54 protein-coding genes and 1 pseudogene (1 of these 55 cut by a window edge) are annotated in these 55,258 nt (G+C 72.7%); 23 read left to right on the top strand and 32 right to left on the bottom strand.

All coding sequences use genetic code 11. From position 1 onward, the window contains the following. Window positions 1-288, top strand: a pseudogene (gene eno / locus G472_RS33230) (phosphopyruvate hydratase); the annotation flags it as partial. Window positions 289-338: 50 nt separating this feature from the next. Here the strand turns inward: eno and G472_RS0114455 are convergent. The 7 genes from G472_RS0114455 to G472_RS0114485 all read right to left on the bottom strand — a co-directional run bounded on the left by G472_RS0114455 (window position 339) and on the right by G472_RS0114485 (window position 7,457). Further along, a complete protein-coding gene (locus G472_RS0114455) occupies window positions 339-1,307 on the bottom strand; it encodes a 2-hydroxyacid dehydrogenase (protein WP_029008974.1) in 969 nt (322 codons plus the stop codon). 31 nt (window positions 1,308-1,338) lie between these two features. Then, the gene (locus G472_RS0114460; protein ID WP_029008975.1) at window positions 1,339-2,373 is read right to left on the bottom strand and encodes an L-idonate 5-dehydrogenase; all 1,035 of its coding nucleotides are present in this window, start codon (window positions 2,371-2,373) and stop codon (window positions 1,339-1,341) included. Window positions 2,374-2,416: 43 nt separating this feature from the next. After that, complete coding sequence (locus G472_RS0114465; RefSeq protein WP_029008976.1) at window positions 2,417-3,184, bottom strand: SDR family oxidoreductase; 768 nt, start codon at window positions 3,182-3,184, stop codon at window positions 2,417-2,419. A 14-nt stretch (window positions 3,185-3,198) separates the two neighbouring features. Continuing rightward, the gene (locus tag G472_RS0114470; RefSeq protein WP_029008977.1) at window positions 3,199-4,398 is read right to left on the bottom strand and encodes a mandelate racemase/muconate lactonizing enzyme family protein; all 1,200 of its coding nucleotides are present in this window, start codon (window positions 4,396-4,398) and stop codon (window positions 3,199-3,201) included. Between the two features lie 36 nt (window positions 4,399-4,434). Continuing rightward, window positions 4,435-5,742 (bottom strand): TRAP transporter large permease, encoded by a 1,308-nt coding sequence (locus G472_RS0114475; RefSeq protein WP_029008978.1) that lies wholly within the window; start codon window positions 5,740-5,742, stop codon window positions 4,435-4,437. 14 nt (window positions 5,743-5,756) lie between these two features. Then, on the bottom strand, window positions 5,757-6,260 hold the full coding sequence (locus tag G472_RS33235) for a TRAP transporter small permease subunit (protein ID WP_051340825.1): 504 nt from the start codon (window positions 6,258-6,260) through the stop codon (window positions 5,757-5,759). Window positions 6,261-6,437: 177 nt separating this feature from the next. Continuing rightward, a complete protein-coding gene (locus tag G472_RS0114485; RefSeq protein ID WP_029008979.1) occupies window positions 6,438-7,457 on the bottom strand; it encodes a TRAP transporter substrate-binding protein in 1,020 nt (339 codons plus the stop codon). Window positions 7,458-7,663: 206 nt separating this feature from the next. Here G472_RS0114485 and G472_RS0114490 point away from each other — a divergent pair, with 206 nt between their 5' ends. After that, window positions 7,664-8,422, top strand: coding sequence for a GntR family transcriptional regulator (locus G472_RS0114490; RefSeq protein ID WP_029008980.1), 759 nt, complete (start codon window positions 7,664-7,666; stop codon window positions 8,420-8,422). A gap of 72 nt (window positions 8,423-8,494) precedes the next feature. On the opposite strand, the gene G472_RS0114495 is transcribed toward G472_RS0114490, so the two are convergent. Continuing rightward, window positions 8,495-9,379, bottom strand: a complete 885-nt coding sequence (locus G472_RS0114495; RefSeq protein ID WP_029008981.1) for a LysR substrate-binding domain-containing protein — start codon at window positions 9,377-9,379, stop codon at window positions 8,495-8,497. 89 nt (window positions 9,380-9,468) lie between these two features. Then, entirely contained in the window at window positions 9,469-10,482 is a 1,014-nt protein-coding gene (locus tag G472_RS0114500) for a zinc-binding alcohol dehydrogenase family protein (RefSeq protein ID WP_029008982.1), read from the bottom strand. Between the two features lie 302 nt (window positions 10,483-10,784). Here G472_RS0114500 and G472_RS33240 point away from each other — a divergent pair, with 302 nt between their 5' ends. Continuing rightward, window positions 10,785-12,227, top strand: a complete 1,443-nt coding sequence (locus G472_RS33240; protein ID WP_051340826.1) for a bifunctional enoyl-CoA hydratase/phosphate acetyltransferase — start codon at window positions 10,785-10,787, stop codon at window positions 12,225-12,227. Window positions 12,228-12,340: 113 nt separating this feature from the next. Next, the gene (locus G472_RS0114510; RefSeq protein WP_029008983.1) at window positions 12,341-12,910 is read left to right on the top strand and encodes a hemerythrin domain-containing protein; all 570 of its coding nucleotides are present in this window, start codon (window positions 12,341-12,343) and stop codon (window positions 12,908-12,910) included. A 76-nt stretch (window positions 12,911-12,986) separates the two neighbouring features. Here G472_RS0114510 and clpB read toward each other — a convergent pair whose 3' ends face one another. Continuing rightward, window positions 12,987-15,647, bottom strand: a complete 2,661-nt coding sequence (clpB, locus tag G472_RS0114515) for an ATP-dependent chaperone ClpB (RefSeq protein ID WP_029008984.1) — start codon at window positions 15,645-15,647, stop codon at window positions 12,987-12,989. Between the two features lie 360 nt (window positions 15,648-16,007). On the opposite strand from clpB, the gene G472_RS0114520 reads away from it, so the two are divergent. Genes G472_RS0114520 through G472_RS37205 form a run of 3 tightly spaced genes read left to right on the top strand, consistent with a single transcriptional unit; the run spans window position 16,008 to window position 20,684 of the window. Beyond that, complete coding sequence (locus tag G472_RS0114520) at window positions 16,008-18,263, top strand: ATP-binding protein (RefSeq protein ID WP_029008985.1); 2,256 nt, start codon at window positions 16,008-16,010, stop codon at window positions 18,261-18,263. A gap of 1 nt (window position 18,264) precedes the next feature. After that, entirely contained in the window at window positions 18,265-18,738 is a 474-nt protein-coding gene (locus G472_RS0114525) for a response regulator (RefSeq protein WP_029008986.1), read from the top strand. A gap of 5 nt (window positions 18,739-18,743) precedes the next feature. Next, complete coding sequence (locus G472_RS37205) at window positions 18,744-20,684, top strand: response regulator (protein WP_051340827.1); 1,941 nt, start codon at window positions 18,744-18,746, stop codon at window positions 20,682-20,684. Window positions 20,685-20,717: 33 nt separating this feature from the next. Here G472_RS37205 and G472_RS40595 read toward each other — a convergent pair whose 3' ends face one another. The 4 genes from G472_RS40595 to G472_RS0114550 form a co-directional block, all read right to left on the bottom strand. Next, window positions 20,718-20,852, bottom strand: a complete 135-nt coding sequence (locus G472_RS40595) for a hypothetical protein (protein ID WP_281173342.1) — start codon at window positions 20,850-20,852, stop codon at window positions 20,718-20,720. A 173-nt stretch (window positions 20,853-21,025) separates the two neighbouring features. Next, window positions 21,026-21,634 carry a helix-turn-helix domain-containing protein gene (locus tag G472_RS33250; RefSeq protein ID WP_035692479.1) on the bottom strand — a complete coding sequence of 203 codons (609 nt, stop codon included), beginning with the start codon at window positions 21,632-21,634 and terminating at the stop codon, window positions 21,026-21,028. Further along, a complete protein-coding gene (locus tag G472_RS0114545; protein WP_051340828.1) occupies window positions 21,631-22,638 on the bottom strand; it encodes an alpha/beta hydrolase fold domain-containing protein in 1,008 nt (335 codons plus the stop codon). The genes G472_RS33250 and G472_RS0114545 overlap by 4 nt, the downstream gene beginning before the upstream one ends. A gap of 223 nt (window positions 22,639-22,861) precedes the next feature. After that, a complete protein-coding gene (locus tag G472_RS0114550; RefSeq protein ID WP_029008989.1) occupies window positions 22,862-23,314 on the bottom strand; it encodes an RrF2 family transcriptional regulator in 453 nt (150 codons plus the stop codon). 304 nt (window positions 23,315-23,618) lie between these two features. Between G472_RS0114550 and G472_RS0114555 the strand changes: the two genes are divergently transcribed. Further along, complete coding sequence (locus G472_RS0114555) at window positions 23,619-24,287, top strand: FAD/NAD(P)-binding protein (protein ID WP_156927123.1); 669 nt, start codon at window positions 23,619-23,621, stop codon at window positions 24,285-24,287. Here the strand turns inward: G472_RS0114555 and G472_RS0114560 are convergent. The 4 genes from G472_RS0114560 to G472_RS33255 are packed head-to-tail and all read right to left on the bottom strand — an operon-like array spanning window position 24,181 to window position 28,844. Then, on the bottom strand, window positions 24,181-24,999 hold the full coding sequence (locus G472_RS0114560; protein ID WP_029008991.1) for a formylmethanofuran dehydrogenase subunit C: 819 nt from the start codon (window positions 24,997-24,999) through the stop codon (window positions 24,181-24,183). The two genes, G472_RS0114555 and G472_RS0114560, sit on opposite strands and share 107 nt — an antisense overlap. Next, window positions 24,996-25,892, bottom strand: coding sequence for a formylmethanofuran--tetrahydromethanopterin N-formyltransferase (gene fhcD / locus G472_RS0114565; protein WP_029008992.1), 897 nt, complete (start codon window positions 25,890-25,892; stop codon window positions 24,996-24,998). Before fhcD ends, G472_RS0114560 begins: the two co-directional genes overlap by 4 nt. Next, entirely contained in the window at window positions 25,889-27,556 is a 1,668-nt protein-coding gene (locus G472_RS0114570) for a formylmethanofuran dehydrogenase subunit A (RefSeq protein ID WP_029008993.1), read from the bottom strand. Before G472_RS0114570 ends, fhcD begins: the two co-directional genes overlap by 4 nt. Beyond that, a complete protein-coding gene (locus tag G472_RS33255) occupies window positions 27,546-28,844 on the bottom strand; it encodes a molybdopterin-binding domain-containing protein (protein WP_156927124.1) in 1,299 nt (432 codons plus the stop codon). The genes G472_RS0114570 and G472_RS33255 overlap by 11 nt, the downstream gene beginning before the upstream one ends. Window positions 28,845-29,128: 284 nt before the next feature. Here G472_RS33255 and G472_RS0114580 point away from each other — a divergent pair, with 284 nt between their 5' ends. The 7 genes from G472_RS0114580 (at window position 29,129) to fae (ending at window position 35,688) form a co-directional block, all read left to right on the top strand. Further along, the gene (locus tag G472_RS0114580) at window positions 29,129-30,133 is read left to right on the top strand and encodes a beta-ribofuranosylaminobenzene 5'-phosphate synthase family protein (RefSeq protein ID WP_035692481.1); all 1,005 of its coding nucleotides are present in this window, start codon (window positions 29,129-29,131) and stop codon (window positions 30,131-30,133) included. 25 nt (window positions 30,134-30,158) lie between these two features. Further along, complete coding sequence (locus tag G472_RS0114585) at window positions 30,159-31,055, top strand: NAD(P)-dependent methylenetetrahydromethanopterin dehydrogenase (protein WP_029008995.1); 897 nt, start codon at window positions 30,159-30,161, stop codon at window positions 31,053-31,055. Further along, window positions 31,033-32,211, top strand: a complete 1,179-nt coding sequence (locus G472_RS33260) for an ATP-grasp domain-containing protein (RefSeq protein ID WP_051340830.1) — start codon at window positions 31,033-31,035, stop codon at window positions 32,209-32,211. Before G472_RS0114585 ends, G472_RS33260 begins: the two co-directional genes overlap by 23 nt. Beyond that, window positions 32,186-33,193, top strand: a complete 1,008-nt coding sequence (gene mch / locus G472_RS0114595) for a methenyltetrahydromethanopterin cyclohydrolase (RefSeq protein WP_029008996.1) — start codon at window positions 32,186-32,188, stop codon at window positions 33,191-33,193. The genes G472_RS33260 and mch overlap by 26 nt, the downstream gene beginning before the upstream one ends. Then, complete coding sequence (locus G472_RS33265; protein ID WP_035692484.1) at window positions 33,186-34,100, top strand: ATP-grasp domain-containing protein; 915 nt, start codon at window positions 33,186-33,188, stop codon at window positions 34,098-34,100. Before mch ends, G472_RS33265 begins: the two co-directional genes overlap by 8 nt. After that, window positions 34,084-34,986 carry a triphosphoribosyl-dephospho-CoA synthase gene (locus tag G472_RS33270; RefSeq protein ID WP_051340831.1) on the top strand — a complete coding sequence of 301 codons (903 nt, stop codon included), beginning with the start codon at window positions 34,084-34,086 and terminating at the stop codon, window positions 34,984-34,986. Before G472_RS33265 ends, G472_RS33270 begins: the two co-directional genes overlap by 17 nt. A 177-nt stretch (window positions 34,987-35,163) precedes the next feature. Further along, window positions 35,164-35,688 (top strand): formaldehyde-activating enzyme, encoded by a 525-nt coding sequence (gene fae, locus G472_RS0114610; protein WP_029008997.1) that lies wholly within the window; start codon window positions 35,164-35,166, stop codon window positions 35,686-35,688. A 204-nt stretch (window positions 35,689-35,892) separates the two neighbouring features. On the opposite strand, the gene G472_RS0114615 is transcribed toward fae, so the two are convergent. Further along, window positions 35,893-36,585 carry a HisA/HisF-related TIM barrel protein gene (locus tag G472_RS0114615; protein WP_029008998.1) on the bottom strand — a complete coding sequence of 231 codons (693 nt, stop codon included), beginning with the start codon at window positions 36,583-36,585 and terminating at the stop codon, window positions 35,893-35,895. Here G472_RS0114615 and G472_RS33275 point away from each other — a divergent pair. Continuing rightward, complete coding sequence (locus G472_RS33275) at window positions 36,584-37,567, top strand: ATP-grasp domain-containing protein (protein ID WP_051340832.1); 984 nt, start codon at window positions 36,584-36,586, stop codon at window positions 37,565-37,567. The two genes, G472_RS0114615 and G472_RS33275, sit on opposite strands and share 2 nt — an antisense overlap. Before the next feature lie 84 nt (window positions 37,568-37,651). Next, a complete protein-coding gene (locus tag G472_RS0114625; protein WP_245593497.1) occupies window positions 37,652-38,689 on the top strand; it encodes a hydantoinase/oxoprolinase family protein in 1,038 nt (345 codons plus the stop codon). On the opposite strand, the gene G472_RS33280 is transcribed toward G472_RS0114625, so the two are convergent. From G472_RS33280 to folB, 6 genes are read right to left on the bottom strand one after another with little or no spacing between them, the layout of a single operon-like run. Further along, window positions 38,590-39,354 carry a (5-formylfuran-3-yl)methyl phosphate synthase gene (locus G472_RS33280; protein WP_084536666.1) on the bottom strand — a complete coding sequence of 255 codons (765 nt, stop codon included), beginning with the start codon at window positions 39,352-39,354 and terminating at the stop codon, window positions 38,590-38,592. The genes G472_RS0114625 and G472_RS33280 overlap by 100 nt on opposite strands. Next, complete coding sequence (locus tag G472_RS0114635; RefSeq protein WP_029009000.1) at window positions 39,351-39,929, bottom strand: DUF447 domain-containing protein; 579 nt, start codon at window positions 39,927-39,929, stop codon at window positions 39,351-39,353. Before G472_RS0114635 ends, G472_RS33280 begins: the two co-directional genes overlap by 4 nt. Further along, window positions 39,929-41,332 carry a DUF6513 domain-containing protein gene (locus G472_RS33285; protein ID WP_035692485.1) on the bottom strand — a complete coding sequence of 468 codons (1,404 nt, stop codon included), beginning with the start codon at window positions 41,330-41,332 and terminating at the stop codon, window positions 39,929-39,931. Before G472_RS33285 ends, G472_RS0114635 begins: the two co-directional genes overlap by 1 nt. Beyond that, a complete protein-coding gene (locus G472_RS0114645) occupies window positions 41,308-41,868 on the bottom strand; it encodes a flavoprotein (protein ID WP_029009001.1) in 561 nt (186 codons plus the stop codon). The genes G472_RS33285 and G472_RS0114645 overlap by 25 nt, the downstream gene beginning before the upstream one ends. Beyond that, window positions 41,862-42,518, bottom strand: coding sequence for an amino acid kinase family protein (locus G472_RS33290; protein WP_051340833.1), 657 nt, complete (start codon window positions 42,516-42,518; stop codon window positions 41,862-41,864). Before G472_RS33290 ends, G472_RS0114645 begins: the two co-directional genes overlap by 7 nt. 9 nt (window positions 42,519-42,527) lie before the next feature. Further along, window positions 42,528-42,893, bottom strand: a complete 366-nt coding sequence (folB, locus tag G472_RS33295; protein WP_245593498.1) for a dihydroneopterin aldolase — start codon at window positions 42,891-42,893, stop codon at window positions 42,528-42,530. A 215-nt stretch (window positions 42,894-43,108) separates the two neighbouring features. Between folB and G472_RS37210 the strand changes: the two genes are divergently transcribed. The 4 genes from G472_RS37210 (at window position 43,109) to G472_RS0114675 (ending at window position 46,250) form a co-directional block, all read left to right on the top strand. Beyond that, complete coding sequence (locus G472_RS37210) at window positions 43,109-43,837, top strand: hypothetical protein (protein WP_051340834.1); 729 nt, start codon at window positions 43,109-43,111, stop codon at window positions 43,835-43,837. Further along, window positions 43,834-44,166: a hypothetical protein gene (locus tag G472_RS0114665; protein WP_029009002.1), complete on the top strand. Its 333-nt coding sequence runs from the start codon at window positions 43,834-43,836 to the stop codon at window positions 44,164-44,166. The genes G472_RS37210 and G472_RS0114665 overlap by 4 nt, the downstream gene beginning before the upstream one ends. 204 nt (window positions 44,167-44,370) lie before the next feature. Further along, a complete protein-coding gene (locus tag G472_RS0114670) occupies window positions 44,371-45,507 on the top strand; it encodes an MFS transporter (protein ID WP_342667949.1) in 1,137 nt (378 codons plus the stop codon). Continuing rightward, complete coding sequence (locus G472_RS0114675; RefSeq protein WP_029009004.1) at window positions 45,504-46,250, top strand: helix-turn-helix transcriptional regulator; 747 nt, start codon at window positions 45,504-45,506, stop codon at window positions 46,248-46,250. The genes G472_RS0114670 and G472_RS0114675 overlap by 4 nt, the downstream gene beginning before the upstream one ends. Window positions 46,251-46,261: 11 nt before the next feature. On the opposite strand, the gene G472_RS0114680 is transcribed toward G472_RS0114675, so the two are convergent. Continuing rightward, the gene (locus G472_RS0114680) at window positions 46,262-47,032 is read right to left on the bottom strand and encodes a dienelactone hydrolase family protein (RefSeq protein ID WP_029009005.1); all 771 of its coding nucleotides are present in this window, start codon (window positions 47,030-47,032) and stop codon (window positions 46,262-46,264) included. Window positions 47,033-47,225: 193 nt separating this feature from the next. Here G472_RS0114680 and G472_RS40600 point away from each other — a divergent pair, with 193 nt between their 5' ends. Next, window positions 47,226-48,071 (top strand): calcium-binding protein, encoded by an 846-nt coding sequence (locus G472_RS40600; protein WP_051340835.1) that lies wholly within the window; start codon window positions 47,226-47,228, stop codon window positions 48,069-48,071. Between the two features lie 61 nt (window positions 48,072-48,132). Here the strand turns inward: G472_RS40600 and cybH are convergent, their stop codons facing one another. From cybH to G472_RS0114700, 3 genes are read right to left on the bottom strand one after another with little or no spacing between them, the layout of a single operon-like run. Beyond that, a complete protein-coding gene (cybH, locus tag G472_RS33310; RefSeq protein WP_084536655.1) occupies window positions 48,133-48,924 on the bottom strand; it encodes a Ni/Fe-hydrogenase, b-type cytochrome subunit in 792 nt (263 codons plus the stop codon). Window positions 48,925-48,945: 21 nt separating this feature from the next. After that, the gene (locus G472_RS0114695; RefSeq protein ID WP_029009006.1) at window positions 48,946-50,772 is read right to left on the bottom strand and encodes a nickel-dependent hydrogenase large subunit; all 1,827 of its coding nucleotides are present in this window, start codon (window positions 50,770-50,772) and stop codon (window positions 48,946-48,948) included. Then, window positions 50,772-51,845 carry a hydrogenase small subunit gene (locus G472_RS0114700; protein ID WP_029009007.1) on the bottom strand — a complete coding sequence of 358 codons (1,074 nt, stop codon included), beginning with the start codon at window positions 51,843-51,845 and terminating at the stop codon, window positions 50,772-50,774. The genes G472_RS0114695 and G472_RS0114700 overlap by 1 nt, the downstream gene beginning before the upstream one ends. A gap of 291 nt (window positions 51,846-52,136) precedes the next feature. Between G472_RS0114700 and G472_RS33315 the strand changes: the two genes are divergently transcribed. Beyond that, window positions 52,137-53,357: an ATP-binding protein gene (locus G472_RS33315; RefSeq protein ID WP_051340836.1), complete on the top strand. Its 1,221-nt coding sequence runs from the start codon at window positions 52,137-52,139 to the stop codon at window positions 53,355-53,357. Here the strand turns inward: G472_RS33315 and G472_RS0114710 are convergent. The 3 genes in view from G472_RS0114710 to G472_RS0114720 are tightly spaced (at most 26 nt apart) and all read right to left on the bottom strand, a layout consistent with a single transcriptional unit that may run on beyond the window. Beyond that, window positions 53,332-54,033 (bottom strand): ABC transporter ATP-binding protein, encoded by a 702-nt coding sequence (locus G472_RS0114710; RefSeq protein WP_029009008.1) that lies wholly within the window; start codon window positions 54,031-54,033, stop codon window positions 53,332-53,334. The genes G472_RS33315 and G472_RS0114710 overlap by 26 nt on opposite strands. 14 nt (window positions 54,034-54,047) lie before the next feature. Next, entirely contained in the window at window positions 54,048-54,863 is an 816-nt protein-coding gene (locus G472_RS0114715; RefSeq protein ID WP_051340859.1) for an ABC transporter ATP-binding protein, read from the bottom strand. A 26-nt stretch (window positions 54,864-54,889) separates the two neighbouring features. Continuing rightward, a protein-coding gene (locus G472_RS0114720; protein WP_211100197.1) for a branched-chain amino acid ABC transporter permease crosses the window boundary here: on the bottom strand, window positions 54,890-55,258 show its 3' end. It continues 567 nt past the right edge of the window; 369 of the gene's 936 nt are visible here — the last part of the coding sequence; the start codon falls outside the window, past its right edge; the stop codon is at window positions 54,890-54,892.

Here is a 55,258-nt window from a genome sequence, read left to right on the forward strand (position 1 = left end):
GCCAACTCCATCCTGGTCAAGGTCAACCAGATCGGCACCCTGAGCGAGACGCTGCACGCGGTCGACATGGCCCACAAGGCCGGCTACAGCGCCGTGATGTCGCACCGCTCCGGCGAGACCGAGGACGCCACCATCGCCGACCTGGCGGTGGCCACCAACTGCGGCCAGATCAAGACCGGCTCGCTCAGCCGTTCCGACCGGCTGGCCAAGTACAACCAGCTCATCCGCATCGAGGAGCGGCTCGGCGCCGCGGCCCGCTTCGCCGGCAAGGGCATCCTCAGGGCGTAGGCGCCGCCGAGGCCGGGTTCGCACGACGGGACGTCCTCGCGAACCCGGCTTCAGCGCAGGCGGTTGACCAGGGCCCCGCCGGTTTCCAGGCGGTTGACGTTGGCGGCCATGGTATCCCGGCGGCGGCGGATCGTGCCGGCGGTCCAGCCGGACATGTGCGGGGTCATCACCACGTTGTCGAGGTCGTGGAACGGCAGCCGGGACGGCAGGGGTGCCGGCTCGGCGCCGCCGGGATAGGTGTACCAGGTGTCGATGACGGCACCGGCGATGCGGCGTTCCCGGAGCGCGGCGTAGAGCGCCGCCTCGTCGATCACCGGGCCGCGCCCGACGTTGAGGATCACGGCGTCCGGCCGCATGGCGGCGAGCAGGCGGGCGTCCACGATGCCCGTCGTGTCCGGCACCAGGGGCAGCGACACCACGATGGCGTCGGCGGAGGCCATGAACGCCTCCAGGCGGTCGAAGGTGAAGGCCGCGTCGACCGGCTCGGACGGCGGCACGGGGCTGCGGTTGGCCGCCGTCACCCCCATGCCGAAGGCGCGGGCGCGCCGGGCGATGGTCCGCCCGATGTGGCCGAAGCCCAGCAGGCCGACGGTGGTCCCGGACAGCTCCGTCCGCGGCCCGTGCGGCGATCCCGACCAATAGCGCCAGTCGCCCCGGCGCAGCCGCGCATCCGCGTCGGCCAGGGGAACGTGGCGGGCCAGCAGGGCCGCCATGACGTATTCCGCGATGGCGTCCTCATGGCCGAAGCAGTTGCAGAGCGCCGCTCCCTCCGGCAGGGCCGCGGTGTCGATGGCGTCGGTGCCGGCCGCCGGCGCGTGGTAGAGCCGCAGCCGCTCCGGCCGCGGCAGGGCGTCGGTGAAGCGCACGCCGATGATCACGTCGGCGGCGGCGAACGCCTCGCGCTCGCCCGGCCCGTCCAGGGCGTCGCTCACCTCCCGGATGTCGTGGCTGCCCGCGAGCAGGTCGTCGAAGCCGGGGCGGAACATGCGGGCGTTCTGCCCGTGGAACACGATCTTCATGGTGTCGTCCTTCGCACATTGCCCGGCCGTATCAGGTGCCGAGGATGATCTGCACCTTCATCGAGCGCGAGCGGTCGGCCGCGAGGTCGAAGGCGTCGCGGGCGCGGTCGAGCGGCAGGGTCGCGGTCACCACCGGGCGCACGTCGATGCGCCGGCGCGCGATCAGCCCGGCCGCCCGGGCGAACTCCGTGTCGAAGCGGAAGGTGCCGTGGAGGTGGAGTTCCTTGGCGACCACCGCGTTCATGGGCAGCGGCACGTCCCCGCCCAGCCCCACCAGGACGACGGTGCCGCGGGGCCGGGTGACCTCCACCGCTTCGGCCAGGGCGCGCGGGTTGCCCGAGCATTCGAAGGTCACGTCGAACCGGCCCTTGTCGCGCCGCTCGCCGGCCAGCCCGGCGCCTTCGGCCACATTGACGCCGGCGTCGGCGCCGATCCGGGTGGCGAGCGCCAGCGGCGCCGGTATCACGTCGCAGGCGACGATCTCCTGCGCCCCCGCGAAGCGGGCGGCCATGACCATCAGGCAGCCGATGGGGCCGCAGCCGGAGACCAGCACCCGCTTGCCGACGAGGCTGCCGGCCCGGGTGACGGCGTGCAGGCAGACCGACAGCGGCTCGGCGCAGGCGGCCTCCTCCAGCGTCACCGCGTCGCCCACCGCGAACGCCTGCTCCGCGGCGATCACCATCTCCTCCCGGAAGGCGCCCTGGACGTGGGGGAAGCGCATGGCGCTGCCGTAGAAGCGCATGTCCAGGCACTGGTTGCGCAGCCCCTCCCGGCAATAGACGCAGTCCCCGCAGGGAACCCCGGGATTCACCGTGACGCGGTCGCCCGGCGCCACGCCGGCCACGCCGGCCCCCACCGCCGCGACGGTGCCGGCCACCTCGTGGCCGAGCACCATCGGCTCGCGCAGCCGGATGGCCCCGAAGCCGCCGTGCTGGTAGTAGTGCAGATCGGAACCGCAGATCCCGCCGACGCCGAGCCGGACGCGAACCTCGCCCGGCCCCGGATCGCCGCAGGCCATCTCCTCCACCCGCAGGTCGCGGGGGGCGTGGATAACGACGGCACGCATGGATGTCCTCCCTGATGTCCTGACGTACAGTGCAGCCGCCCGCTTACAGGACGGCCAGCATGCCACCGTCGACGTAGATGATCTGCCCGTTCACGTAGTCCGACGCGGCCGACGCCAGGAAGACGGCGGCACCGATCAGCTCCTCCGGCCGGCCCCAGCGGCGCGACGGCGTGCGTCCCTTGACCCAGGCGTCAAAGGCGGGGTTGTCCACCAGCGCCCGGTTCATGTCGGTCAGCATGTAGCCGGGGCCGATGGCGTTGGCCTGGATGCCGTGCTCCGCCCATTCCGCGGTCATGGCGCGGGTCAGCATCTTGATGCCGCCCTTCGCCACGGTGTAGGGCGCCACCGTGGCCCGCGCGGCGTCGCTGGTCAGCGAGCCGATGTTGATGATCTTGCCGCGCCCGCGCGGGATCATGCGGCGTGCCGCCTCCCGCCCGATGACGAAGGCGCTGGTCAGGTTGATCTCCAGCACCCGGCGCCAGTCCTCGGTCGCCAGCTCCACCATCGGCCGGCGGAGCTGGATGCCCGCGTTGTTGACCAGGATGTCCACCGCCACACCTGTGGTGTCCAGCCGGCGGAACGCGGCGGTGATGGCCGCTTCGTCGGTCACGTCGAAACAGGCTTCACAGGCATCGTGGCCGGCGGCGCGCAGGTCCGCGGCGGCGGCGGCCAGACGTTCGGGGTCGGACCCGTTCAGCACGACGGCGGCCCCCGCCTCGGCCAGGCCGCGGGCCATGGCGTTGCCGAGGCCGCGGGACGAGCCGGTGACCAGGGCGGTGCGGCCCCTGAGGTCGAACAGCGCGGTGGACATGGTGGCCTCCTCCGTCACAGGGTGGAGCGGCGGACGCTCAGGTCCGGGCGCTCGAACACGGCGGGCAGCAGGTCGGTGCCGAGCCCCGGCCCTTCCATCGGGTGGACGTAGCCGTTCTCGATGTGCGGAACCTCCGTCACCAGCTCCTTGTACCAGCCGGTGTAGAAGGCGCGGACCGATTCCTGGATCAGCGTGTTGGGCTGGCTGAAGGACGCGTGGACGGCCGCCGCGAAGCCCACCGGACCGATGCAGTCGTGCGGCGCGAAGGGTCGGTGCCAGGTTTCCGCCAGCGCCGCGATCTTGCGGCCTTCGGTCAGGCCGCCGCTCCAGCAGAGATCGACCATCACCACATGGGTGGCGTCGCGCTCCAGCATGTCCTTGTAGGGCCAGCGCGAGCCCAGCGTCTCGCTGGCGCACACCCAGACGTCGGTGGAGCGCGCGTATTCCGCCAGCGCCTGCGGCGAGTTCATGCGGATCGGGTCCTCGAACCAGGTCGGCCGGTAGGGTTCCAGCGCCTTTGCGATCATCTTGGCGGTGGGAAGGTTCCACAGGGAATGGAACTCCACCATGATCTCCATGCGGTCGCCCACCGCCTTGCGGATCTTCTCGAACGGCTCGATGGCGGTCTTCATCTGCGCGGCGGAGATGTGCAGGCCGCCGGTCTCCTGCGCCGCGGGGTCGAAGGGCCAGATCTTCATGGCGGTGATGCCGCGCTCCAGCAGGTCCTCCGCCAGCGCGTCGGCGCGGTTCATGAAGGCGTGCAGGTCCTCGTACGGCCCCTCGCCGGCGTCGAGGTTCCAGTTGGACACCGGCCGGATGTTGCGCGAGCGCACGTAGCCGTAGCCGGCGCAGGTGTTGTAGACCCGGATGCGGTCGCGGCACAGGCCGCCCAGCATCTGGTGAACCGGCTGGCCGCAGACCTTGCCGAACAGGTCCCACAGCGCGATGTCCACCGCCGAGGCCGCACGGTACTCCGCGCCCGTGCAGGACTGCGCCATGGGCAGGTTGACCATCTCCTTGTTCAGCGCCTCGATGTGCAGCGGGTTGCGGCCCAGCAGCCGCACGGCCAGCGTGTCGTGGATGTGGGCCTCCACCGCGCCGGCGCCGTAGAAGGTTTCCCCCAGACCGATCAGGCCGGTGTCGGTGTGGACGCGAACCCACAGGACGTTGCTGAATTCCTCGGTCCGCAGGGTTTCGATGGCGGTGATTTTCATCGTTGGATCATCTTTCGCAGGACGGGCGTCGGCGGGCTACAGGATCATGCCGGGCAGCCACAGGGCGATGCCGGGGAAGAGCAGGAGCAGAATCAGGGTGGCGAGCTGGATCAGCATGAAGGGCCAGAGCGATGCGAAGATCATCTGCAGCGTGATCTCCGGCGGGGCGACGCTCTTCAGGTAGAAAGCGGCCGGCCCGAAGGGCGGGGTGAGGAACGACATCTGCATGGTGACGGAGAACAGGATGCCGAACCACACGGGGTCGTACCCCAGGGTGATGATGATCGGCACGAAGATGGGGATGCACAGCAAGAGGACGCCGATCCAGTCCATGAAGCAGCCGAGGAAGGCGAAGATCGCCATCATCAGCAGCACGGTGACGATGGGCGAGATGTCGAGCCCCCGGATCAGCTCGGTCACGAAGCTCTGACCGCCCGACAGGTTGTAGACGCTGATGAGCACGGCGGCGCCGAAGGTCACCCACAGGATGATGCCGCAGGCCCGCAGCGTCTGAACCAGCGCCTGGTGGAGCAGGCCGACCGAGAACTCGCCGCGCAGGACGATGATCAGGATGGTCATGGCGACGGCGATGCCCGCCGCTTCCGTCACCGATGTGACGCCGCCGTAGATGCAGCCGAACACCGTCACGATCAGGGCGGCGGCGGGCAGGACGCCGCGCACCAGCTTGTCCCGGTCGAACCGGCCGGCGGCGTCGGGCGAGGGGTCGGGGGCCGCCTTCGGGTCGAGGTGGCAGCGCGCCACCACATAGATCAGGTAGAAGCCGGCCAGCATCAGCCCCGGCACGACGCTGGCCATGAACAGCCGCTGCACCGACACGTCGGCGGCCAGGCCGTAGACGATCAGCACGATCGACGGCGGGATCATGGTGCCCAGCGAGCCGCCGGCGCACACCGTGCCGATGGCGAGCTTGGGGTCGTACTTCAGCCGCAGCATCTGCGGCAGGGCGACGAGGCCGAGCAGGACGATCTCGCCGCCGATGATGCCGCTGATGGCGGCCAGGATCACCGAGATCAGCAGCGTGACGATGGCGATGCCGCCGCGCATGCGCCCGAAGACGCTGTTCAGGCAGTCATACAGGTCGCGCGCCAGGCTGGAGCGTTCGAGCAGCGAGGCCATCAGCACGAACATCGGCACGGAGATCAGGACATACTCGGTCGCCAGGCCGTAGACGGTCTTGTGGGCGATGGCGACCGCGGCGGGGCCGAACTGGATGTAGGAGACGAGGACGGCCAGGGCGCCGGCGGCGTAGGTCAGCGGAACGCCGAGCGCCATGAGGCCGAAGACGCCGAACAGCAGGACGACGGAGACGAGTTGCACGGACATCGGCCGGTCTCCGTTCAGAGCGCGCCGGTGTCGGTGCCGTCACCGTGCGGGCGGCGCCGGAGGAAGTTGACCACCGCCATGACCGCCATCGCCGTGGCGAGCACCACCAGCAGCGGCTTCAGCACCGCGGGGATCGGCGGATCCCAGGCGGTTCCGTACAGCTCCCACGTGACGAGCGCCCGCCACGAGGTGGGAAGGCCGTACCAGGCGATGGCGCCGAAGAAGACGAGGGCGCAGGCGAGCGCCACCGCGTCGAACACCCGCCGCAGCCGGGGCGGCGCCATGTCGTAGAGGATGGAGATGCGCAGGTGCTCGTCGCGGCGGATGACGTAGAGGCCGGACCACAGGAAGACGATGGCGCACAGGAAGAGCGTCAGCTCGTTGGCCCAGATCGTCGGGGCGTCGAAGAGGTACCGCGCACCGACCTCGTACAGCGTGACCGCGACGATGGCGATGAAGATCCAGGCGGGCCAGGTCATCACGCCGCGGTCGGCGGTGACGGGGCGTTCAGAAGACATGTGGGGTTCCCCTGGCTGAACGAGGGTCGGGCGCGGATCGGCGATCAGGCCGGGTGCGGAGCGTCCTGAGGTCCGCGCCCGGTATCGGCCGCGATGGCGGCCGCGGCCCGATCGGGCCGAAGCCTGCGTGGCGTGTGAACGCAGCGGTCAGGATGGTCCTGACCGCGCATCGGGCGGCTATTGCAGCAGCCCGATCTTCTTCATGTAGCCGACGTGCGATTCGTAGGCCTTCTTCGCGACCGGCGACCGCTTGGACCAGTCCTCCCACACCTGCTGCGCCACGGCGCGGAACTTGCCCCGGTCCTCGGCGCTCCAGTCGTGGAGGGTGACGCCGGCTGCCGTCAGTTCGGCCGCGGCCGCGGCGTCGTCGGCGGCGGACTGCCGGGGCACTTCGGCGGCGATCTGCGCCACCGCGTCTTCCATCGCCTTCTTCAGGTCGTCGGGCAGGGCCTTCCACTGGTCCAGGTTCACCGTCACATGCTCGATCGGCATGGAGTGGAAGCCGGGATAGGTGGTGTGCTTGCCCACGTCATAGAGCCCCAGCCCCTTGTTGACGGCCAGCGTCGAGGCGTCGGCGCCGGAGACCACGCCGGAACTCATGGCGGTGAACACCTCGCCGAAGGGCATGACCACCGGGCCGGCGCCCAGCTTCTGGAAGATCTCCGACTCCATGCCCGGCGGCGAGCGGAACTTCCACCCCTTCAGGTCGGCGATGCCGGCCAGCGGCTTGGTCGAGCCCAGGGCTTCCGGCGTGGCGACGAAGATGCCGATGAGGTGCATGTTGAAGCGGTGGTACAGCTCGTCGGCGATGGCACGGCCGCCGCCCTCGTCGAACCAGCCGTAGATCTGCTCCGCTATGTCGTACCCGCCCATCACGTCGCCGAAGAACTGGAAGGCGGCGTCCTTGTTGGTGACGTAGCCGGCGCCGGTGGCGTCGCCGTCGAGGATGCCGGTGGCGGCGGCCTCGAACACCTCGGTCGATTTCACCGCGGCGCTGCTGGTCAGCATCTCGACGGTCAGCCGGCCGCCGGACTTCTCCTTCACTAGGTCGGCGAAGCGCAGGAGCGCCTTGCCCTGGAGCGAGTTGGCGCTGTGGTGCGTCTGGAAGCGCAGTTTGGTCTGCGCCGAAGCCGCCGTCGGCAGGGCGGTGCAGGCAAGGGCGATGAGGCCCGCGGCGAGCGTGCGTGACATCCACATGAGCGGTGTATTCCTTCCCTTGTGCGGCGTCGGTTCCGGGGCGATCGGGACGTCGGGAGTCCGGGATCGGCCATGGCGCGCCGGCGTTGACATTTCGTGAAATATCAGAGTATCTCAGGGTGTGCAACAGTTTTTGATCCCAATCAGTGACACCAGATGAGTGCGGTTCCATGGGTGCGGTGCGAAACAGGACGGACGAGGAGATGATGGACGCTGAGTTGGACGCCGCGGGGTCCGGTCCGACGCCGCGCACCGAGCCGGGCTCCCGCGCGGTCAGCCTGGCCGAGACCGCCTACGACCGGATCGAGGAGTTGATCGTCCATTTCACGCTGCGGCCGGGGGCCGACGTGAAGATGCAGACGGTGCAGACGATGATCGGGCTCGGCCGGACGCCCACCCATCAGGCGATCCGGCGGTTCGCGGCGGAGACGCTGATCATCATCCGCCCGCGCGACGGGTTGCAGATCAGCCCCATCGACCTGATGCGGGACCGGCGCCTGCTGCGCCTGCGGCGCGACATGGACCGCTTCGTGGTGGAGCTGGCGGCCGAACGGCTGAGCGGCAACCACCGCAACCAGCTCCTCCACCTGGTGCAGCGTCTGCGCGACCGGCGGGACGGCATGGACGCGGTGGAGTTCAACGGCTATGACCGGGCGCTGGACCAGACCATCCTGGCCGCGGCGGGCGAACCGTTCCTGGACCGCACGCTGCGTCCGCTGCACATCGTCTTCCGGCGCATCGGCTGGCTGTACCTGTCGGAAATCGACCGCGAGGTGGGCCTGAAGGAGACCATCGACCGCCACATCGACCTGCTGGAGGCGGTCATCGCCCGCGACGCCGTCCGCGCCAAGGCGGCGTCGGACCTTCTGATCGACTTTGCCGACAGCATGTTCGGCCCGCTGGAGACGAGCATCGCTCCCGAACTCCTCGACGCCAGCGTGGTTCCCCTCTTCGACCCGACCTGACGACCGCGTCACCGGACACCGACACCGCGCAGACACCGCACCGGCGGCGGTGCCGGAGCCGTTCCGTCGGTTCTACGGAGCGATCGGCCCGCGGGAGCGGTTGCCGGCCAGGCTTTCCGTCAGGAAGGACACGAGAGGGCGGACCAGGTCGGCCGTCTCGGCGTCTTCGCCGACCACGGTGATCTCGGTCATGGGCAGGGCCGGCCAGTGCTCCGGCGCGTTCAGGATCTGCATGCCCGGCTGCACGAACGACCGGCCCAGCACGGTAACGCCGAGGCCGCCGGCGACGGCCGCCTGCACGCCCATCAGGCTGCTTGCGGTGCAGGCGGCCGTCCATTCCCGGCGGACGGAATCGAGGGCCGACACCATCAGGTCGCGGTAGGTGCAGGGCGGCGGCAGCATGACCAGTCGTGCCGGCCGGCTGCCGTCCGGGCGGTGGTCGGCGGCCGCCAGCCAGACCAGCGGCTCGCGCCAGATCACACGGCCGCGCCGGGCGTTGCCGTCCTTCTTGGCGATCACCGCATCGAGGCGTCCGCCGTCGTAGGCATCGAGAAGCGAACAGCTCAGCCCCGTCATCAGATCGATGTGCAGGTTGGGATAGAGCCGGCTGAAGCGCGCCAGCAGCTTCGGCAGTTCGCCGGGGATGAAGTCTTCGCAGATGCCCAGCCGAAGCGTGCCGGCGGCGTCGGGCTCCCGCAGGCCGCGGACCACGGAATCGTTGAACTCCAGCATGCGCCGCGCCGCCACGAGCAGCCGTTCCCCGTCCCGCGTCAGGCTGAGGGCACGGCTCGTCCGGTCGAACACCCGCCGCTGCAGGATCTCCTCCAGCCGCAGCACCTTCTGGCTGACCGCCGACTGGGACCGGCCGACCACCCCGGCGGCGGCCGTGAAGCTGCCGGTCTCCGCCACCGCGACGAAGGCGCGCAGGAGGTCGATTTCAAGGTCGGGAACGCGCATGGTCCATTCGGCCTTCGCCCGGATTGCCCCTGGTCTATGCGAATTCCCGCCGGCCGGCAAGCTGGCCGGCACATGATGGACGGGCCGTATCAGAACCCGGTCAGCACCAGCTTGCCGATCGCCCGGCCGCTTTCCAGCACCGCTTGGGCACGGTGCAGATTGGCTGCCGTGATCGGGCCGATCTCCTCGTGCAGGGTGGTGCGCAGGACGCCGCTGTCCACCAGCACCGACACCTCACTCAGGATGCGGTGCTGCTCGGCCATGTCGGGCGTGCCGTAGAGGGAGCGGGTGAACATCAGCTCCCAGTGGACGGACAGGCTCTTGCGCTTGAACGGCACGACGTCGAGGGTCGCGGGGTCGTCGATCACGGCCAGCGCGCCCTGCGGCGCCAGCGCGTCGATGATGGCGCCGAGGTGCGTGTCGGTGGCGGTCAGGCTCGCGACGTAGCGGACCTGCGGAATGCCGATCGCCTTCAGCCCGTCGGTGAGCGGCTTGCGGTGATCGATGACGTGATTGGCGCCCATCGCGCGGGTCCACGCCGCGGTTTCCGGGCGGGAGGCGGTGGCGATGACGGTGAGGCCGGTCAGGCGCCGGGCCAGTTGGGTGAGGATCGAGCCGACGCCGCCCGCCCCGTTGACGATCAGGATGGCATCGTCGGACGTCTTCCGGCCGTAGGGGACGCGCAGCCGGTCGAACAGCAGTTCCCAGGCGGTGAGCGCCGTCAGCGGCAGGGCCGCCGCTTGGGCGAAGGACAGGGACGCCGGCTTCGGCCCGACGATCCGCTCGTCCACCGCGTGGAACTCGGCGTTGGCGCCGGGCCGGTCGATCGCCCCGGCGTAGAAGACGGCGTCGCCGGGCCGGAATCGGGTGACCTCCGGACCCACCGCCGTGACGATGCCGGCCGCGTCGAACCCGGTGACACGCGGCGTACCGTCCGGCGGTGCGGCGGCGGTGCGGAGCTTGATGTCCACGGGGTTGACCGACACGGCCTCGATCCGGACCAGCAGGTCGTGCGGGCGCGGTTCGGGAAGCGGCAGGTCCAGATCGACCAGGGATCCGGCGGTCTCGCCGGGCTGCGGCCGTTGGTAGCCGATGGCTTTCATGGTGCGGTTCCTTTCGGCGTCACAGGCGATGACGGGGGATGGCCGGCGATCGGCGGGGGGGCCGGTGCGGGCGGCGGCGGTGCCCACTCTGGGCGATCGGGCTGGATAAGAAAAACGCATAATTCAGATCGCACCGATTAGCGTTTCAGCTTGATCGCCGGCGCCCCGGTGCGGCGTTTTGTCGGTGCCCCGGGCCGGAGTCCGGACTTTGCTGCATCGCAACTGATATATTAATATGGATGTATGAGGGCCCCCGGTGACCGCCGGCCGACCCCGCCCCTGCTGACGCGGAGTGTTCCGTTATGCCTGCCAGTGAAGGACCCGCGGCCCGCCGTACCGGCGCCGCGGTCGAGAACGTCCCGTTCGACGAGATCCGGATCGGCCAGTCGGCCAGCCTGTCGCGCCGTCTCACCTCCACCGAGATCGAGCTGTTCGCCACCGTGTCCGGCGACATCGACCCCACCCATTTCGACGCCGCCTTCGCGGCGGACGGCGGGCACCCCAAGGTCATCGGGCACGGCATGTGGTCGGGGGCGCTGATCTCCGGCGTGCTCGGCACGCGCCTGCCGGGCGCCGGCACCATCTACGTCGGGCAGGACCTGCGCTTCCGCCGGCCGGTGAGCCCGGGCGACGAGGTGACGGCGACCGTCACGGTGATCGAGAAGCGGCCGGCGGACACGGTGGTGGTCTTCGACTGCGTGTGCGTCAACCAGCACGGCGACGTGGTCACCACCGGCACCGCCCGGGTCATCGCGCCGACGCGCAAGGTGCGACTGGTGGCCCACGCCCTGCCGGAAATCCGGATGATCCGCCACGACCAGCACGACGCGCTTCTGGCTCGCTGCCACAGCCTGGAGCCGGTGCCGACCGCCGTCGCCCACCCCTGCGACGAGAGCGCGCTGCGCGGCGCCGTCGAAGCGGCGGCGGCGGGTCTGATCGATCCCATCCTGGTCGGGCCGGAGGCGCGCATCCGCGCGGTCGCCGACGCGCACGGCCTGGACCTGACGCCCTACCGCATCGTCGACGTGCCCCACAGCCATGCCGCCGCCGAAACCGCCGTGGCGCTGGCCCGCAGCGGCGACGCCGCGGCGCTGATGAAGGGGTCGCTGCACACGGACGAGCTGATGGCGCAGGTGGTGCGCAAGGAGACCGGGCTGCGCACCGCGCGGCGCATCAGCCACGTCTTCGTGATGAACGTGCCGACCTATCCCAAGGCGCTGTTGGTCACCGATGCGGCGATCAACATCCAGCCGACGCTGGAGGACAAGGTCCACATCGTGCAGAACGCCATCGATCTGGCCAGGGTGCTGGGCGTGGACGTGCCGAAGGTGGCCATCCTGTCGGCGGTGGAGACCCTGAACCCGCGGATCGAGACAACCCTGCAGGCGGCCGCGCTGTGCAAGATGGCCGACCGCGGACAGATCACCGGCGGCATCCTGGACGGTCCGCTGGCCTTCGACAACGCCATCTCCGCCGAAGCGGCGCGCACCAAGGGCATCACCTCGCCGGTGGCCGGCCAGCCCGACATCCTGCTGGTGCCCAACCTGGAGGCCGGCAACATGCTGGCCAAGCAGTTGTCGTTCCTGGCCAACGCCGACGCGGCCGGCATCGTGCTGGGGGCGCGGGTGCCGATCATCCTGACCAGCCGCGCCGACAGCGTGCGCGCACGCCTGGCGTCGTGCGCCGTGGCGGCGCTGATGGCCGGCGCCCGCCGGGCACCCGCCCTGGCTCTGGCCGCGGAGTGAGCGGTGCCGTCCGCCGCGCGAGCGGGCGCAACTTCGGGCGGGGGGCGCAACGCCTTCCCGCCGGCCGTGTTGGAAGGCCGTACACCCCTGTCCCACGCAAGAGGTACGGAGCCATGGCCGGGAGAGAGACGGGATTGATGTCGGCGGGCGGTCTGGCCGCCTTCGCCGGCGGCGCCATCGTGGCGGTCATCGCCAGCCGGGTGCTGCCGCCCCTGCTGGCCGGTGCCGCCGGCCGGGTGGCGGGCGGCGATCCGTTCGACGCACTGGCCGAGGATCACCGGCGCATCCTGGCGCTGCTGGACGCCATGGAGCGCACGCACGCCTCCGCCACCTTCCGGCGCACGCAGCTCCTGCTGCGCCTCAAGCGCCGTCTGGCCGCCCACGCGCTGGCGGAGGAGGACGTGATCTATCCGCTGCTGCACGACCGCGCCCGGGAGGAGGAGGACACGCGCCGTCTCTACGCCGAGCACGCGGACATGAAGATGCACCTGTTCGCGCTGGAGATGATGCCGAAGGACGATCCCGCGTGGCCCGGCCGCGTCAGTGAACTGAGGATGCTGATCGCGGAGCACGTCCACCAGGAGGAAGAGGTGGACTTCCCGAAGCTGCGCGAGGCGCTGGACCGGCGCGCCACGGCGCGCCTGTCGGGCACCGTCCGGCGGGAAAAGGCGCTGCTGCTGTAGCGTCCCGCCGGACCGTTCCCGGCACCGCCCCCCGGCGGGGACCGCGGCTGCGGCCCTCGCCGGGGTCACCGGTGCATCAGTGCACCACCGCCGAGCGGGCCGGCAGGGCGAAGCCGATGGGCGGGCGTTCCGGGGCCTTGAAGCCGGTGGGCCGGTCTTCCTCCACCGGCACGCCGTCCAGGGTCAGGCGGCCGTCGGCCACCGACAGCTCCAGGACCGCCCGTTCGCCCACCTCGCCGTCGAGCAGACGCTCGGCGATGGGGTCCTCCACCAGGTTCTGCACCGCCCGCTTCAGCGGCCGCGCGCCGAAGGCGGGGTCCCGGCCCAGTTCGGCCAGCCGGGCGCGGGCGGCCTCGTCCGCCGTCAGCGTCAGGCCGCGTTCGGCCAGGCGCTCGTTGACGCGGGCGAGCTGGATGTCGACGATGCGCGCCATCTGCTCGCGGCCCAGCCGGCGGAAGATCAGCACGTCGTCCAGCCGGTTCAGGAACTCCGGCCGGAAGGCGCGGCGCACCGCGTCCATCACCTCCACCCGCGCCGCATCCACCCCGTCGTCGTCGTCCAACGCCGACAGCGCTTCGGCCCCCAGGTTGGACGTCATGATCAGGATGGCGTGGCGGAAGTCGGCGGTGCGCCCCTGCCCGTCGGTCAGCCGCCCGTCGTCCAGCGCCTGGAGCAGCACGTTGAGCACGTCGGGGTGGGCCTTCTCCACCTCGTCCAGCAGCACCACCTGGTACGGCCGCCGGCGGATGCGCTCCGCCAGGGAGCCGCCGTCGTCATAGCCCACATAGCCCGGCGGCGAGCCGATCATGCGGCTGACCGCGTGCTTCTCCATGTACTCCGACATGTCCAGCCGGGTCACCGCGGTCTCGTCGTCGAACAGGAACGCCGCCAGCGCCTTGGCCAGCTCCGTCTTGCCGACGCCGGTCGGCCCCAGGAACAGGAACGAGCCGGTGGGCCGGTTCGGGTCCTTCAGGCCGGCGCGCGCCCGGCGCACCGCCTTTGCGACGGCCCGCACCGCCTCGGCCTGGCCGACGACGCGCTCGGCCAGTTTGGCCTCCATGCCCTTCAGGCGCTCCCGCTCGCCCTCCAGCATGCGGTCCACGGGGATGCCGGTCCAGCGGGTCACCACCGCGGCGATGTCCTTGGCGGTCACCTCCTCGCGCTCCGTGCTGGCGCGCTCCTCCGCCTCGGCCAGGCGCTTTTCCAGGTCGGGAATGATGCCGTAGGCCAGCTCGCCCGCCCGTGCCCAGTCGCCGTCGCGCCGGGCGCGGTCGAGCGCGGTGCGCGCCTGGTCCAGCTCCTCCTTCAGGCGCCGGCCCTCGGTGCGCCGCGACTGGGAGGCGCGCCACTCCTCCTCCATGCCGGCCAGCCGGGCTTCGGCCTCCTCCAGCTCGGCCTCCAGCTTGTGCAGCCGCTCGCGCGAGGCGGCGTCGGGCTCGGCCTTCAGGGCCTCGCGCTCGATCTTGAGCTGGGCGACGCGGCGGCCGACGGCGTCCAGCGCCTCGGGCTTGCTGTCGATGGCCATGCGCAGGCGCGACGCCGCCTCGTCCACCAGGTCGATGGCCTTGTCGGGCAGCCGGCGGTCGGCGATGTAGCGCGCCGACAGGGTCACCGCCGCCACCACCGCGGCGTCGGCGATGCGCACGCCGTGGTGCACCTCGTACTTGCCCTTGATGCCGCGCAGGATCGACACCGCGTCCTCGCCCGACGGCTCGTCCACGGTGACCGGCTGGAAGCGCCGCGCCAGGGCGGCGTCCTTCTCGATGTAGCGGCGGTACTCGTCGGGCGTGGTGGCGCCGACGCAGCGCAGCTCGCCGCGCGCCAGGGCCGGCTTCAGCATGTTGGCGGCGTCCATGGCGCCGTCGGTGCGGCCGGCCCCGATGAGCTGGTGCAGCTCGTCGATGAACAGGATGATCCGCCCTTCCGCCTTCTGCACCTCCGCCAGCACGGCCTTCAGCCGCTCCTCGAAGTCGCCGCGGAACTTGGCGCCGGCCAGCAGGGCGGTGAGGTCCAGCGCCAGCACGCGGCGGTCCTTCAGCCCCTCCGGCACGTCGCCGGACGCCAGGCGCTGGGCCAGCCCCTCGACCACGGCGGTTTTGCCCACGCCGGGTTCGCCGATCAGCACGGGGTTGTTCTTGGTGCGCCGGGCCAGCACCTGGATGGTGCGCCGGATCTCGTCGTCGCGGCCGATGACGGGGTCGAGCTTGCCGTCCCGCGCCGCGGCCGTCAGGTCGCGGGCGTACTTGGCGAGCGCGCTGTCGCCGTCCGTTTCCTCGGTGGCCTCGGCCGCCGGCTTGCCTTTGCGCTCGGCCCGCGCCCCCTCGGCCAGCACCGCGGGGTCGACGCCGGCGCGATGGAACGCGCCGCGCAGCGGACCCGCCTGCGACGCCAGGCTCTCCAGCAGCCGTTCGGCGGTGACGAAGCGGTCGCCGGCGGTGCGGGCGCTGTCGATGGCGCCTTGCAGGACGCCGGCCAGGGCGGGCGACATGTAGATGGGGTGCGGCCCCTGCCCGCCGACGGCGGGGTTGCCGGCCAGCATCTCCTCCGCGGCGCGCTTCAGCAGGTCGGGGTCGCCGCCGGCGTCGCGCACGAGGCGGGCGGTCACGCCGTGGCCGTCGTCGACGAGCGCCTTGAGCAGGTGTTCGGGGTTCAATTGCTGGTGGCGCCCGGCAAGGGCGGCCAGTTGCGCGGCCTGGATGATGCCGCGCGCGCGGTCGGTGAAGAGACCGAAGTCCATCAGGCACTCCGTATGTCGTGTTCCGCCCTGCCAGGAGGCGCGGTAAGGTGCGTACGGCGGCCCACGGGGTGCGCGGCCGCCCGCCGTCTCGTGACGAGAGATGGGGAAGGCGACCCCGGCGGTCAAGGCGTGCGGGATCCGATGGCAGCGTCCGATCCTGGCAACGGAATGCATTGTGCGTCTTCTTGCATCGACTGCCCAACCCAGAGGCATGTTCAAGATTTACTTGAGCGCAACGCAGCGTCCGAAGGTCATACGCCATCCTCCCCAAAATGGTGATTTGTTCGTTTGCGTTTGCCGCCCTCACCTTTCGGTGGCAGATACGGTAAGGACCCGGAGCCGTACGGAGCCCCACCCGGCATGGACGCCAGCACCCCCGACCTCGACGCCTGCAGCCGGGAACCGATCCACATCCCCGGCAGCATACAGCCCCACGGCGTGCTGCTGGCGCTGGGCGGACCGGAGCGGACGGTGCTGTACGTCAGCGCCAACGCCGGCGCGGTGCTGGCGGTGCCGGCGGCGGAAGCGCCGGGCCGTCCCCTGGCCGCGGTCGCCGGCCCCGCCCTGGCGGCGATCCCGGCGGAGATCCTGCGCGCGGAGCCCGAGGCGGGCGCCGGGGCGGTGCAGGCGGGCGCCGTCGACACCCCCGCCGGCGCCTTCCAGGTGATCGTCCACGCCGCCGGCCCGCTGACGGTGGTGGAGCTGGAGCGCACCCCGGCCGGCGACGAGGACCGGCTGGACCGTCTCTACCCCCGGGTGCGCTCCGCCATCGAGGAGCTGGAGGGACTGACCGATCCGGCCGCGGTGGCGGCGGTGGCGGCGCGGCGGGTGCGCGGCCTGACCGGCTTCGACCGCGTGCTGATCTACCGCTTCGACGCCGACGGCAACGGCACGGTGGTGGGGGAGGACGGCAACGGCCGCCTGCCCTCCTACCTGGACCTGCGCTTTCCCGCGTCCGACATCCCGGCGCAGGCGCGGGCGCTCTACCTCCTCAACCGGCTGCGCCTGATCCCGGATGCCGGGTATGCGCCGGTGCCGCTGCTGGCGGCGCCGGGCCCGGCGACCGCGGCGCCGCTCGACCTCAGCCGGTCGGTGCTGCGCAGCGTGTCGCCGGTGCACGTGGCCTACATGCGCGCCATGGGCACGGCGGCGTCCATGTCCGTGTCCATCGTCGCGGGTGGCCGGCTGTGGGGCCTGATCTCGTGCCACCACGCGGAACCGCGGCACGTCTCCTTCGCCGTGCGCACCGCCTGCGACCTGCTGGGCCAGGTGCTGTCCGTGCGCATCGCCGCGGGCGAGGAGCGGGCGGGCGCGGAGGCGCGCCTGCGGCTGGGCGCCGTACGCGCCCGTCTGATCACCGCCCTGGCGCAGGCGGACTCCTTCCCCGGCGGGCTGGCCGACCGGCCCGACGACCTGCTGGCCCTGACCGGGGCCGAGGGCGCCGCGGTGGTCGCCGGCGAGGACTGCCGGCTGATCGGCCGCACCCCGCCGGAGGAGACGGTGCGCGCCCTGGCCGCCCGGCTGACCGCGGAGGACGCGGAGGAGGAGCGGGACGGCGACGGGGTGTTCGCGACCGCCGCCCTGCCCGCCCTGTGGCCGGAGTTCGCCGGCTGTCGCGACACCGCGGCGGGCCTGCTGGCCGTCGCCCTGCCCGGCCTGCGGGCCGGCCGGCTGCTGTGGTTCCGCCCGGAGGTGGTGCGCACCGTGCGCTGGGCCGGCGATCCCCGCAAGCCGGTGGAGGCCGGGGCGCCCGGCCGGCCGCTGGGACCCCGCCACTCCTTCGCGGCGTGGCGCGAGACGGTGCGCGACCGCGCCCTGCCGTGGGCGGAGGCGGAGCGCGAGGCGGCGGCGGAGCTGCGCCGCGCCGTCGTCGGCATCGTCCTGCGCCGGGCCGAGGAGCTGGCGGCCCTCAACGCCGAGCTGCGGCGGTCGAACCGGGAGCTGGAGGCGTTCTCCTACTCCGTCTCCCACGACCTGCGCGCCCCCTTCCGCCACATCGTCGGCTTTGCCGAGCTGCTGCGCGAGCGCGAGGCGGAGCGGCTGACCGACACCGGCCGGCGCTACCTGGCGACCATCGTGGACGCCGCCAACACCGCCGGCACGCTGGTGGACAACCTGTTGCAGTTCTCGCAGATGGGGCGCAGCGAACTGGCACCGGTGGACGTGGACATGGCCGCCCTGGTGGCGGAGGTGCGCGCCACCCTGGCGCCCGAGGCGGCCGGCCGCACCGTGGTGTGGGAGGTGCCGGCCCTGCCCGTCGTGCGCGGCGATCCCGTGATGCTGCGCATGGTGTGGCAGAACCTGCTGGGCAACGCCCTGAAGTACACCCGCACGCGGGACCCCGCGCGCATCACCGTCACCCGGGAAACCGCGGACGGGGAAGCGGTGTTCTGCGTGCGGGACAACGGCGTCGGATTCGACCAGGCGTACGTGGGCAAGCTGTTCGGCGTCTTCCAGCGGCTGCACCGGGTCGAGGAGTTCGAGGGCGTCGGCATCGGTCTGGCCAACGTGCGCCGCGCCGTGGAACGGCACGGCGGCCGCACCCGGGCGGAGGGGGCGCCGGACCGCGGCGCCGCGTTTTACTTCACGCTGCCCGCGGCGGCATTGCGGAGCTGACATGAGCGAACTGAAGCCCATCCTGCTGGTCGAGGACAACCCGCGGGATCTGGAACTGACCCTGGCGGCGCTGGAGAAGTGCCAGCTTGCCAACGACGTGGTGGTGGCGCGCGACGGCGCGGAGGCGCTGGCCTTCCTGTCGCGCCGTGACCCGCACACCGGCAAGCCCATCGGCCTGCCGGCCGTGGTGCTGCTGGATCTCAAGCTGCCCAAGATCGACGGGCTGGAGGTGCTGGAGCGGGTCAAGAGCGACCCCGAGACCCGCCAGGTGCCCATCGTCATGCTCACCGCCTCGCGCGAGGAGAGCGACCTGGTGCGCAGCTACCGGCTGGGGGTCAACGCCTTCGTGGTGAAGCCCGTGGATTTTCAGGAGTTTTTCCAGGCGATCCGCGACCTCGGCGCCTTCTGGGCCATCCTGAACGAGCCGCCGGTCGGCTGCGCCCGGCGCCGGGACTGGACGCCGGCGGGCGGATGACGGCCATGGCGGCGATCGTCGCGATCCTCCACCTGGAGGACAGCCCGCTGGACGGCGAGCTGGCCTGCGCCCACCTGGAAAAGGCCGGCCTGATCTGCGACGTGGAGCGGGTGGAGACGCGCGACGCCTTCGCGGCGGCCCTGGAGCGGCGGCGGTGGGACCTCGTCCTCGCCGACTTCGCCCTGCCCGCCTTCGACGGGCTGGCGGCCCTGGCCATCGCGCGGGAACGGACTCCCGACACGCCCTTCGTCTTCCTGTCCGGGCGCATGGGCGAGGACGCCGCCATCGACGCCCTGAAACAGGGGGCCACCGACTATGTGCTGAAGGAGCGTCTGCCGCGCCTGGGGCCGGCGGTCCGCCGCGCGCTGGCCGAGGCGGCGGCCCTGGCGGAACGGCGCCGGGCCGAAGAGAATCTGCGCCGCCTGCACCGGGCCATCGACGACATCCGCGACTACGCCATCCTCACCCTCGACCCGGACGGGCGGATCGTCTCGTGGAACGACGGCAGCCGCCGCATCTTCGGCTACGCCGAGGCGGACATCCTGCACCGGCCCTTCGACCGGCTGTTCACGCCCGAAGACCGCGCCGCCGGCGTGCCCGGCCGGGCGCTCGACCGCGCCGCCGCCGAGGGGCGCGACGTGGCGGACCGCTGCCTGGCCACCGCCGACGGCCGCACCTTCCGGGCGTCATGCGTGCTGACCGCCGTGCAGGACGAGCGGGGCCGCCGCGTCGCCTGGTCGGTGGTGGTGGAGGACGTGACCGCCCGCCACCGGCTGGAGGAGGAGCTGCGCCGGACCCGCGATGCGGCCGACCGCGCCAACGCCGCCAAGTCCCGCTTCCTGGCCGCTGCCACCCACGACCTGCGCCAGCCCGTGCAGTCCATGATGTTCTTCACCGCCGCCCTTCAGGGGATCGTCGACGGCGCGCCCGGACGCGCCCTGCTGGACAATGTGGAGCGCGGGCTGGAGGCGCTGAAGGGTCTGCTGGACGGGTTGCTGGACATCTCCAAGCTGGACGCCGGCACCATCGAGCCGCAGGTGAGCGATTTTCCCCTGGCCGGGGCCGTCGCCTCCCTGTCCGCCGCCTGCGGGCCGCTGGCCCGCGCCAAGGGCCTGGAGTGGCATGCGGACGCCGCCGCGGCCCCGGCCGTGACGGTGCGCACCGACCGGGTGCTGCTGGAGCGCATCCTGCGCAACCTTGTCCACAACGCCGTCCGCTACACCGAGCGGGGCTCCGTGCGCCTGACCGCCGCGCTGCGGGACGGGCGCGTGCGCATCGCCGTGGAGGACACCGGCGTCGGCATCCCCGAGGAAAGCCTGGACGAGATCTTCCAGGAGTTCCAGCAGCTCGGCAACCCCGGCCGCGACCGCGAGAATGGGCTGGGGCTGGGGCTGGCCATCGTGCGGCGGCTGGCGGATCTGCTGGGGCTGCCCGTGTCGGTCACGTCCGCCGTCGGCCGCGGCTCGGTGTTCGCGGTGGAGGTGCCGCTGGCCGACGCCGCGGCACAGGCTCCCGGCCCCGGTGCGGCGGCCGCCGCACCGGCCGGTCCGGCGGAGCGCCCGCCGGTGGTGGTGGTGGAGGACGACGCGGTGGTGCTGCTGGGCACCACCGCCTTCCTGGAGTCCGAGGGTTACGGCGTGGTCGGCGCCGCCTCGGCGGCGGAGGCGCTGGACAAGGTGCGGGGGCTGGACGTCACCCCCGGCGCCATCGTCGTCGACTACCGTCTGGGCGACTCCATGACCGGCGCCGAGGTGATCGAAGCGGTGCGCGCGCTGTGCGGCGCCCCCGTGCCGGCGATGATCCTGACCGGTGAGATGGCGTCGCAGCATTTCACCGATCTGGAAGCCCGCGGCGTCGAGGTGATGTTCAAACCGGTCGCCGCCCCCGACCTGCTGCGCCGGGTGGCGCGCCTGTGCGCCGGGCGGCCGGAACCGCGGCGGGGATGAGACGGCCGCATCGGTCCCGGCGTCGCCCCGCGGTCAGTGCCAGCGCCGGGCGGGCATGCCCGCGGCATCGTTGAGCGTATCGGTGAGGGATCGCGCGGCGGCTTCGTTCAGGCCGGTGAGGGGGCGGTCGTTGACGACCGCCACCCTGCGGGTCCGCTGGTCGATCACGTACCATCCCGCGCACGCGCGGTGCGCGATCGCCTCATAGGTGCGGTGCGGATCATGGTCCGGGCGCACGCACGTCGGTCGGATCCGGTGCAGGGATAGCGCAGGAGCGGTCAGCGCCCGCGGTGCCCCGACACCTCCGCGCCGGCGCCCGCCGGCAGCCGGTGCCGCCGCCGTCAGGCGATCACCGGCTCCGCGTAGGTCATGACGAGGTAGAGGACGGCCTCCCCGGTTCCGTCGTTGCGGTAGCTGTGGGGAGTGTTGGCATCGAACAGGATGCAGTCGCCCGCCTCCAGCCGGTGCGGGCCGTCGGCGGTGACGATCTCCACCGTGCCTTCGGTCACGGCGATGTTCTCGGTCGTGCCGGGGGCGTGGGCGTCGGCGCGTTCGACCGCGCCGGGGGCGAGGCGGAGTTCGTAGAACTCCACCCGCCGGTCCCCTTCGAGGGGGAACAGCGCGCGCGAGGTGAAGCCGCCGTCGGCGGACGCCAGCACCCGCGCGGCGGCGCGGCGGATCACCGTGGTGCCGACCGACGTCCCGGCGCTGAGCAGGGTCGAGAACGGCACCTCCAGCGCCTTGGCCACCGTCCACAGCGTTTCGATGGAGGCGATGCCGTCGCCCCGCTCGATGGCGGCGATGACGGCGGGCGGGACGCCGGCGAAGCGGGCCAGCCGCTCCGCCGACAGCCCCTGCTGAAGGCGCAGGACCCGGACGTTGGCGGCGATGGTGCCGGCCAGCGCCGCGAGGTCGCCGCCCGCCCCGGCGGCCGCGGGGGCGGCGGTCACGGCCGGGCCCCCGCCACGGAGCCGAGCGCCCGGCCGATGGCCGCGGCGATGTCGGACACCGCCCGGTCGGCGGATCGGACGACCCGCGTCATCTGGGCGAAGGAATGGGGAAGGCGCGGGCAGACCAGAAGGCGGTGCGGCACGTCGGCCGCCGCCAGGCTGTCCGCCAGCCGCAGCGTGTCGTCGAGCAGGCAATCGATTCCGGCCCCCGCCAGAAGCATCGGCGCCAGCCCGCGGTGATCCGCCAGCAACGGTGCCGCCCGTTCATTCACCGGCCGGTTGCCGAGATAGCGGTCCCAGTACCAGCGCATGCGCGCCGTCGACAGCCCGTACCGCCCGTCGCCGAAGCGGCGGTGGGACCCGGTGTCGAAATCGGCGGCGAACATGCCGTAGAGCAGCACGCCCAGCGCCACCGGCGGTCCCCCGTCGCGGGCCGCCAGGGCGGCGTTCAGGGCGATGTTCGCTCCGGCGGAATCGCCGCCCACCGCCAGACGCGACGGGTCGATGCCGGCCGCGGCACCATGGGCGGCCAGCCAGCGCAGCGCCGCCGCGGCTTCGTCGAGCTGGGTGGGGAAGCGGTGTTCCGGCGCCCTGGAATAGGCGACGCCGCACACCACCACCCCGGCCCGGCGGGCCAGCAGGCGCAGCAGGCGGTCGTGCGTGGCGAGGCTGTTGAGAACGAAGCCGCCGCCGTGGAACCACACCAGGACCGGGGCGGGCTCCGGACCCGTATGATCCGGACGGTAGAAACGCAACGCCAAAGGCCCGGCCGGACCGTCGATGACCCGTTCGTCGACCGTGGCCGGCACCGGCATCGGGCCGGCCATGAACCGGTAGTGGCGTTCCGCCGCGCAGCGGGCCTCGGCCAGCGGCTGCGCGAGCGGATCCGCGGCGGGGAAGCCCCGCCGGACCGCCGTCGCGATGAAACGGTCGACCTCGGGGTCCGGCGGTGGCGGGGGACCCGGTGCTCGATCGTCGGCGCGGTCGTCTCCGATCCGGGGCATGATGCGGTCTCCCTTGCTGGCACCGATCTCCGCACCGGCAGGGCGGGCCAGCCCGCCCCCGTCATGCCGGCCCCGGAGCGAGAAAAGTCTGCTGATGAGATAGGAATATGTCAAATCATATTTGACTTGAGAAATGCGCTAAATTTTTAATTGAGCATTCTGAAAACGTGATTTATGGGTGCGTGCCACGGTGCCCCCCTCTCGGAGGCCATCTCCGGATGGTTCAGATGTCGTAATGCAGCGGCAGTTCACCGGTGGATGCGCGATGCTTGACGGCGTCGGCCAGGGTTCTCTTCTCCAGCACGTTGGCGATGGCGTTGCGGACGTCCACCATGGTCCGGCGGATGAAGCACACGTTCGGATCGGCGCAGTCGGCGCAAGGTTGGAAGGACTGCCGGCTGGCACAGGGGATGGGGGCCAGCATGCCATCCATCAACCGGATGATCTCGCCGAACGAGATCTCCGATGCGGGCCGGGCCAGACGATAGCCCCCGGCCTTGCCGCGCTTGGCGAACAGCAAGCCATGCTTGCGCAGTTCCACGAGAATGGCTTCGAGGAACTTCCTCGGTATGGCTTCCCGTTCGGCAATGTCGGCAATGGCGACGAGGTCGTCGCTCCGGTGCTCCGCGAGCATGGTCAGGGCGCGCAGAGCGTATTTGGCTTTTTGTGAGAGCATGTCGGGGAGGGGGCGGTCGAATCGGGGAACGGGCGGACGCGGCGGTATGGTAACCCGGGAAAGGCTATATAACTAACAGGCAATATAGACTTTCAGCGTCCACCTCTCACCGGCCCCTCCCGTCCGGGGAGTTCCCGGGCGGTGCAATCACGACCACATTGGCCGTGATTTGCGGTTCTGCGGAGGCGCCGAGCGCCGTTGCCCGGGGGACCGACGATCCCGCCCTGTTGCGCAAAGGATGTTCGACCATGGCCACCTCTCGCGACGGTCGCGGTGGATCGGCGATCCGTGGAACCCGGCGGCGGTGTCCGCCATCGACCCCGGCGACACGGTTCTCGTGCTCGGCACCGGCCTGACCATGGTGGACACGGTGCTGACGCTGCTCGACCGGGGGAACCGCGGGCCGATCATCGCCGTGTTGCGCCGCGGGTTGCTGCCGCACCGGCACGAGGAAACGCGCCCCTGTGAATCGTTCGTCCGCCCGGAGGTGATGCCGCACACCGTGCTGGACGTGCTGATCGCCTTCAAGGCCGACGTGCACCGGGCGGCGGAGCAGGGTCAGGACCGGCGGTCGGCGTTCGATGCCCTGCGACCGCACCACCACCGGATCCGGGCCAGCCTGTCGGAGGCGGAGCGCCGGCGCTTCCTCCGCCACGCCCGGCCGTTCCGGGACGTTCACCGGCACCGCATGGCTCCGAAGGTGGCCGGGCGCATCGAGGCGGCCCGGCGGGACGGTCATCTGTCGGTCCATGCCGGCCGTCTGCGGTCGCTCACCCTGACCGACGGCGGCATCCGGGCAACCATCGACGGGCGGGACGGCGAGCCGGTGGCCGACATGGCTCAAGTCGTTTCAGGGGGGCCGGTTCTCACCCGGCGGCCACCAGCACCTCGCCGCGGCCGGCGGCGCCGGTGCAGCCGACGAAGCGGTCCACCGGACGGCCGTCGGCCAGGAGGTCGGCGGCCACCGCGCTGATGCCCGCCAGATGGCGGCGCAGCAGGCGCAGGACGACCAGGTCGTGGCGGCCGGCCGGCAGGAAGGTCGGCGGCAGGGCCGCCGGGGCGCGGCCGAGCAGCAGGGTGCCGCGGCGCATGCCGGGGCCGGCGTGCGGGCCGACCGTCCCGGCCACCACCAGCGTGCCGGCGATCAGGCGCGACGCGGCGCCGGGGCCGGCGTCCCCCTCCACCACGATCAGGCCGCGCTTCATGCGGTCGCCCGCCCGTTCCCCGGCGTTGCCGCGCACGATCAGCGTGCCGCCGGTCATGCCGTGGGTCGATCCCGGCCGGCCCGCGCCGGCGAAGGGGCCGGCGTCGCCCGCCACCTCCAGCGTGCCGCCGCTCATCTCCGCCCCGGCCCGCGCGCCGGCGGCGCCCTGCACGCGGACGACCCCGCCGCTCATGCCGCAGCCGGCCTCGCCGCCGGCGTCCCCCTCCACCACGATGCAGCCGCCGTCCAGGCCGGCGCCGATGCGGTCCAGGCGGTCGCAGGGACCGCGCAGCACCAGCGTGTCGCCCGGCGTCCCGTCGATGGCGAACAGCTCCCCCAGGGGCAGCCGCTCCATGCCGACGGTCAGCGTCAGCGCCGCGAGGCCGGCGGGGCCGAGCCCGGCGAGGCGGGCCGGCAGCAGGGCGGAGGCGTCGATGCGGTGGAGCGGCCGTTCCCGCAGAGTGAGGGTGAGGGTGCTCATGCCAGCAGCTCCCGCAGGCGGAAATGGAACTGGCCGAGCTTGCCGCCGTAGTTGCCGGCGCCGATGCGCAGCACCCCGGCCGCCGGGCCGCCCTCGCAGGCCGCGAGGATGCCGGCGCGCATGGCCGCACCCACCGCGTCGGCGCTGAGCCCGTCGATGACGATCTCCATCACCGCCGCGGCGTCGGGCGGCAGGCGGCTGGCCGTCTGCCCGCGCAGCGTCGGGCACCAGGCGTCGTTGGTGGAGGCCATCAGCGCCTTGTAGCGGCTGCCCACCTTGGAGCCGGAACGCACGACCCCGCCGGGGAACGGCATCACCACGTCGGGCACCGCGCACATGGCGGCCACCGCCCGCTCGGCGGCGGCCAGCGCCGCGGCGCGCGCGGCGCCGACGATCAGGATGTTGCCGCCGCCCACCGCCGGGACCATGCCGGTGCGGTCCTCCGCCACGAACTCCCCGTCCATCACCGGCACGCGCCAGTAACGCCGGTCGCCGATGCGCTTGGCGGTCTGGAAACCGTCGCCGAAATAGCGCAGCGCCCGGCCCAGCGGCACCTGCTCCGCCGCCTCCAGCCCGCTGAAGCAGGCGGTGGTCGGGCAGGTCAGGATGCTCTGCCCGACGCGCAGGGCCAGCGCCCGGGCAAGGTCGGCGGGGCTGATGGCGAACAGCAGGATCGCCGCCCCCGGCCGGCCGTCCGGCGTCTCCTCAGGCGCCAGGCGCCGCTCGATGCCCGCCTCGCAGCCGCACCCGATGACGGAGGTGGCGAAGCCGGTCATGCTGCGCGCCGCGTGCTCCACCCAGGCCGGCGTGTCGGCGGTGACGACGATGCGCGTCGCCACCATGCCGAACGCCTCGGCGAAGTCGTCCTCGATCTCGACCCCGGCGATCCTCACGATCCGCCCTCCTTCCGGCAGGGATGCACCACCAGGGCGCCGCGGCCGTCCGCGAACTCGTCGTTGCCGATGCGCAGGCTGTGGGCGCGCAGCCCCGTGCGCCCGGCCATGTGCTCGCCGATCACCCGCTCGATGGCGGGGTCCCAGCCGGGGCGCACCACATGGGTGTCGCCCCACGCCATGGCGACGACCTGCCCGTCACGGGCGATCAGGCGGCCGCCCTTGAACACCAGGTCGGGGGTGCCGAACATGCGCTCGCGGTCGGCGTGCTCGGTGTAGACGACGATGTCGGCGACCGCGCCGGGGCCGAGATGGCCGCGGTCCTCCAGCCCCAGGCTGCGGGCCGGGGCGGCGCGGGTCATGATGGCGATCTCGCACAGGGAGTATTCCCGGCGGATCGACCCCAGCACCGTGGCCGCCGCCGCCGCAGGGTGGATGGTCGCCAGCTTCTCCTCACGGAACGAGCGGTCCATCAGCAGGCGGATCAGGTGCGGATAGCTGGTGAAGGGCGCGCCGTTGGGGTGGTCGGTGGTCAGGAACACCCGCCAGGGGTCCTCGATCAGCAGGAACAGCTCCAGCCCGATGGCCCATTGCAGGGCGTTGACGAAGTTGCGGTCGCGGTAGCGGAACGGCACCAGGCCGCAGCCGCCGTCGCACTCGATGTCCATGCACACCCATTTGGCGGGGTCCGCCAGGCCGGAGTTGCGGTGCTGGGACATGGTGTCGCCCGACGCCGTCACCGTCTGCCCGAACAGGATCTGGCCCACGTCCACCGACAGGGTGGGGGTGCGGTTCACCAGTTCCGCCAGCCGCGCCGCGGCGGAGGAGAAGCGGCGGTCGCCCTCGCGCCCGTAGCTGTGGAACTGCACGTGGGTCAGGTGCAGCGGCATGCCGTCGGCCGCCGCCACGGTGGCCAGCGTCGTTTCGATGTTGCCGGGAATGCCCAGGTCGTTGCAGTGGACGTGCAGGGGATGGGGCACCCCCAGCTCGCGCACCGCCCGGGCCAGGCTGCGCAGGATGGTGCGCGGCGTCAGGCCGCGGTAGGGCCCCTCCTCGTCCAGGCCGAGCTGGCGCAGGTTCTCCTTGAAGGCGAAGATGCCGCCGGGGTTGACCACCTTGACCGCCATGGCCCGCGTCGCCCCCATGATCCAGGCGACGTAGTCGTTCACCGCCTGCTGCCCGCGGTCCTCGGCGAGCAGGCGCAGCAGCAGGTCGTCGTTGCCCAGCATGACGTAGGCGCCCTTGTCGATCAGGGGCGTGTCCGACAGCTCCATGTGGGCGTGGCGGGCGTTGGAGGCGACCATGGCCGGCTCGAAGGCCGCGGTGTAGCCCATCTCGGCGTAGCGGTAGCCGGTGGTGAAGGTGGAGGGCGTGGCAACGCCGCTGCCCGAGCGCAAGCCGTCGACCCCCGCGAAGCGGTGATCGCGGTGGTCCTCGGTCATCAGGCTGCGGGCGATGTTGACCTTGCCGCCGCCGATGTGGCTGTGGATGTCGATGGCGCCGGCCATCACCACCTTGCCGGCGACGTCGATCACCTCGTCCGGGCGCCAGCCGTGGCCGGGGTCGGCGACGATGCGGCCGTCCTCGACGAAGAGATCGCGGGTGGCCCCGGCGAAGCCGTTGGCCGGGTCGTAGACCCGCCCGCCCGCCAGCTTAATGCGCATGCCGCACCTCCTCCAGCGCCGCCAGCAGGTCGCCCAGGACGCGGGCGGCCGGCGGATGCCCCCCCTCCCCCGCCGCCACCGCCCGCAGGCGCAGCGCCAGCGTGCCGTCGGTGCGGAAGACCGTGGCGTCATGGTCCAGCCCCGGCCGGCCGGCCGGAAGGACCACCGCCGGCGTGCCGTCGAACGCCGTCCCCGGCGCCGCCACGGCGATGACCGGCACGCCCCGCGGGTGCGGCACCGGCGGACCGCCGAGGGTGGCGGTCCACACCACCAGATCGGTTTCCCCGGCGGCCAGCACGCGGGACCACGCGTTGTGATCGGGATCGAGCAGCGGGCCGTCGGCGGTGATCGCGCTGCGCAGGCCGCAGCCGGACTGCCAGGTGACCACCTGGTGGGCGCCGGTCAGGTTGGCGGCCCCGCCCAGTGGCAGGCCGAGGCAGCGGGTGGTGCGGTTGAGGTCGCGGATCAGCTCCACCAGCCCCTGCACCGCCAGTTCGGGCACCGGCCCCGGCAGGGCGCCCGCCGCCCAGGCGATGATGCCGTAGCGCGCCGCCGCCAGCCGCGCCGCCAGCGCCTCCAGCGCCGGCCGCGACGCCCCGGCGATGCTCCCGCCCGCCACCGGCCGGCCGGCGACGAGGGCGCGCAGCGCCGCCGCCAGATCGGGCAGGGCCGTCAGGTCGGCCTCCACCACCTCCGGTGGGGCGCCGGTCCAGCCGGCGAGGTCGCCCGGTTCCGGCGTCCAGCCCAGGCACACCAGGGCGCGGCCGGGCGGAGCGTGCAGCCGCTCGGCAAGGCGGGGGAAGCGGCGCACCGTGTCGGGACCGACCAGAACCACCAGATCGCTGCGGGCCCGCACCTCGCCCAGCGTTGCGTTCACCGCCCCGGTGTCCTGAAGCACGGCGAGGTTGCGAAGGTGCCCGTCGGACAGGGCGTGATCGATCACCCCGCCGGTGCGGTCGGCCAGGGCCAGCACGGCGGCCACCGCCTCCACCTCCGCGCACAGGCCGGCGTAGAGGGGGCGGCGGGCGGCGGCGAGCAGCCGGGCGGCGGCCACCGCCGCGTCGGCCGGCGCGGCCGGCGCCCCGGCGATGGTGCAGGCGACGGGCTGCGACCAGCGCTCCAGCCCGGCGGCGGCGGCGGGGCAGCCGGCGTCGCCGGGGCGGGGCCCCTGCGGTCCGGTGACGATCGGCAGGTCGTCGCACCCCAGACCGCAGAACGGGCAGGTGGCGGTCGCGGCGGCGGTGGAAGCGGCGGCGTCCATCAGCGGGCGTGCGCGACGGCGGAACAACCGCCGTCTCCGTTCAGCGACGGTGCGTGTATCCTTTCTTCCCGCATCCCCGACCTCCCGACCGCCCAAGACGACAAGGGCCGGGGTGATCCCCCGGCACTCAATGCTGCGTCTTCGTCTGATCGCATCTTTCCCGTTACAACGTGCCTATTGTCGAACGTAAAGCGGTTGGATGCCATTGGACTTAAGTTGAATGGTTCAACTTGGCATGCGCAGTTGACGGAACGGGGTTCGGCGGGCGAGCATTTGACAAGTTGAAGGCTCGGCAATCGGGGACCCTGACGATGCACATGATCCGCGCGTCGCACCCGGCGCAGGAACCGGCGCCCATGGCGGCGGTCAGCGTCTTCGCGCCGGCGCGCCTGCACCTGGGTTTCTTCGACCTGGACGGGGCGCTGGGGCGCCGCTTCGGCAGCCTCGGCATCACCCTGGACGAGCTGGGGACCGAGGTGACCGTGGCCCGCAGCCCGCGCACCCGCGTCGAGGGGCCGGACGGCGACCGCGCGCTGGCCGCCTACACCGCCATCGCCCGCCGCCTCGGCCTGCCGGACACGGCGGAGATCACGGTGCGCCGGGCGGTGCCGCCGCACACGGGGCTGGGCTCCGGCACCCAGATCGCGCTGGCGGCGGGGACGGCGGCGGCGGTCCTGGCGGGGGTGGACTGGCCGGCCCGGCGCATCGCCGCCCTGCTCGGCCGCGGCAAGCGGTCGGGCATCGGCATCGCCGCCTTCGCCGACGGCGGCGTGGCGGTGGACGGCGGCTGCGCGCCCGGCGGCGGCATCGCCCCGGTGATCTGCCGCATGGCCTTCCCGGAGGACTGGCGCATCGTGCTGATCTTCGACCACGCCCGGCAGGGCGTGCACGGCGCCGCCGAGACCGCGGCCTTCGTCGACCCGCCGCCCTTCCGCGACGCGCCGGACCTGTGCCGGCTGATGCTGATGCAGGCCCTGCCGGCCCTGGCCGAGGGTGACGCGGAACGCTTCGGCGACGCGGTGGGCCGGCTGCAGCGCGCCATGGGTGCCCATTTCGCCCCCCGCCAGGGCGGCGGCTGCTTCACCAGCCCCGACGTCGCCCGAGCGCTCGCCCGGTTCGAGGCGCAGGGGATCGCCGGGGTCGGCCAGTCCTCGTGGGGGCCCACCGGCTTCGCCATCGTCGGCGACGCCGGCCGCGCTGCGGCGCTGGCGGCCGACGCCCGCGCCGCCTTCGCCGACACGCCGGGGCTGGAGTTCCGCGTGTGCCGCGGCCGCAACCGCGGCGCCGACATCACGCCCCCCGGGGTCGCCGGCTGACCGCCCCAACCTGTCCGAGAGACCCATGAACACGCCATCCATCCTGCACGCGCTGACGCCGCTGCCCCACATGAGCCCGTTCGACGTCAACATGGCCTACGACGCCGGCTTCGATGCAGTCACCCCCTACACCGGCCTGACCCTGGACGAGGTGACCGCCTTCACCCAGGACGTCATCTTCTCCCGCGCCCCCGAGAACGGCCGGCGCACCGGCATCTTCATCGGCGGCCGCGACGCCGGCCTGGCGGTGGACATGCTGGAACGCGCCCGCGCCGCCATGCAGCCGCCGTTCGAGGTGTCGGTGTTCGCCGACCCTTCGGGCGCCTTCACCACCGCCGCCGCCATGGTCGCGGTGGTGGAGAAGCACCTGAAGGCGGGCGGCAGGGGCGGATTGGCGGGGCAGCGGGTGGCGGTGTTCGGTGCCACCGGTGTGGTCGGCGGTGTCGCCGCGGTGATCGCCGCGCAGGCCGGTGCGGCGGTGACGCTGGTCGCCCACCGCGCCGGCAGCGGGCTGGAGGAGAAGGCGGCGGAGTTGCGCCGGCGCTTCGGTGTCGAGACCGCCGTCACCGGGGGCGGCGACGACGACGCGAAGGTCGCCGTGCTGCGGGCCTCCGACGTCGCCCTGTGCGCCGCCAGGGCCGGCGTGCAGGTGTTGAGCGCCGCCGTTCTGGCCGCGGCACCGGAGCTGGCGGTGGTGGCCGACGTCAACGCGGTGCCGCCGGCGGGGGCCGAGGGGGTGTCGCCCTTCGACGACGGAACCCCGGTCGCCGGCGGCCGCACCGCCGGCGTCGGCGCGCTGGCCGTCGGCAACGTCAAGTTCATGGTGCAGCACCACCTGCTGCAACGCATGCTGGAGGCCGACAGCCGCCAATACCTGTCCTTCGGGGACGCCTTCGCGCATGCCCGCACCCTGGTCGCCTGACGGCCCGCCCGTCGTCGTGTGCGCGCTGGCCGGGCGGGCGCTGGCGGCGGCGGCGGTGCGCGCCGGCTACCGCCCGGTGGTGGTCGACGGCTTCGCCGACGACGACACCCGGGCGCTGGCGGCGGCCTGCCACGCGGTGCCGCCGGACGGGCGCGGCGGGCTGGCGCCGCGCCCGCTGGCGGCGCTGGCCGACCGCCTGCCCCGCGACGTCGCGGTGGTCTACGGCAGCGGGTTCGAGGGGCATCCCGGCCGCCTCGCCGCCCTGGCGCGCGGCCGCCGCCTGGCCGGCAACCCGCCGGACGCGGTGCGGGCGGTGCGCGATCCCGGCGTCTTCTTCGCCACCCTGGACCGACTGGGCATTCCGCACCCGGCGGTGCGCCGCGACCCCCCGGCCGACCCGGCGGGCTGGCTGGCCAAGCGGGCCGGCGGCAGCGGCGGCTTCGGCGTCCGCCCCGCGGCGGCGGTGCGCCGGGCGGGCCGCGGCCACTGTTTCCAGCGCCGCGCCGCCGGCCGGCCCCTGTCGGTGCAGGTGCTGGGCGACGGCCGCGGGGTGCGGCTGCTGGCCTTCACCGCCGGCTGGTGCGACCCCGCCCCAGGCCTGCCCTGGCGCTTCGGCGGGCTGGCCGGGCCGGTGGTGCCGTCGCCGGGGCTGGCCGGCCGGCTGGCCGCCGCCGCCGTGGCGGTGACCGATGCCTTCGCCCTGAAGGGGTTGTGCAGCGTCGATTTCCTGGTGGCCGGCGACGACGCCCTGCTGCTGGAGGTCAACCCGCGGCCCGGCGCGTCGCTGGACGTGCTGGCGGACGACCCGCTGCTGTTCGCCCGGCACCTCGCCGCCTTCGACGGCGGGCCGGAGCTTGCGCCGCCCCCGCCGCCGCGCGGCGGGCGTGCGGTGGCCGTGGTCTACGCCCGCAGCGCCCTGACGGTGCCGCCGTTCCCGGCGTGGCCGGCGTGGAGCGCCGACCGGCCGGCGCCGGGCACCGCGGTGCCCGCCGGGGCGCCCCTGTGCACCGTTACCGCCACGGCCGCCGACGTTGCGGGGGCCGCGGCGGCGGCCCGTTCCCGCGCCGCCCGCCTGTTGTCCGCGCTGGAGGCCGCCGCCCTCCGTCCGCCGCCCTTTATGGAAGACCGCCATGTCCCCTGCCCCGCCCGCTCCTGATGCCCGACCCGCCGATGGCCGCCCCGGCGTGGCCCGCCGCGCCGTGCCGCTGGTGGAGGCGCTGGTCGCCGACGCCGACGCCCTGCGCCTGGGCGTGTCCCGCGGCCCTTCCGGCGCCACGCTGGTGGACGGCGGCATCGCCGTCCCCGGCGGGCTGGAGGCGGGGCGCCGCATCGCCGAGATCTGCATGGGCGGCCTGGGCAGCGTCGCCCTGGTGCCGGCCGACGGGCCGGTGCCGTTCCGCGTCGCCGTCACCGCCGCCGACCCGGTGCTGGCCTGCCTGGCTAGCCAGTACGCCGGCCTGTCGCTGACCCACGGCGAGGGGGACGGGGCGTGGGGGGCGCTGGGCTCCGGCCCCGGCCGGGCGCAGGCGGCGCGCGAGGACCTGTTCGCCGAGCTGGGCTACCGCGACCGGGCGGACCGCGCCGTCTTCGTGCTGGAGACCGACCGGCCGCCGCCGCCGGAGCTGTGCGTCGAGGTGGCCGGCATGTGCGGCGTGGCGCCCGACGCGCTGACCATGATCCTGACGCCGACCCGCAGCCTGGCCGGCACCGTGCAGATCGTGGCCCGCGTGCTGGAGGTGGCCCTGCACAAGGCGCACACCCTGCACTTCCCGCCGGAGCGCATCATCGACGGCGCGGCCTGGGCGCCGCTGCCGCCGCCGGGGGCCGATTTCCTGGACGCCATGGGGCGCACCAACGACGCCATCCTCTACGGCGGCACCGTCCACCTGTTCGTCGACGGGCCGGAGGAGGAGGCGGAAGCGCTGGCCCGCGGCATGCCGAGCGCGGCGTCGCGCGACTTCGGCCGCCCCTTCGCCGAGCTGTTCGCCGCCGTCAACTTCGATTTCTACGCCATCGACGGGCACCTCTTCAGCCCGGCGGCGGTGGCGGTGACGGCGCTGGCCACCGGCCGGACCTTCCGCGCCGGGGCGGTGCGCCCCGACCTGCTGGCGCGGTCCTTCGGGTTGAGCGATGGCTAGACGCATCGTCCTGTTCGCCGAGTCCGGGGATTCCTGGCACGTCGGCCGCCTGGTCCGCGCGTTCCGCGCCGCCGGCGCGGAGCCGCTGGTGGTGTCGTTGCAGGCGGTGGAGATCGCGGTGGAGCCGGGCTCCCCCGGATTGCGCATCCCCGGCCTGCGCGGCGGCATTCCCGACGCGGCGCTGGTGCGCACGGTGGCCGGCGGCGGGTTCGAGCCGGTGACCCTGCGCCTGGACGTGCTGCACGCGCTGGTCCACCTGGGCGTCCCCGTGATCAACGGGCCGCGCGCCATCGAGCGCTGCGTCGACAAGGCGATGACCAGCTTCCTGCTGCACCGCGCGGGGATACCAACCCCCGCCACCCGGGCCACCGCCGACCCAGAGCGCGCCGCCGCCATCCTGCGCCACGCGCTGGACGCCGGCGAGGCGCTGGTGCAGAAGCCGCTGTTCGGCTCGCAGGGGCGGGACGTGCGGCGGCTCGACCGCGGCGACGCGCTGACGGCGACCGACGGTGTCTACTACCTGCAACGCTTCGTCGCCGGCAGCGGGCCGGATTTCCGCGACTGGCGGGTCTTCGTGGTCGGCGGCCGCGCCGTCGCCGCCATGGCCCGCATCGGCCGCGACTGGGTGACCAACGTGCACCGGGGCGGCCGCTGCGAGGCGGTGCACGGCGACCGGGAGCTGGAATCCCTGGCCGAGGCCGCCGCCGCCGCGGTGGGCGCCGATTACGCCGGCGTCGACCTGATCCGCGACCGGGAGGGCCGCCCGTACGTGCTGGAGGTCAACTCCATGCCCGCCTGGCAGGGACTCCAGAGCGTCGCGGCGGTGGACGTCGCCGCCTGCGTCGTCGAGCACGTGCTGGGCCGCATGGCCGGGGGCGGAGGGCCGGGCGATGCCGTCGTGGATTGAGGTGGCGGTGCGGGACGCCTGCCTGGACGAGCTGCAGGCCCTCAAGCCCGGCAACGTCCACGTCCACGCCGCCGGCGTCGATGCCCTTCTGGCCGATTTCACGCACAGCGCCGCGGTCGCCGCCGTGGCCCTGTGCAACGGCCCGCCCGGCGTCGGCGCGCGCATCCTGCGCGCCGTCCGCGCCACGCGGGACGCCGTGGGGCACAACACCAACCTGGGCATCGTGCTGCTGGCCGCCCCGCTGGCGGAGGCGGTGCTGAACCCTCCGCCGCCCGCGGAGGGCGCGGACGCCGGCGCGGCGCCGCTGCGGGCGGTGCTGGCCCGCGTCCTTGCCGGGCTGACCCGCGCCGATGCCGACGCCGCCTTCCGGGCCATCGCCCTGGCGGCGCCGGCCGGGCTGGGGCGGCCGGCGGCGCACGACGTGCACGAACCGGCCCGGGTCACCCTGCTGGAGGCCATGCGCGCCGCCGCCGGCCGCGACCGCGTCGCCGCCCAGTACGCCACCGCCTACGCCGAGGTGTTCGAGGCCGGCCTGCCCCGCCTCGCCGCGGCGCTGGACGCCGGCGTCCCGGCGCCGTGGGCGGCCACGGCCGTCCATCTGGGGTTCCTGGCCGACGGGCCGGACAGCCACATCCTGCGCAAGCACGGTGCGGCCACCGCCGCCACGGTGTGCGGCGAGGCCGCCGACCTGGAGCGGCGGCGGCGGGACCACGGCGGCGATCCGCGGCCGCTGGCGGCGGCGCTGCGGCGCTTCGACGCCGCGCTGCGCGGCGACGGTCTCAACCCCGGCACCTGTGCCGATCTGACGGTGGCCACCCTGCTGGCCCGCCGCATCGAAAAATCGTTTTTTGGACTTTCGTCCAATTACATCCCGTCGGAAACATGAGGTAAGATCCGCCCTGCCAAATACTGGCGACGGGATGCCTTTTCGCAGAACAGAGCAGCCTGATACTTCAAGACACCATCACCGATTCGGGGTCGGTGGTGTTCCGGTGAGCGCGCCCGGCTTGCGGCGGGGGCAACCGGAGGAACAGCCGGATCACGAACACTGGGAGGATTCCTAATGGCAAAGATCACCAAGATGGTGATTGGTGAATCGCTGGTCGGCGACGGCAACGAGGTCGCCCACATCGACCTGATCATCGGCCCGCGCGGCAGCGCCGCCGAGACCGCCTTCGCCACCAGCCTGACCAACAACAAGGACGGCTTCACGGCGCTGCTCGCGGTGATCGGTCCCAACCTGATGTGCAAGCCGGCGACGGTGATGTTCAACAAGGTCACCATCAAGGACGCCCGCCAGGCCGTCCAGATGTTCGGCCCGGCCCAGCGCGGCGTGGCGATGGCGGTCGCCGACTCCGTGAAGGAGGGGGTCATCCCCGTGCACGAGGCCGACGACCTGTTCATCTGCGTCGGCGTCTTCATCCACTGGGAGGCGGCGGACGACGCCAAGATCCAGCAGTACAACTACGAGGCCACCAAGCAGGCCATCAAGCGGGCCGTCGACGGCGAGCCGACCGCCCAGGTCATGCTGGACACCATGGGCTCCGTCTCCCACCCCTTTGCCGCGGCGGAGTCCGCTCCGGCTTGAAAGTCCCGCGGCGCGTCCCAGGCGGTTGAAAGCACGAAGAGTCCGTCCAAGGAAAGCCTCGGGATGCGTTTGCTCAACTACGTTCTCGGCCGGGCGCCCGCGTCCGGTCCGTAGGCGCCGGCAGTGCCGGTGCAGCTAGGGTGCGCTTCCTCCGCTCGGCCGGCGAAAGCCGGCCGTCTTTTTTTGGTGCGCACCGTCAGGAGGTTACAGCCGGTCGGGAACGATCCGGCCGTCGTGCAGGGCGCTGGCCAGCAGCACGCCGGCCGCACCCCGTTCGGCCAGCGCCGCCAGGTCGGCGGGGGAGCGCACGCCGCCGGCAGCGTAGACGGCCCGGCCGCCGCCCGCCGCCCGCACGGCCGCGAGACGGTCCAGATCGGGACCGGCGTCGCTGCCGACGCGGGCCAGCGTCATGGCGATCAGCCGGTCGGGCCACAGGCCGGGGGCGGCGTCCAGCCCCGGCGGGCCCATGAAGGCGTCGCCGCGGTAGTCGAGGGACAGGGCGACGCGCTCCGCCGGCACGCCGGCGCGGATCGCCGCGAGGTTGTCGGCGGACGCCAGCGTCTCGCTCCCCACGACCACCACCCCGGCGCCGTGGTCGAGCCAGAGGCGCGCCGCCGCCGCCGTCGCCGCCCCGCCGTCCACCCACAGGGTGAGGCCGGGAAAGCGCCGGGCGAGGTCGGCCACCACGGCGGCGTGGTCGCCGGTGCGCCCGATGGCGTCGAGATCGGCGATGTAGAGGGCGCGGAACGGGTGCAGGGCGAGCAGTGCTTCGACGATCGTCCAGGGATCGGCGCCGTCGCACAGGCCGGACCGGATGGGGCGGTAGGCGCCGCGCTCGCCGCGGCGGGCGTGGACGACCACACCGCCCAGCAGATCGATGACGGGGACGAGGTCCATGGTGCGGCGGATCCTGGTGTACGAGTTCGTGACCGGCGGCGGCCTCGGCGGCTCCATCGCCGACGGGCCGTTCGCGGCCCTGCTGCGCGAGGCCGACCTGATGGCCTGCGCGCTGGCCGACGATCTCACGGGGGTGCCGGGCGTGCAAGCCACCCTGCTGCGCGACCGCGCCCTGCCGCCGCCCGCCACCCGCGCCGCGGTCCTGGCGGTGGACGGCGGTGATCCCCGGGCCATCGCCGCCGCCATCGCCGCCCACGACGCGGTGTGGCCCATCGCCCCGGAGACCGGCGGCCACCTGGAGCGGGTGTCGCGCCTCGTCCTCGCCGCCGGCCGCACCCTGCTGGCCAGCGCGCCGGAGGCGGTGGCGCTGGCCGCCGGCAAGCGCGCCACGGCGCAGCGGCTGGCCGCCGCCGGCGTCCCGGTGATTCCCGTCCACCCCCCGTGGGCGGCCCCGCCGTCGCCGCACGGCTGGGTGGTCAAGCCCGACGACGGCTGCGGTGCGGAAGGGGTGCGGCGCCTGCGCGGCCCCGCCGACCTGGCCGCCTGGCGGGCCGAGGTGCCGCCGGCCGGCTGCGTGCTGCAACCCTACGTGCCGGGGGAGCCGGCCAGCCTGTCCCTGCTGTGCCGCGGTGGCCGGGCGTGGCTGTTGTCGGTCAACCGCCAGCTCATCGCGGAGGAGGCCGACGGCACGCTGGCGTTCGGGGGCTGCGCCGTCGGCGCGCTCAACCACCGGGCGGCCGAGGTCGCCCCGCTGGCCGCTGCCGTTGCCGCCGCCATCCCCGGCCTGTGGGGGCACGCGGGCGTCGACGTGATCCTGACCGGCGACGGCCCGCGGGTGGTGGAGGTCAACCCGCGCCTCACCACCTCCTACGCCGGCCTGCGGCGGGTGACGGGCCGCAACCCCGCCGCCCTCGCCCTGGCCGACGACGACCCCGACCTCCCGCCGCCGCGACCGGGGCCGGGGGTGGAGGTGCGGGTGTAGTGTCATGGCCGTCCCCCGCCGGAGGCGGGGGAGGAGATGCGAGGAAATGCAAGGGGGGCTGGGTCCGGAATGCAGGAGACATCCATGATCGGCTGGGACATCGGGGGCGCGCATCTCAAGGCGGCGTGGATCGCGCCGGACGGGAGCGTCGGTGCGGTGCGCCAGGCGCCGTGCCGGCTGTGGGAGGGGCTGGACCGGCTGGACGCCGCCTTCGCCGCCATCCTCGCCGACCTGCCGCCGGCGCGGCGCCACGCGGTGACCATGACGGGGGAACTGGTGGACCTGTTCCCCGACCGCGCCCGCGGCGTCGCTGCCCTGGTGGCGGCCGCCGCCGGCCGGCTGCCGGGGGAGGTGCGGTTCTGGGCCGGCGAGGCCGGGTTCCTGGATGCCGCGGCGGCGGCGGACGCGGCACAGCGCGTGGCCTCGGCCAACTGGCTGGCGACGGCCGAAGTGGTGGCCCGCCGCTGCGGCCACGCGCTGGTGGTCGACATCGGCAGCACCACCACCGACCTGGTGCCGGTGGCGGCCGGCCGGGTGGCCGCTCGCGGTCGCAGCGACCGCGAGCGGCTGGAGGCGGGCGAGCTGGTCTACACCGGCCTGACCCGCACCCCCGTCATGGCGGTGGCCGACACCCTGCCCTGGCGCGGCGCCACGGTGCCGGTGATGGCGGAGCATTTCGCCACCACCGCCGACGTCCACCGGGTGCTGGGGCGCCTGGACGAGACGGCCGACCAGCACCCGCCCGCCGACGGCGGCCCGGCGACGCCCGAGGCCAGTGCCCGGCGCCTCGGCCGCTGCATCGGCGTCGATCTTGAGGAGGCGCCGTGGCCGGCCTGGCGCCGGCTCGCCGCCGCGGCGGCGGAGCGGCAGATGCAGACGATCACGCGCGCGGCGCACCGCGTGCTGTCGGCCGCCCTCCCGCCGGACGGTCTGCCGGACGGCATCCCGGACGACGCGCCGGTGGTCGGTGCCGGCGTCGGCCGCGCCCTGGCCGCGGAACTGGCGCGGCGGCTGGACCGCCCCTATGTGGACGTGGCCGGGGCGCTCGGCGTCGGCGCCGACCATGCGGAGTGGGCGGCGCACTGCGCCCCGGCGGTGGCGGTGGCACGGTTGCTGGCCTGAACCGCGGCGCGCACCGCCGCCAGCCGCGCCGGGTCGAGGGCGCCGGCCCGGCCGCCGTCGCCGCACAGGGCGCCGCGGAAGCCCAGATAGTCCGGCCCGGCCGCCGCCGCGGCCGCCACGTCGGCGAGCCGCAGCGACCCCGCCAGCCCGCTCATCAGACCCAGACGCCGGGCCCGCGCCGTGAAGGCGCGCAGGAACCCCGCGTCGCGGTGCCGGGTCAGCGGCCCCGCCGTCTTGCCGGCGGTGTCCAGCATGGCGCCCACGAAGCCCGCCGCGGCCAGCCGGTCGAGGGCGTCGGGATCGGGCCGGCGGTCGGCGAACAGCACCGCGACCAGCCGCAGCCCCGCCGCGGTGCGCGGCGCCAGCGCCGCCAGGCAGCCGCCGAGGTCGCCGTCGAACAGGCCGATCTTGACGATGTCCACCCCCATAGCGGCGGTGGCGTCCACCGCCGCGGCGACGCGGGCGGGGTCCAGCGGCAGGTCGCCGACGGTGGCGCTGACCGGACGCCGTCCGGCCACCGCGGCGACGCAGGCGCGCAGCACCTCCGGCGGCAGCGCCCCCAGCGCCCCGGCGGCGGGGTTCTTCAGGTCGACGATGTCAGCGCCGCCGGCAACGGCCAGCCGCGCCTCCGCCGCGTCCCGCACGCTGGCCAGCAGCCCGATCATGCCGCCGTCCCCGCCGCCCGGCCGGCGCGCCACGCCGCGACGTGGTCGACCAGCCATTGCCACGCCTCCGCCTCCTCCGGCGCGGCGGTCTTGCGCACGGCGACGGCCAGGTGCTCCATCTCCGCGTCGATCTGCCGGGCCGGCAGCAGGTGCAGGCGCGACACCAGCACCGCCCCCTCGATCACCGCCGCCTTGGCGCGGTTGAGGCCGCGGAAGGGGGCGTGCGTCTCCTCGTGGACGATGGACAGGGTGAAGCGCGGGCGCACGGGGTCGTCCTCGACCCGCACCACCTCGACCTCGGCGTGGGCCAGCGCCGTCTCCAGCACGCCGCCGGCGACGCGGCGGGCGGGCCGCGTCGGCCAGTCGCGGCGGCCGCACACGCAGCCGGCGAAGACGCGCACGTCGTCGGTGTAGTTCAGCACCGCCTGGCGCCGCGCCATCAGGTTGTCCAGCGTGCGCGACGGGCGGAAGGGGGACAGGACCGGCGCGCCGTCCGGCGGCAGGATCAGCCCCATGGGGGCGGCGTGGGGCGTGCCGTCGGGGCTGAGGGTGACGACGACGATTTCGCGGATCATCACTCGGCCGCCTCCTGTGGTTGGGACGGGGGTCTGGCGTGGCGGCCGGACTCCGCCGGCGGTTCGCGCACCGCCACCCCCCAGGCGAGTTCGCGGTCCTGGGCGTAGCGCTTGCCGAGCTGCGCGGCGATCTGCGCCCGCGCCATCTCGACGCCGAGGTAGAAGGCGTGCGACGGGTCGTCCACCGACAGGCGGCGCCACAGGTCGAACGGGTCGGTGCCCACGTGGTGGCCGTCGCGGTTGTAGACGTGCACGCCGTCCGACGATACCTCGATGCGGAAGTTGGGGTCGCGGATGCCGGCGGCGGTCTCGGCGATTTCCGCCGGCGTGCTGGCGAAGGGTCGGCGGTCGCGCAGGCACAGCAGGGCCGGGTCGAGGCGCGCCGGCGGCATGCCCGCCGCCACCGCCCCGTGCATCAGGCGCCGCGCCGCCGCCGCCTCGCGCACCGCGTGGCGGCAATGGGGGCTGACCTGCACCACCAGCACCGCGCCGATCGCCAGCTCCGCCACCATGGCCATGAGGATGGCCGACAGGCCGGTGGTGTCGGCGTCGGTCAGCTCCGTCACGTTGCCGACGCCCATCAGCATGGGGGCGTCGGGCAGGCGGCGGCGCAATTCGTGGTAACGCACGACCGAGGCGGTGAAGCCGCTGCCCACGGGGTCGAGGATGGGGTCGGCGTAGAAGGGCCGCCCGGCGTCGAGCAGGCGCCGCGCCGCCCGCTCCAGGGAGTCCAGGTCGCCGGGACGGGACGGGATCAGCACCGGCACCGCCGTCATGGCGTCGGCCAGGTGCAGCGTCTCCTCGGTCAGGCTCAGCACGAACGCAGCACCGGCCGCGGCGCCGCGGCGCAGCTCGTCGGTGTCGCCGCTGTCGACGCTGACCCGGTGGCCGGCGGCGGCCAGGGCCTGCACCGCCTCCTCCAGATGCGGGAAAGGGGTGCCGGGCAGGCCGCCCAGGTCGATCACGTCGGCGCCGTCCGCGGCCAGCGCCGCGGCGCGCTCCAGGATCTGCGGCACGGTCAGGGTCGGCGCCTCGACGATCTCGGCGAAGATCAGCGCCGGCGGTGCGGCGCCCTCGGGCGGCGGCGGCAGGACGCGGGCGGCGCCGAAATGCTCGGGCAGGTCGATCAGCTCGTCCGGGCCGCGCTCGAACGGCACGCCGAAGGCGGCGGACAGGGCGTCCAGGTCGCCGCGGCAGCGGCCGGGCAGCAGCACCCGGTCGGCCTGCCCGACCCCGCCGCGGGCGGCCAGACGGCGGTGCACCAGGTCGGCGGTCATCAGTCCGGCGACCTGCACGCCGATGTCGCGCACCTCCCACGCGAAGGCCGGGCGCATGGCGTCCAGCACCTGGCGCAGGCGCCGCTCCGCCAGGTGGCCGGTCAGGAAGAGGATTCGCTCAGACATGCCGTCCGCTCCCGCACCGCCGCCGCCAGGCCGGCCACGCTGTCGACGACGGTCATCGCCTCGAAGCCCCGCAGCCGCTCCACGTTCTCCAGGTCGATGCGGCGCGGGTAGACCTTGACCATGCCGTCGGGCGCTTCGGTGTCCATTTCCGGCGCGGTGTCGCAGGCGAAGACGATGGTCGGCACCCGGCATTTGCCCGCCTGCGCCAGCACGTTGGTGACCAGCGTGTCGGAGATGCCCAGGACCGCCTTGGCGATGGTGTTGGAGGTGGCGGGTGCGACCACCAGCGTGTGGTAGTGGCCGCGGTAGAACCGCCCCACCGGCACGGCGCTGGCGGTGCGGTCGCGGAAGATGCGGGTGTGCTCGGGCAGGGTGACGCCGGTGCGCCGGTACATGCGCACGACCTCGTCGGCGGCGGCGCTGACGAACAGGTCGGCGTTGGGCTGCTCGCGCATCAGTTCCAGGGATTCCCGCAGGTAATGGCCGGACCCGGTGACCGCCCAGGCCAGCCGGGGGAAGAGACGGGTGGTCAGCATAGGGCAGCGGCCTCCCACGCCGGGGCGGGGGCGATGCGCCCGCTCAGGCCCGACCGCCCCTGCAGCGCCGCGGCCAGCAGGTCCTGGTCGCCGGGGCCGAGGCAGGCGGCGGGGCAGCCCTGCGGCGCGAAGCGCGGGAAGGCGGCGTCCACCAGCCCGTGCGCCGCCGCCAGCCGGGCCGGCGTGCCGTCGGGAGGCCGCGGCGCCGACTTCACCAGCACCAGGGCCGCAGCGTCCAGCCGGTCGCACAGCCACGCCGCCAGGCTGTCGGAGGTCACCGCCCAGCCGTGCGGGATCTCCGCCGCGGCCAGCGCCAGCGCCGTCGGCGCCCACACCGGCACCAGCCCGTCGCGGCGCGCCCGCGCGATGTCGTCGAAGGTGACGGCGGGCACAAAACCGTGGCCCAGCGCGCACAGCACCGCCCCGTACTGCTCCATGGCCAGCAGGGCCATGCGGTGGGCGGTGGAATCGTCGAAGCGCAGGGCCGTCTGGGCGTCGCGCACCGCGTCGGCGAAGGGACCGCCCCCCGGCACGACGACGACCCGCCGCCGCCCCGCCTCCAGCGCCGCCAGCCAGCGGGCGAGGTTGGCCGGGCCCGCCGCCAGGCTGCCGCCGATCTTGATGACCCAGGGCCGCGCCGCGCCCGCCATCGCCCGCTCTCAGGCCCGGCCGCGGGAGCGTTCGATCTCCACGCCGACGCCGTCGGTCTCGCGGAAGACGTCCAGCTTCTCCACCGACAGGCGCACCGCCTCCACCCGGCGGTCGGCCAGGCAGATGTCGGCGATGGCATCGGCCAGCGTCTCCACCAGATTGATGTGGCCGGACTCAACCAGGGAGCGGATGCTGTCGATGATGGTGTCGTAGGACACGACGTTGGCGATGTCATCGTCCAGCGGCGTCACGCTTTCCTGCACCGTCATCTCAAGATTGATGCGGACGCGCTGCCGTTTTGTCTTTTCGTGTGCGTAGACACCGATGCTGCACATCAACACCAGGTCCTTGACGCGAATTCGGTAAGTCCTCACGGCGGGTATCCTGCCATTCCGTGGCGCGAGCCCGGCGGCGAGTGCCATCGGCATGTCCATACTGTCTAGTCCCCGTGGAGCACAATATTGTTAATGCTCCCAGCTTTTCTTGTCGATGTCCAGTTGGACGAAAGTCTATGATCCGCGGTCGGGGTGACGACGGTTATCATCGCCGAACACCCCGCATGACAAAGGGGATACGGGAGGACGATGCGATGATGCGACGGCTCGGAACCGGACTGGCAACGGCCCTGCTGGCTGTGGTCATGACGGCGTCGGGTGCCGCCGCCTTCGAGCTGACGAAGGCGCAGGCGCTGCTGTTCGACACCAACCACCTGCGCGACGTCGCCGGCGACACCACGCTGCGCTACCGCTTCGAGAAGGCGGGCGCCCTGGAGGCCGGTTTCACCGACAGCGTGGAGATGACGGTGACCGCGGTCGATCCCGACGGGCGCAAGGACCTGGAGTTCCGCTTCCTGACGGGTGAGCGCGCGGTCCCCTTCGACGCGATGCACAAGTTCCGCGGCAACCCGCTGATCATGCTGTTCCTGGAGCGCGACGCGCGCGAGATGAAGCGGCTGACCGGCGGTTCGGAACTGTACTTCCGCAACCGCCTGCGCAACGCCTTCGCCGCCGCCGCGGCCGAGGTGAAGCCGGCCACCGTCACCTGGCAGGACCGCAGCGTGCCCGCCACCGAGGTGGTCGTCCGACCCTTCGTCGCCGTGGAACTGATCGAGCGTTTCCCGCGTTTCGAGCATAAGGAATATCACTTCATCCTGGCCGACGCGGTGCCGGGCGGCCTCTACGCCGTGCACGCGTTCACGCCCGGCGCCGACGGCCCGCTGACCGACGAGTCCATGGTCCTGACCGACACCCGTACCGCCGCCGCCGTCGGCACCGCCCCGGTGCAGGCGGCGCACAGCCAGCCGGAGCCCCGCCGATGATCCGCCCCCTGCTGTCCGTCCTGCTGCTGGCCGGCCTCGCCACGCCGGCCGTCGCCTTCGACTACCCGACCGCCGCGCGCGCCGAGTACGTCTTCACATGCATGGCCGCCAACGGCCAGACCGCGGAGATGCTGCGCAAATGCGCGTGCAGCATCGACGCCATCGCCGACCGCATGCCCTATGACCAGTACGAGCGCATCGAGACGGTGATGACCATGCAGCAGCTCGCCGGCTCGCGCGCCGGTTTCTTCCGGGAAGCCGCCTGGGCCAAGGAGCTGGTCGCCACCTTCGAACGCGTGCAGGCGGACGCCAACCTGAAGTGCTTCTGACCTGATACGGCCGCCGGGTGGGGCGGGCGGGCGCCGATCCGCCCGCCCCACCCTTCGTTTGTCTTCATACCCCTACCATCGTAACGCTTTTGCGCCTAATCTGCGCCGTCGCGGCCTCCGCTCCGATGCGCCCGGCTCCACCGGGATCGGGGCGGCGCGGCAGGGGCGGCCGAAGGGGAAGACGATGGCAGGGTACCGCAGACCGTGACCTCCCGGCTCAGGATGGCCACGATTTCGGCCGCTACGGTCGCCGCCGCCGCGGCAACGGGGGCGTCTTACGCCTATGTGGACCTGTCGCTGCACCGCATGGGGGCTTCGGCCACCGCCATAGGGCTAAACGCGGCCATGCCGGCCCTGGCGTGGCTGCTGACGACGCCGCTTATGCCGGTGCTGCTGCGGCGCTGCGATCCCGCCGCGGTGCTCCGCGTCCTGCTGGGCGTCGCCATCCTTTCCCCCTTCGGCTTCCTCGTGTCCACCGACCAGGGGGTGTGGATGGTCCTGCGCTTCCTGTTCGGCGGCAGCCTGGGCATGGTGTTCCGCCTGATCGAGTACTGGATCAACGCCGCCTCTCCCGACGACCGGCGGGGCCGCAACGTCGGTCTCTACGCCGGCGTGTTCTGCGCCGGGGCGGCGGCGGGGGCGGCCCTGGTCCCGCTCACCGGCACGCAGGGGTGGCCGACGATCCTGCTGATCCAGGCGCTGGTCGGCACGGCCCTTGCGGTGCTGTCCGTCACCCGGGCCGCGCCGCCGCCGATCTTCGGCCCCGCCCGGGTTCCGCCGGCCGTCCTCGGAACCTCGGTCGCGGTGATGGCGGCGCTGGCCTTCGGCCTGTTCGAGGCGGTGCCCTACACGCTGATGCCGGTCTATGCCGTCAAGTCCGGCCTGTCGGAGGCGTGGGCGGCCGGAACGGTCAGCGCCTTCCTGGTGGGCGCCCTGATCGTCCCGGTGCCGGCGGGCATGCTGGCCGACCGGTTCGGCAAGCCGGGGGTGCTGGCGGCCTGTGCGGCGGTCGGGTTGGCGGTGCCCCTCGTCCTGCCCGCCGCGTTGGACACACCGGCGGTCCTGCTGGCGGTCATGGTCCTCTGGGGCGGCGGTGCCGGCAGTCTGTACACGGTGGCCCTGGCCATGCTGGCCGACCGCTTCCGGGGTGCCGATCTCGCCGCCGCCAACGTCGCCTTCGGCACCCTGTACGCCGCGGGGGCACTGATCGGACCGCCGCTGCACGGCCTGGCCATGGACCGGCACGACCCGCACGGCCTGATGGAGAGCAGCATCCTGCTGTTCGCGGCGCTGTTGGCCGTCGTGATCGGGAAGCACCGCCGGCGGAGGAGCCCGGCATGACGGCCGGCCGGGATCACGGCACGCAGCGCGTCCTCGACGCCGCGGACGACTTCCGGCAGGCGGCGGGCGTGAAGGATCTGTGGGCGCGGCTGCACCGCCACCTGGCGGATTTCGGCGTCACCGGGCTGATGTACGGCGCGGAAGCGTTTCCCGACGCCGGACGCCGGCACGACATTCTGCTCAGCAGCTACGATGACGCCTACGTGGACGCCAAGATGTCCAGCGGCCTGTACCACTGCGACGAGTTCGTGCGGGCGGCCAGGGTGGAAACCGCCCCGATCCTGTGGAGCGATGCCGGCCGCCTGGAAGGGATCAGCCCGGCGGCCAAACGTTCCCTCGCCATCGACTGGGATTTCGGCGTCCTCACCGGCGTCACCCTTCCCATGCGCTTCAACAGCGGTTTGGGGGTCAGTGCCCTCGGCCTGCACGCCGCCGCCCTGTCCTGGGCCGACTTCGACCGCATCTGGTTCGGGAACAGCCGCGCCATCACCGGCATCACCCACGCGTTCGACGTCCGCCTGCGCGAAGCGCATGTGCGGGACGTCGTCCGGCTGGCCCCGCGCGAGCGGGAATGCCTGCTCTGGCTGGCCGCCGGCCTGCGCCCGCAGCAGATCGCCCATCGCCTGGGAACCCATGAGAAGACGGTGGAAAAGCAGATCGAACGGGCGCGGCACAAGCTGAACGCCGTCACCAACGCCCAGGCGGTCGCCACCGCGCTGGTCTACGGCCTGATCGTGCCGTAGCGCCGGCCGGATCACCGGAACGCCGCCTTCAACAGCGGGATCAGCGTCTGCGCGACCTCGGCGCGCGCCTGCGGGTTCGGTTCGGATCGGAACGAGTAGCCACCCGCGGACCACGTCACCGTCACGGAGTCATCGAACCCGTGGTGGGCGTTCCGGACCGCGTGGAACACCCGCCCCGGCTTTCCTTCGACGGCGCGGCGGCAGGCGTCGCGCGTGCCCCCGTGCGTCCCCCATTCGTCGAGATCGCCGTAGAACACATGCACCGCGGTGTCCGCCGCGTGGTTCTCGCTGCACTCTCCGAGGACGCCGGGATAGAAGGCGATGACGGCGCGCGGCCGGGGCTGGTCGGGTTCCCGGACGGTGCCGGCCACCATCGCCGCCGTGCCGCCGCTGGAGAAGCCCATCACGGCATGGCGCCCGACATCCACGCGCGGGTCGTCGCGCAGCAGGCGCAGGGCGGCCGCATAGTCCTGCGCCACGTCGCGGGCGGGGACGCCGGCCAGGTTCGAACGGTTGCGCAGGCCGGCGCCGTCGATGATCGCCGAGGCGATGCCGGCATCGGCCAGCGTCGACGCCCACAGCCAGGCCCGGTTGTTGCCGCCGCCGGTCCCTTGCAGGAAGAACACCACCGGAGCGGGCCCGGCAGCGGCGGCACCCGCCGGCCGGACCACCGAGACATGGGGCTTCACGCTGTCCGCCGTGGTCGTCTGACAGGCCGTCAGGAGAACCGCTGCGGCAAGGGCCGGAAGCGCCGGCACCGCGGTGCGAAGGGCTGTTTTCATCGTTGTCTCCGGTCGGGCGTGCGGCCGCCGGACCACGGGCCGGGGCCGCCGACACGCCGCACCATAGGGTCCGGCCGCCGTCACGGCCATTGGGGAAAATCCCCCAATTGCCCGATCCGCCGCGGGGTTCCTAGCATCGCGCCGCCATCGCCGGGGGGTGGTGGGCGGTTCCAACGCGAAGGACTCAAAACCAATGGCAGTGCTCGAAGCCGGCAGCAATTTCCAATTGATCATGAACCAGCCCGAAGACGGCGGGGTGATCTTCCCGACCATTGCGACGTTTCCGTCGAGCCTCGTCGTTGCGTCGTCTCCGACGAACGTGGTGATGCGTTATGACGACGGATGGTACAACGTCATCTCCGGCAACGGGCTGGCGACCGACAGCGACGACGTGACCGCCGGCGTGGTGACGGGGATCCGGTCCTTTTCGAGCGATCCCGGCGTTGCCGGAGCAACGCCCGACCTGACGCTCAGCGAACTGCACTTCGACGTAGCGGCTCAGCCCGAGAGCGCCAACCCGTTCGGGCCGGCCGGGCTGTCCGGTGACGACCGGATGTTCGGCGGCGGTTCCAACGACCTGATCCGGGGCTTCACCGGTGCGGACACGCTGTACGGCGACCGGGGTGACGACGTCCTGTACGGCAACCAGGGCAATGACGTCCTGTACGGCAACCGGGACAACGACGTTCTGTACGGCGGCCAGGGTGACGACACGCTGTTCGGCGGGCAGGGCAACGACATCGTGCATGGCCAGGCCGGCAACGACGTGCTGCACGGCAACCTGGGCGATGACACGCTGACCGGCGGCGTCGGCGCCGACACCTTCGTGTTCGGCCGCGGTTCGGGGAGCGACCGCGACACGGTCACCGACTTCAGCGCCGCCGAGGGCGACCGGATCGGCCTGGCCGACGGCCTGTCCTTGACGGTCGCCCCGGATGCCGCGGGGAATGCGGTGCTGACGCTGTCGAGCGGCGACACCGCCGTCCTCCTCGGAGTCTCCGCATCCGCCGTCACCGCGGACTGGTTCATCGTCGCCTGACGGGCGGACCGGGTTCGGGATGGTCCGACGTCCGAACCCGGTGTCCCGGCGGGGTCGCCCCCTACCCCGCCCGCTCCCGCTCCGCCGCCGGCACCCGCGCGTCCTCCAGGGTGATGCGCGGCGGCGGCGGTTCGGGGTCGGCGTCGGCCGGGGCCTCGGCGTCCTTGAAGGTGCGCACGCCGCTGACCATGGTGGAGATGATCGACTGGCGGGACATGATGTCCTCGCGCACGGCGGCGTAGACGTGCACCATCACGAACAGGATGATCATCCACATGCCCAGATGGTGCCAGGTGTGGACGTCCTGGCTCTGCCCGAACAGGGGGATGACCCAGCCGAACAGCGTGTCCTGCCAGGTTCCCCGCCCGGTCCCCTCGCTGTAGAGGGCGAAGCCGGTGACGATCATGAACACGCTGCCCACCGCGATGCACCAGAACATGGCGAACTGGGCCAGCGGGTTGTGGCCGACGTAGAGCCGGGGCTTGCGCTCCAGGAACAGGTACCAGCGGGCCTCCGTCCACAGCTCCCGCCACCAGCCGAGGTTCCAGAAGGGAAAGCGGAAGAGCTGGCGGGCGTGGTGGTTGCCGGCGAACGCCCAGTAGAGCCGGGCGATGAAGCCGATGGCGAAGACGTAGCCGGCGGCGAAATGGGCGAAGCGGATGTAGCCCATGAGGTAGTTGGCGCTGGCCTCCCCCGGCACGCCGGGCGGCGGGCTGGCGATGAAATAGCCGGTGACGGCCAGCACGGTGATCGACAGGGCGTTGATCCAGTGCCACAGCCGCACCGGGACCTCGTAGACGTAGACGGCCTTGAGGAAGCGCGGCGGGCGGTGGGCGTCGGCAGCCGGTGACATGGCACAATCCTCCCGATGGCGTCAGCGCACGGTGACGCGGGCCAGTTCGGCGCCGTCGGGCGCCATGACGTGGGTCGAGCAGGCGAGGCAGGGGTCGAAGCTGTGCAGGGTGCGCAGGATCTCCACCGGCTCGTCCGGGCGCTCCATGGGAGTGTTCAGCAGCGACGCCTCGAAGGCGCCGATGTTGCCGCGGGAATCGCGCGGGCTGCCGTTCCAGGTGGTGGGCACCACGCACTGGTAGTTCTCGATCCGCCCGTCGCGGATGCGGATCCAGTGCCCCAGCCCGCCGCGCGGCGCAGCGACGGTGCCCACCCCCTTGGCCTCCTTCGGCCAGGTGGCGGGGTCCCATTTCTCCACGTTGGCGGTGGCGCGGTCGCCGGCCTTGATGTTGGCGATCAGCGCGTCGTAGTCCTCCAGCATCATGTGGGCGCAGTAGTGCGCCTCCAGCGCCCGGGCCAGGGTGCGGCCGATGGTGGTGGGCAGCGCCTGGCGCGCCGTCAGGCTGGTGCCGGCCAGGGAGTTGAAGCGGCCCAGCGCGTCGGCCACCTGGTCCTGCACATAGCCCACCCCCTGCGCGTGGGCCAGGATGTAGCGGGCCAGCGGTCCCACCTCCACCGCGTGGCCGCGCCAGCGCGGCGCCTTGATCCAGGAATACTTGGCGGCCTCGTCCACCTCGTCGATGCGGGTGCGCGTGCCCTTGGCGTTGGGGCCCAGCTCGAACCGCGCCTCGGTCACGCCGTCCCACGGGTGCAGGCCCTTGTCGGCGTCCGCCTTGGCGTCGCCGTAGGTGTACCAGGAGTGGGTGACGAACTCCTGCACCTGGGCGGGGTCGCGGGGGTCGATGGGGTGCACCTCGTCCCAGTTGCCGTTCAGGATGACGCCGCCCGGCAACTGGCAGGTGGAATGGTCGTAGGGCACCTTCTCGTAGTCGCCGTAATCCATGACGTTGGTGGCCGCCAGCCCGCCGCCGTGCAGCCAGTCCTTGTAGAAGCTGGCGATCGCCAGCACGTCGGGAATGTAGACGTTCTGCGAGAACTCGTAGGCTTCCAGCAGCCGGGCGCGGATGAAGTTCAGCCGCTCCATGTTCAGCGGCGCCCCGGCGGCCTGGTCGCCGTCCATGTTGATGGCGCAGGGAACGCCGCCCACCATGTAGTTGGGGTGCGGGTTCTTGCCGCCGAGGATGGTGTGGACCTTGACGATCTCCTTCTGGAAGTCCAGCGCCTCCAGATAGTGCGTCACCGCCATCAGGTCGGCCTCGGGCGACAGCTTGTAGGCCGGGTTGTCCCAGTAGCCGTTCTTGAAGATGCCGAGCTGGCCGGATTCCACGAACTTCTTCAGGCGGAGCTGCACGTCGCGGAAGTAGCCGGGGCTGGACTTGGCGTGGCGCGGCGACACCGCCTGCTGCAGGGCCGAGGTGGCCTGCGGGTCCGCCTTCAGGGCGTTGATGGGGTTGACCCAGTCGAGGGCGTGCAGGTGGTAGAAATGCACGACGTGGTCGTGCCATTGCAGCACCTTGGCCATGATCTCGCGGATCAGGTGGGCGTTCTTCGGGATGCGGATGCCCAGCGCGTCCTCCACCGCCCGCACCGAGGTCAGGGCGTGGCAGCCGGTGCAGACGCCGCAGATCCGCTCCACGAAGGCCCAGGCGTCGCGGGGGTCGCGCCCCTTCAGGATGACCTCCAGCCCGCGCCACATGGTGCCGGTGGAGACGGCGTTGCGGATGATGTTGTCGGAATCGACGTTCACCTCGCAGCGCATGTGCCCTTCGATGCGGGTGACCGGATCGACGACGATGCGCCGTCCGCCGTTGTCCAGCGTGAAGCCGTTGGGGGTTTGCAGGACGGACATCAGACGTCTCCCTTGTGCCGGGCGCGCTTCAGGGCGCTGATTGCGGCGTGCGCGGCGATGGCCCCGCCGACGCCCAGGGCGGCGGTGGCACCGATGCGGTCGGCGTTGGCTTCGATGCCGAAGGCGTGGATGTCGGTCAGGCGGGCGTACCAGGACCCCTTGTCCCAGAACCCGTCCTCGGAACAGCCGATGCAGCCGTGGCCGGCCTGGATGGGGAAGGAGGTGCCCTCGTTCCAGCGGATGGTGGAACAGGCGTTGTAGGTGGTGGGACCCTTGCAGCCCACCTTGTAGAGACAGTGGCCCTTGCGCGCGGCCTCGTCGTCGAACGCCTCGACGAACTGGCCGGCGTCGAAATGGGGCCGGCGGTAGCACTTGTCGTGGATGCGCTGGCTGTAGAACATCTTCGGCCGGCCCTGGCGGTCCAGCTCGGGAATGCGGTCGAAGGTGAGCATGTAGGTGATGACGCCGGTCATCACCTCGGCGATGGGCGGGCAGCCCGGCACCTTGATGATGGGCTTGTCGGTGATGACCTCGTGCACCGGCGTGGCGCGGGTCGGGTTCGGCCGCGCCGCCTGGACGCAGCCGAAGGACGCGCAGGAGCCCCAGGAGATGACCGCCTTGGCGTCGCGGGCGACCATGCGCAGCTGTTCCACGAACGGCCGTCCGCCGACGATGCAGAACATGCCGTCCTCGTTGAGCGGCGGGTTGCCCTCCACGGCGAGGATGTAGTTGCCCTTGTACTCCTCCATCACCTCTTCGAGGATGGCCTCCGCCTGGTGGCCGGCCGACGCCATGAGGGTGTCGTCGTAGTCCAGCGAGATCATCGACAGCACCACGTCCTTGACCAGCGGGTGCGCCGAGCGGATGAAGGATTCCGAGCAGCAGGTGCACTCCAGCCCGTGCAGCCACAGCACCGGCGTGCGCGGCTTGGTCTCCATGGCGTGCACGATGTCGGGCACCAGCTCCGGCCCCAGCCCCAGCGCGGCGGCCGTCAGCGAACAGTATTTCAGGAACGACCGGCGGGTGATCCCCTGCCGCCGCATCACCTCGTAGAACGTTTCGAGCCTCGCCATTGGCGTTTCCTCTCCCACCACGGCCGGGTGCGGCGACCGCGCCGCCCCTGCGTCGGCAGGCACCGGGGCAAATTCCGTGCCGGGTGCGGACCGTCCGGCCGATCAACGGTTTCGCCGCCATGAGGCATGGTGTCGCCGGCAAGCGCGCTGTCGGTCGGGCGCGCGGGGTGGAAAGGGAGTTGCCGGGGTGCCGTCACCCCGGCGTTCCGTGCGGCCACGATTGTTGACCAATTATGTGACCGAACATAATTTATGGTCCGGCGCCATAATCGCGCATAGAAGGGGGACGCCATGCCCGCGAGCACCGGCAAGTTCCTGTTCCACCGTCCGGAACTGGCGCGCCGGATCGTCGATCGCCTGACCGGTGATTCGCCCTTCGGGGCGGAGCCGACCCTCTGCCTGACCGCCCCCCGGCGCACCGGCAAATCGACGTTCCTGCGGCACGACCTGACTCCGGAACTGGACAACCGGCACATCGGGGTCGTCTATGTCGACCTCTGGTCTGACCGCAACGCCGATCCCGGACACCTGGTCGCCGAGGCCATCCGGCAGGCGCTGCGGCGCGCCGACGGTCTGCCGGTGCGGGTTGCCCGCTCGGCGGGCCTCAGCAAGGTCGGCGTCGGGGCAACGGCCATCGACATCGACCGGATCGGGCAGCCGCAGGGCGCCACGCTGACCGACGCGCTGGGCGCGCTGATGGACCGGACCGGCAAGCGGGTGGCGCTGGTGGTGGACGAGGCGCAGCACGCCATCGTCACCGACGCCGGCCTGAACGCCATGTTCGCGCTCAAAGCCGCCCGCGACACGCTCAACACGCGGGACGACGGCGCCGACGGGCCGAATCTTGTGCTCGTGCTCACCGGATCGCACCGGGATAAGCTCGGCCGCCTGGTGCTCGGGCGCGACCAACCCTTCTACGGGGCGTCGGTCCAGGACTTTCCCCTGCTCGGCCGCGACTACACCGACGCCTACACGGCGTGGCTCAACGGGCGCCTGGCTGCCGACAACCGCTTCGATCCGGCGGCGGTGTACGCGGCCTTCGATGCGGTGGGGCGGCGGCCCGAGATCCTCGCGCAGATCCTCAAGGACATCGCGCTCGACGAGGGTGCCGGCGAACTCCGCACGGCGCTGAGCGCCGGGGCGCAGACGCTGCGCGGCCGGCTCTGGCAGGACTACGAGAGCGCCTGGTCGTCGCTCACCCGGCTCCAGCAGGCCGTCATCGAGCGTCTGGTCGCAGAGGAGGCCAAGTTCACACCGTTCTCGGCGGCCTCGCTTGCGGCGTACTCGGCAGCCGTCGGCGACGCTGTCGAGGTGCCGTCGGTCCAGGCGGCCATCGAGGCGCTGCGCCGGGACAACCTCGTCTGGCGTTCGGCACGGGGGCAGTATGCGCTGGAGGACCAGGGCATGGCGGAGTGGCTGAAGGCGCGGCGACCGCCGGAAGGACCGGAGCCGGCGCAGACGGTGCGAGAACCCGGCTCCGCCGCCCCTACAGCCCGAGGTACGCCTGCTTGACCCGCTCGTTGGCCAGCAGGGCGGAGCCGGCGTCGTGCAGGGTGATCTCCCCGGTTTCCAGCACGTAACCGCGGTCGGCGATGGCCAGCGCGGCGTAGGCGTTCTGTTCCACCAGGAAGATGGTGGTGCCCCGGCGCTTCAGGCTCTGCACCGCGTTGAAGATCTCGCCCACCAGCAGGGGCGCCAGGCCCATGCTGGGCTCGTCCAGCAGCAGCAGGCGCGGCCGGGCCATCAGGGCGCGGGCGATGGCCACCATCTGCTGCTGGCCGCCCGACAGGGTGCCGGCGGGCTGCCGGCGCTTGTCCTTCAGGACGGGGAACAGGGCGTACATGCGCTCCAGGTCGGCGTCGGGGTCGCCGCCCCGGCGGTAGGCGCCCAGGCGCAGGTTGTCCTCCACCGACTGCGGGCCGAAGAGCTGGCGCCCCTCCGGCACCTGCAGGATGCCCTCGGCGACGCGGCGGTGCGCCGGCATGCCGGTGATGTCGACGCCTTCGAAGCGGATGGTGCCGCCGGTGGCCGGCTGCACCCCCGACAGGGTGCGCAGCAGCGTCGTCTTGCCGGCGCCGTTGGCACCCACCAGCGCCACCAGCTCCCCCTCGCCGACCGACAGGTCCACGGACTTCAGCGCGTGGATGCGGCCGTAATGGCTGTTGAGGCCACGGACTTCCAGAAGCATGGGGCGCGCCCTCCTCAGTCCAGGGTGCCGAGATAGGCGGCGACCACGTCGGGGTTGGCCGCCACCTCCGCCGGCGTGCCCTCGGCCAGCTTGCGGCCGTAGTTCAGGGCCAGGATGTGGTCGGAGATGCCCATCACCATCTTCATGTCGTGTTCCACCAGGATGATGGTGACGCCGCGCCCCGCCACCAGCTTGATCAACTCGTCGATCTCGCGGCTTTCGGTGGCGTTGAGGCCGGCCGCCGGCTCGTCGAGCAGCAGCAGCACCGGTTCCGCCGCCAGGGCGCGGGCGATCTCCAGCCGCTTCAGGGCGCCGTAGGGCATGGCGGCGGACTCGGCGTCGATGTAGCGGCCCAGCCCCACCTCGCGCATCAGCTCCGCCGCCCGCTCCTTCGCCTCGCGGTCCTTGCGCACCAGTGACGGAAAACGGAACAGGGCGGGCAGCAGCCGGCGGTCCAGGTGCAGGTGGCGGCCGACCATCACGTTCTCGATGGCCGACATGTTGAAGAAGATCTGCAGGTTCTGGAAGGTGCGCGACATGCCCCGCGCCGCCAGCTTGTACGGCGCCAGGCCGGACACCGGCTGGCCGTCGAACAGGACGCGGCCCGCCGACGGGGTGTAGACGCCGGTGACCAGGTTGAACAGCGTGGTCTTGCCGGCCCCGTTCGGCCCGATGATGGAGTGGATGCGGCCGCGGCTGACGGTGAAGCTCAGGTCCTCGATGGCGTGGACGCCGCCGAACTCCTTCGACAGGGCCTCCACCGCCAGGATCGGCGGGCCGGCGTGCGCCGCGGCCGGCGGCACCGGGGACGCGGCATCGGGTTCGGTCATGGCGGCGCGCGCCCGTGCGGCCGTGCTCATGCGCGCCTCCGCGCCGTGATCAGCCCTTCCAGGGTGGGCAGCAGCCCGCGGGGCATGAACACCATGGTGAACATCAGGATCGCCCCCAGCACCATGTGCTGGTAGTCCTGGAAGGCGGTCAGGAACTGCGGCAGCACGGTCAGGATCACCGCGCCGACCACCGCCCCCAGCGTCGAGGCCATGCCGCCGAAGACCACCATGGTCACCAGCTCGATCGACTTGAAGAAGTCGCCGGCGGACGGCGTGATGAACCCCAGGTAATGGGCGAACAGGCTGCCCATGACGCTGGCCAGCACCGCCGACAGCACGAAGACCATCACCTTGTAGCCGGTGGTGTCGACGCCCAGCGTTTCCGCCGCCACCTC

The organism is Azospirillum halopraeferens DSM 3675 (assembly GCF_000429625.1).
GTDB classification, from domain to species: Bacteria; Pseudomonadota; Alphaproteobacteria; order Azospirillales; family Azospirillaceae; genus Azospirillum; species Azospirillum halopraeferens.

Coding starts and splice junctions, on each gene's coding strand:
- G472_RS33315 (WP_051340836.1), top strand. CDS start 52,137: ATGCCCGCGAGCACCGGCAAGTTCCTGTTCCACCGTCCGGAACTGGCG.
- G472_RS0114585 (WP_029008995.1), top strand. CDS start 30,159: ATGAACACGCCATCCATCCTGCACGCGCTGACGCCGCTGCCCCACATG.
- G472_RS0114635 (WP_029009000.1), bottom strand. CDS start 39,929: ATGATCCGCGAAATCGTCGTCGTCACCCTCAGCCCCGACGGCACGCCC.
- fae (WP_029008997.1), top strand. CDS start 35,164: ATGGCAAAGATCACCAAGATGGTGATTGGTGAATCGCTGGTCGGCGAC.
- G472_RS0114680 (WP_029009005.1), bottom strand. CDS start 47,032: ATGAAAACAGCCCTTCGCACCGCGGTGCCGGCGCTTCCGGCCCTTGCC.
- G472_RS0114550 (WP_029008989.1), bottom strand. CDS start 23,314: ATGCTCTCACAAAAAGCCAAATACGCTCTGCGCGCCCTGACCATGCTC.
- G472_RS0114495 (WP_029008981.1), bottom strand. CDS start 9,379: ATGCGCGTTCCCGACCTTGAAATCGACCTCCTGCGCGCCTTCGTCGCG.
- G472_RS0114460 (WP_029008975.1), bottom strand. CDS start 2,373: ATGCGTGCCGTCGTTATCCACGCCCCCCGCGACCTGCGGGTGGAGGAG.
- G472_RS0114465 (WP_029008976.1), bottom strand. CDS start 3,184: ATGTCCACCGCGCTGTTCGACCTCAGGGGCCGCACCGCCCTGGTCACC.
- G472_RS33265 (WP_035692484.1), top strand. CDS start 33,186: ATGGCTAGACGCATCGTCCTGTTCGCCGAGTCCGGGGATTCCTGGCAC.
- G472_RS33285 (WP_035692485.1), bottom strand. CDS start 41,332: ATGTCTGAGCGAATCCTCTTCCTGACCGGCCACCTGGCGGAGCGGCGC.
- G472_RS0114675 (WP_029009004.1), top strand. CDS start 45,504: ATGACGGCCGGCCGGGATCACGGCACGCAGCGCGTCCTCGACGCCGCG.
- G472_RS0114645 (WP_029009001.1), bottom strand. CDS start 41,868: ATGCTGACCACCCGTCTCTTCCCCCGGCTGGCCTGGGCGGTCACCGGG.
- G472_RS0114470 (WP_029008977.1), bottom strand. CDS start 4,398: ATGAAAATCACCGCCATCGAAACCCTGCGGACCGAGGAATTCAGCAAC.
- G472_RS40600 (WP_051340835.1), top strand. CDS start 47,226: ATGGCAGTGCTCGAAGCCGGCAGCAATTTCCAATTGATCATGAACCAG.
- G472_RS0114710 (WP_029009008.1), bottom strand. CDS start 54,033: ATGCTTCTGGAAGTCCGTGGCCTCAACAGCCATTACGGCCGCATCCAC.
- G472_RS0114490 (WP_029008980.1), top strand. CDS start 7,664: ATGGACGCTGAGTTGGACGCCGCGGGGTCCGGTCCGACGCCGCGCACC.
- G472_RS0114485 (WP_029008979.1), bottom strand. CDS start 7,457: ATGTGGATGTCACGCACGCTCGCCGCGGGCCTCATCGCCCTTGCCTGC.
- G472_RS33275 (WP_051340832.1), top strand. CDS start 36,584: ATGGTGCGGCGGATCCTGGTGTACGAGTTCGTGACCGGCGGCGGCCTC.
- G472_RS0114695 (WP_029009006.1), bottom strand. CDS start 50,772: ATGTCCGTCCTGCAAACCCCCAACGGCTTCACGCTGGACAACGGCGGA.
- G472_RS0114580 (WP_035692481.1), top strand. CDS start 29,129: ATGCACATGATCCGCGCGTCGCACCCGGCGCAGGAACCGGCGCCCATG.
- G472_RS33290 (WP_051340833.1), bottom strand. CDS start 42,518: ATGGCGGGCGCGGCGCGGCCCTGGGTCATCAAGATCGGCGGCAGCCTG.
- G472_RS0114520 (WP_029008985.1), top strand. CDS start 16,008: ATGGACGCCAGCACCCCCGACCTCGACGCCTGCAGCCGGGAACCGATC.
- G472_RS33235 (WP_051340825.1), bottom strand. CDS start 6,260: ATGTCTTCTGAACGCCCCGTCACCGCCGACCGCGGCGTGATGACCTGG.
- G472_RS0114475 (WP_029008978.1), bottom strand. CDS start 5,742: ATGTCCGTGCAACTCGTCTCCGTCGTCCTGCTGTTCGGCGTCTTCGGC.
- G472_RS0114715 (WP_051340859.1), bottom strand. CDS start 54,863: ATGACCGAACCCGATGCCGCGTCCCCGGTGCCGCCGGCCGCGGCGCAC.
- G472_RS0114665 (WP_029009002.1), top strand. CDS start 43,834: ATGATCCGCCCCCTGCTGTCCGTCCTGCTGCTGGCCGGCCTCGCCACG.
- G472_RS33260 (WP_051340830.1), top strand. CDS start 31,033: ATGCCCGCACCCTGGTCGCCTGACGGCCCGCCCGTCGTCGTGTGCGCG.
- G472_RS37210 (WP_051340834.1), top strand. CDS start 43,109: ATGATGCGACGGCTCGGAACCGGACTGGCAACGGCCCTGCTGGCTGTG.
- mch (WP_029008996.1), top strand. CDS start 32,186: ATGTCCCCTGCCCCGCCCGCTCCTGATGCCCGACCCGCCGATGGCCGC.
- cybH (WP_084536655.1), bottom strand. CDS start 48,924: ATGTCACCGGCTGCCGACGCCCACCGCCCGCCGCGCTTCCTCAAGGCC.
- G472_RS0114560 (WP_029008991.1), bottom strand. CDS start 24,999: ATGAGCACCCTCACCCTCACTCTGCGGGAACGGCCGCTCCACCGCATC.
- G472_RS0114525 (WP_029008986.1), top strand. CDS start 18,265: ATGAGCGAACTGAAGCCCATCCTGCTGGTCGAGGACAACCCGCGGGAT.
- G472_RS33240 (WP_051340826.1), top strand. CDS start 10,785: ATGCCTGCCAGTGAAGGACCCGCGGCCCGCCGTACCGGCGCCGCGGTC.
- G472_RS0114545 (WP_051340828.1), bottom strand. CDS start 22,638: ATGCCCCGGATCGGAGACGACCGCGCCGACGATCGAGCACCGGGTCCC.
- G472_RS0114570 (WP_029008993.1), bottom strand. CDS start 27,556: ATGCGCATTAAGCTGGCGGGCGGGCGGGTCTACGACCCGGCCAACGGC.
- G472_RS0114510 (WP_029008983.1), top strand. CDS start 12,341: ATGGCCGGGAGAGAGACGGGATTGATGTCGGCGGGCGGTCTGGCCGCC.
- G472_RS0114615 (WP_029008998.1), bottom strand. CDS start 36,585: ATGGACCTCGTCCCCGTCATCGATCTGCTGGGCGGTGTGGTCGTCCAC.
- G472_RS33270 (WP_051340831.1), top strand. CDS start 34,084: ATGCCGTCGTGGATTGAGGTGGCGGTGCGGGACGCCTGCCTGGACGAG.
- G472_RS0114500 (WP_029008982.1), bottom strand. CDS start 10,482: ATGAAAGCCATCGGCTACCAACGGCCGCAGCCCGGCGAGACCGCCGGA.
- G472_RS33280 (WP_084536666.1), bottom strand. CDS start 39,354: ATGATCGGGCTGCTGGCCAGCGTGCGGGACGCGGCGGAGGCGCGGCTG.
- G472_RS37205 (WP_051340827.1), top strand. CDS start 18,744: ATGGCGGCGATCGTCGCGATCCTCCACCTGGAGGACAGCCCGCTGGAC.
- G472_RS0114700 (WP_029009007.1), bottom strand. CDS start 51,845: ATGGCGAGGCTCGAAACGTTCTACGAGGTGATGCGGCGGCAGGGGATC.
- G472_RS0114625 (WP_245593497.1), top strand. CDS start 37,652: ATGATCGGCTGGGACATCGGGGGCGCGCATCTCAAGGCGGCGTGGATC.
- clpB (WP_029008984.1), bottom strand. CDS start 15,647: ATGGACTTCGGTCTCTTCACCGACCGCGCGCGCGGCATCATCCAGGCC.
- G472_RS0114455 (WP_029008974.1), bottom strand. CDS start 1,307: ATGAAGATCGTGTTCCACGGGCAGAACGCCCGCATGTTCCGCCCCGGC.